Source organism: Paenibacillus oryziterrae, from assembly GCF_042610485.1.
GTDB lineage: Bacteria > Bacillota > Bacilli > Paenibacillales > Paenibacillaceae > Paenibacillus_AQ.
This window is the reverse complement of record NZ_JBGJZO010000028.1, coordinates 1-46,572: the sequence shown is the minus strand read 5'-3', so window position 1 is coordinate 46,572 and position 46,572 is coordinate 1. Positions and strand designations below refer to the sequence as shown.

Annotated in this window: 44 protein-coding genes, 1 tRNA gene, 2 rRNA genes, 1 other RNA gene and 2 riboswitches; of the genes, 14 read left to right on the top strand and 34 right to left on the bottom strand. The window is 47.5% G+C overall.

Features of this window, described 5'->3' with window-relative positions; genetic code table 11:
- Nucleotides 1–207: 207 nt before the first annotated feature.
- The 14 genes from ACAN55_RS21215 to rpoE all read right to left on the bottom strand — a co-directional run bounded on the left by ACAN55_RS21215 (nucleotide 208) and on the right by rpoE (nucleotide 12,987).
- On the bottom strand, nucleotides 208–471 hold the full coding sequence (locus ACAN55_RS21215; protein ID WP_379137591.1) for a pro-sigmaK processing inhibitor BofA family protein: 264 nt from the start codon (nucleotides 469–471) through the stop codon (nucleotides 208–210).
- A gap of 27 nt (nucleotides 472–498) precedes the next feature.
- Nucleotides 499–825: a hypothetical protein gene (locus ACAN55_RS21210; RefSeq protein ID WP_379137589.1), complete on the bottom strand. Its 327-nt coding sequence runs from the start codon at nucleotides 823–825 to the stop codon at nucleotides 499–501.
- A gap of 104 nt (nucleotides 826–929) precedes the next feature.
- Nucleotides 930–1,529, bottom strand: a complete 600-nt coding sequence (gene recR / locus ACAN55_RS21205) for a recombination mediator RecR (RefSeq protein ID WP_379137587.1) — start codon at nucleotides 1,527–1,529, stop codon at nucleotides 930–932.
- A gap of 42 nt (nucleotides 1,530–1,571) precedes the next feature.
- Complete coding sequence (locus ACAN55_RS21200; RefSeq protein ID WP_379137584.1) at nucleotides 1,572–1,883, bottom strand: YbaB/EbfC family nucleoid-associated protein; 312 nt, start codon at nucleotides 1,881–1,883, stop codon at nucleotides 1,572–1,574.
- A gap of 47 nt (nucleotides 1,884–1,930) precedes the next feature.
- Entirely contained in the window at nucleotides 1,931–3,682 is a 1,752-nt protein-coding gene (gene dnaX, locus ACAN55_RS21195) for a DNA polymerase III subunit gamma/tau (RefSeq protein ID WP_379137581.1), read from the bottom strand.
- A gap of 132 nt (nucleotides 3,683–3,814) precedes the next feature.
- An RNA gene (ffs, locus tag ACAN55_RS21190) (signal recognition particle sRNA large type) lies at nucleotides 3,815–4,082 on the bottom strand.
- Nucleotides 4,083–4,198: 116 nt separating this feature from the next.
- On the bottom strand, nucleotides 4,199–4,396 hold the full coding sequence (gene rpmE, locus ACAN55_RS21185) for a 50S ribosomal protein L31 (protein WP_379137578.1): 198 nt from the start codon (nucleotides 4,394–4,396) through the stop codon (nucleotides 4,199–4,201).
- 98 nt (nucleotides 4,397–4,494) lie between these two features.
- On the bottom strand, nucleotides 4,495–5,772 hold the full coding sequence (locus ACAN55_RS21180) for a radical SAM family protein (RefSeq protein WP_379137575.1): 1,278 nt from the start codon (nucleotides 5,770–5,772) through the stop codon (nucleotides 4,495–4,497).
- 21 nt (nucleotides 5,773–5,793) lie between these two features.
- Nucleotides 5,794–7,149: a transcription termination factor Rho gene (gene rho, locus ACAN55_RS21175; RefSeq protein ID WP_379137571.1), complete on the bottom strand. Its 1,356-nt coding sequence runs from the start codon at nucleotides 7,147–7,149 to the stop codon at nucleotides 5,794–5,796.
- Between the two features lie 161 nt (nucleotides 7,150–7,310).
- Nucleotides 7,311–8,564, bottom strand: coding sequence for a UDP-N-acetylglucosamine 1-carboxyvinyltransferase (gene murA, locus ACAN55_RS21170; protein WP_379137567.1), 1,254 nt, complete (start codon nucleotides 8,562–8,564; stop codon nucleotides 7,311–7,313).
- A gap of 285 nt (nucleotides 8,565–8,849) precedes the next feature.
- Nucleotides 8,850–9,704 (bottom strand): class II fructose-1,6-bisphosphate aldolase, encoded by an 855-nt coding sequence (fba, locus tag ACAN55_RS21165; protein ID WP_379137565.1) that lies wholly within the window; start codon nucleotides 9,702–9,704, stop codon nucleotides 8,850–8,852.
- A gap of 180 nt (nucleotides 9,705–9,884) precedes the next feature.
- Complete coding sequence (locus ACAN55_RS21160) at nucleotides 9,885–10,256, bottom strand: response regulator (protein WP_379137563.1); 372 nt, start codon at nucleotides 10,254–10,256, stop codon at nucleotides 9,885–9,887.
- 254 nt (nucleotides 10,257–10,510) lie between these two features.
- Nucleotides 10,511–12,118 (bottom strand): CTP synthase, encoded by a 1,608-nt coding sequence (gene pyrG / locus ACAN55_RS21155; protein ID WP_379137560.1) that lies wholly within the window; start codon nucleotides 12,116–12,118, stop codon nucleotides 10,511–10,513.
- A gap of 305 nt (nucleotides 12,119–12,423) precedes the next feature.
- Nucleotides 12,424–12,987: a DNA-directed RNA polymerase subunit delta gene (gene rpoE, locus ACAN55_RS21150; RefSeq protein WP_379137557.1), complete on the bottom strand. Its 564-nt coding sequence runs from the start codon at nucleotides 12,985–12,987 to the stop codon at nucleotides 12,424–12,426.
- Nucleotides 12,988–13,357: 370 nt separating this feature from the next.
- Between rpoE and ACAN55_RS21145 the strand changes: the two genes are divergently transcribed.
- Nucleotides 13,358–14,527 carry a S8 family peptidase gene (locus tag ACAN55_RS21145; protein WP_379137603.1) on the top strand — a complete coding sequence of 390 codons (1,170 nt, stop codon included), beginning with the start codon at nucleotides 13,358–13,360 and terminating at the stop codon, nucleotides 14,525–14,527.
- A 67-nt stretch (nucleotides 14,528–14,594) separates the two neighbouring features.
- Here ACAN55_RS21145 and argS read toward each other — a convergent pair whose 3' ends face one another.
- The 3 genes from argS to ACAN55_RS21130 form a co-directional block, all read right to left on the bottom strand.
- Nucleotides 14,595–16,280 (bottom strand): arginine--tRNA ligase, encoded by a 1,686-nt coding sequence (argS, locus tag ACAN55_RS21140; RefSeq protein WP_379137555.1) that lies wholly within the window; start codon nucleotides 16,278–16,280, stop codon nucleotides 14,595–14,597.
- Nucleotides 16,277–16,720, bottom strand: a complete 444-nt coding sequence (locus tag ACAN55_RS21135; protein ID WP_379137553.1) for a YwiB family protein — start codon at nucleotides 16,718–16,720, stop codon at nucleotides 16,277–16,279. The genes argS and ACAN55_RS21135 overlap by 4 nt, the downstream gene beginning before the upstream one ends.
- Nucleotides 16,721–16,897: 177 nt before the next feature.
- Nucleotides 16,898–18,076, bottom strand: coding sequence for a hypothetical protein (locus ACAN55_RS21130; protein ID WP_379137550.1), 1,179 nt, complete (start codon nucleotides 18,074–18,076; stop codon nucleotides 16,898–16,900).
- Nucleotides 18,077–18,354: 278 nt separating this feature from the next.
- On the opposite strand from ACAN55_RS21130, the gene ACAN55_RS21125 reads away from it, so the two are divergent.
- From ACAN55_RS21125 to ACAN55_RS21115, 3 genes are all read left to right on the top strand, one after another.
- The gene (locus ACAN55_RS21125; protein WP_379137548.1) at nucleotides 18,355–20,424 is read left to right on the top strand and encodes a transglycosylase domain-containing protein; all 2,070 of its coding nucleotides are present in this window, start codon (nucleotides 18,355–18,357) and stop codon (nucleotides 20,422–20,424) included.
- A 92-nt stretch (nucleotides 20,425–20,516) separates the two neighbouring features.
- Complete coding sequence (locus ACAN55_RS21120; RefSeq protein ID WP_379137545.1) at nucleotides 20,517–21,203, top strand: DNA-3-methyladenine glycosylase; 687 nt, start codon at nucleotides 20,517–20,519, stop codon at nucleotides 21,201–21,203.
- 236 nt (nucleotides 21,204–21,439) lie between these two features.
- A complete protein-coding gene (locus ACAN55_RS21115) occupies nucleotides 21,440–21,907 on the top strand; it encodes an AbrB/MazE/SpoVT family DNA-binding domain-containing protein (protein ID WP_379137543.1) in 468 nt (155 codons plus the stop codon).
- A gap of 113 nt (nucleotides 21,908–22,020) precedes the next feature.
- On the opposite strand, the gene ACAN55_RS21110 is transcribed toward ACAN55_RS21115, so the two are convergent.
- Nucleotides 22,021–22,527 (bottom strand): YwhD family protein, encoded by a 507-nt coding sequence (locus ACAN55_RS21110; RefSeq protein ID WP_379137540.1) that lies wholly within the window; start codon nucleotides 22,525–22,527, stop codon nucleotides 22,021–22,023.
- 103 nt (nucleotides 22,528–22,630) lie between these two features.
- On the opposite strand from ACAN55_RS21110, the gene ACAN55_RS21105 reads away from it, so the two are divergent.
- The 6 genes from ACAN55_RS21105 (at nucleotide 22,631) to ACAN55_RS21080 (ending at nucleotide 28,556) form a co-directional block, all read left to right on the top strand.
- A complete protein-coding gene (locus tag ACAN55_RS21105; protein WP_379137538.1) occupies nucleotides 22,631–24,649 on the top strand; it encodes a M1 family metallopeptidase in 2,019 nt (672 codons plus the stop codon).
- Nucleotides 24,650–24,660: 11 nt separating this feature from the next.
- Entirely contained in the window at nucleotides 24,661–25,491 is an 831-nt protein-coding gene (locus tag ACAN55_RS21100) for a hypothetical protein (protein ID WP_379137535.1), read from the top strand.
- Nucleotides 25,492–25,714: 223 nt separating this feature from the next.
- A riboswitch (cyclic di-AMP (ydaO/yuaA leader) is annotated at nucleotides 25,715–25,852 on the top strand.
- 56 nt (nucleotides 25,853–25,908) lie between these two features.
- Nucleotides 25,909–26,337 (top strand): C40 family peptidase, encoded by a 429-nt coding sequence (locus ACAN55_RS21095; RefSeq protein WP_379137600.1) that lies wholly within the window; start codon nucleotides 25,909–25,911, stop codon nucleotides 26,335–26,337.
- Between the two features lie 352 nt (nucleotides 26,338–26,689).
- Nucleotides 26,690–26,834, top strand: a riboswitch (cyclic di-AMP (ydaO/yuaA leader).
- 6 nt (nucleotides 26,835–26,840) lie between these two features.
- Nucleotides 26,841–27,335, top strand: a complete 495-nt coding sequence (locus tag ACAN55_RS21090) for a C40 family peptidase (RefSeq protein ID WP_379137532.1) — start codon at nucleotides 26,841–26,843, stop codon at nucleotides 27,333–27,335.
- 251 nt (nucleotides 27,336–27,586) lie between these two features.
- Nucleotides 27,587–28,072, top strand: a complete 486-nt coding sequence (locus ACAN55_RS21085) for a GNAT family N-acetyltransferase (protein ID WP_379137529.1) — start codon at nucleotides 27,587–27,589, stop codon at nucleotides 28,070–28,072.
- A 127-nt stretch (nucleotides 28,073–28,199) separates the two neighbouring features.
- Nucleotides 28,200–28,556, top strand: coding sequence for a c-type cytochrome (locus ACAN55_RS21080; RefSeq protein ID WP_379137597.1), 357 nt, complete (start codon nucleotides 28,200–28,202; stop codon nucleotides 28,554–28,556).
- Between the two features lie 157 nt (nucleotides 28,557–28,713).
- On the opposite strand, the gene ACAN55_RS21075 is transcribed toward ACAN55_RS21080, so the two are convergent.
- Both ACAN55_RS21075 and ACAN55_RS21070 read right to left on the bottom strand, forming a co-directional pair.
- Nucleotides 28,714–29,001 (bottom strand): 4a-hydroxytetrahydrobiopterin dehydratase, encoded by a 288-nt coding sequence (locus ACAN55_RS21075; RefSeq protein ID WP_379137527.1) that lies wholly within the window; start codon nucleotides 28,999–29,001, stop codon nucleotides 28,714–28,716.
- A 227-nt stretch (nucleotides 29,002–29,228) separates the two neighbouring features.
- Nucleotides 29,229–29,522 (bottom strand): hypothetical protein, encoded by a 294-nt coding sequence (locus ACAN55_RS21070; RefSeq protein ID WP_379137525.1) that lies wholly within the window; start codon nucleotides 29,520–29,522, stop codon nucleotides 29,229–29,231.
- A 207-nt stretch (nucleotides 29,523–29,729) separates the two neighbouring features.
- On the opposite strand from ACAN55_RS21070, the gene motA reads away from it, so the two are divergent.
- Together motA and motB are read left to right on the top strand one after the other, a co-directional pair.
- The gene (motA, locus tag ACAN55_RS21065) at nucleotides 29,730–30,530 is read left to right on the top strand and encodes a flagellar motor stator protein MotA (protein WP_379137523.1); all 801 of its coding nucleotides are present in this window, start codon (nucleotides 29,730–29,732) and stop codon (nucleotides 30,528–30,530) included.
- Nucleotides 30,514–31,329 carry a flagellar motor protein MotB gene (motB, locus tag ACAN55_RS21060; RefSeq protein ID WP_379137521.1) on the top strand — a complete coding sequence of 272 codons (816 nt, stop codon included), beginning with the start codon at nucleotides 30,514–30,516 and terminating at the stop codon, nucleotides 31,327–31,329. Before motA ends, motB begins: the two co-directional genes overlap by 17 nt.
- Nucleotides 31,330–31,449: 120 nt before the next feature.
- Here the strand turns inward: motB and rluF are convergent, their stop codons facing one another.
- The gene (gene rluF / locus ACAN55_RS21055) at nucleotides 31,450–32,151 is read right to left on the bottom strand and encodes a 23S rRNA pseudouridine(2604) synthase RluF (RefSeq protein ID WP_379137518.1); all 702 of its coding nucleotides are present in this window, start codon (nucleotides 32,149–32,151) and stop codon (nucleotides 31,450–31,452) included.
- 36 nt (nucleotides 32,152–32,187) lie between these two features.
- Nucleotides 32,188–34,470 carry an ATP-binding protein gene (locus tag ACAN55_RS21050; protein ID WP_379137515.1) on the bottom strand — a complete coding sequence of 761 codons (2,283 nt, stop codon included), beginning with the start codon at nucleotides 34,468–34,470 and terminating at the stop codon, nucleotides 32,188–32,190.
- A 317-nt stretch (nucleotides 34,471–34,787) separates the two neighbouring features.
- On the opposite strand from ACAN55_RS21050, the gene tadA reads away from it, so the two are divergent.
- Nucleotides 34,788–35,300: a tRNA adenosine(34) deaminase TadA gene (tadA, locus tag ACAN55_RS21045; protein WP_379137594.1), complete on the top strand. Its 513-nt coding sequence runs from the start codon at nucleotides 34,788–34,790 to the stop codon at nucleotides 35,298–35,300.
- Between the two features lie 4 nt (nucleotides 35,301–35,304).
- Nucleotides 35,305–35,871, top strand: a complete 567-nt coding sequence (locus ACAN55_RS21040) for a GNAT family N-acetyltransferase (protein WP_379137512.1) — start codon at nucleotides 35,305–35,307, stop codon at nucleotides 35,869–35,871.
- A 67-nt stretch (nucleotides 35,872–35,938) separates the two neighbouring features.
- Here the strand turns inward: ACAN55_RS21040 and ACAN55_RS21035 are convergent, their stop codons facing one another.
- From ACAN55_RS21035 to ACAN55_RS20980, 12 genes are all read right to left on the bottom strand, one after another.
- A complete protein-coding gene (locus ACAN55_RS21035; RefSeq protein WP_379137509.1) occupies nucleotides 35,939–37,030 on the bottom strand; it encodes a hypothetical protein in 1,092 nt (363 codons plus the stop codon).
- Between the two features lie 104 nt (nucleotides 37,031–37,134).
- Entirely contained in the window at nucleotides 37,135–37,284 is a 150-nt protein-coding gene (locus ACAN55_RS21030; RefSeq protein WP_379137506.1) for a small acid-soluble spore protein P, read from the bottom strand.
- A 22-nt stretch (nucleotides 37,285–37,306) separates the two neighbouring features.
- Entirely contained in the window at nucleotides 37,307–37,648 is a 342-nt protein-coding gene (locus tag ACAN55_RS21025; RefSeq protein ID WP_379137503.1) for a hypothetical protein, read from the bottom strand.
- A 152-nt stretch (nucleotides 37,649–37,800) separates the two neighbouring features.
- Nucleotides 37,801–37,889: transfer RNA gene (locus tag ACAN55_RS21020), tRNA-Ser, on the bottom strand.
- Nucleotides 37,890–37,951: 62 nt separating this feature from the next.
- Complete coding sequence (gene serS, locus ACAN55_RS21015) at nucleotides 37,952–39,241, bottom strand: serine--tRNA ligase (protein WP_379137501.1); 1,290 nt, start codon at nucleotides 39,239–39,241, stop codon at nucleotides 37,952–37,954.
- A 90-nt stretch (nucleotides 39,242–39,331) separates the two neighbouring features.
- A complete protein-coding gene (gene pdxT, locus ACAN55_RS21010; protein ID WP_379137498.1) occupies nucleotides 39,332–39,913 on the bottom strand; it encodes a pyridoxal 5'-phosphate synthase glutaminase subunit PdxT in 582 nt (193 codons plus the stop codon).
- An 18-nt stretch (nucleotides 39,914–39,931) separates the two neighbouring features.
- A complete protein-coding gene (gene pdxS / locus ACAN55_RS21005; RefSeq protein WP_379137495.1) occupies nucleotides 39,932–40,813 on the bottom strand; it encodes a pyridoxal 5'-phosphate synthase lyase subunit PdxS in 882 nt (293 codons plus the stop codon).
- Between the two features lie 115 nt (nucleotides 40,814–40,928).
- On the bottom strand, nucleotides 40,929–42,344 hold the full coding sequence (locus tag ACAN55_RS21000) for a D-alanyl-D-alanine carboxypeptidase family protein (protein WP_379137493.1): 1,416 nt from the start codon (nucleotides 42,342–42,344) through the stop codon (nucleotides 40,929–40,931).
- Between the two features lie 93 nt (nucleotides 42,345–42,437).
- Entirely contained in the window at nucleotides 42,438–43,895 is a 1,458-nt protein-coding gene (gene guaB / locus ACAN55_RS20995; protein WP_379137490.1) for an IMP dehydrogenase, read from the bottom strand.
- A gap of 342 nt (nucleotides 43,896–44,237) precedes the next feature.
- Entirely contained in the window at nucleotides 44,238–45,704 is a 1,467-nt protein-coding gene (locus ACAN55_RS20990) for a methyl-accepting chemotaxis protein (RefSeq protein WP_379137487.1), read from the bottom strand.
- 505 nt (nucleotides 45,705–46,209) lie between these two features.
- Nucleotides 46,210–46,326: ribosomal RNA gene (gene rrf, locus ACAN55_RS20985) — 5S ribosomal RNA — on the bottom strand.
- Nucleotides 46,327–46,493: 167 nt separating this feature from the next.
- Nucleotides 46,494–46,572: ribosomal RNA gene (locus ACAN55_RS20980) — 23S ribosomal RNA — on the bottom strand; the annotation flags it as partial.

Genomic DNA, 46,572 nt, shown 5'->3' with positions numbered 1-46,572 from the left:
CGTTGTTCAGTTTTCAAAGATCAATGTCTCTTTTTCGTGACCGCCGCTTGTCAGCAGCGACCTTTATAATATATCACGGCGTCCTTGTTTTAGTCAAGCGTTTTTTAAAATTTCTTTTTCGCTTATCCAATTCACAAGTTATTCGAGAATAGCTTGTCCAAAGGGCCGAAACTTAATGTATCACATTTTGCAAACCCACGTCAACCCTTAAAACAATGTTATTTTTATTCCAAGTAGCATGATAAGCCCTGGCAGCCCCAGAACAGTTACTGCTCCTATCGTCACCGGATTCAACGGAATATACACCCCGCTGATTAATCCGGAGAAATTGACTACATATAAGCCCAGTGCCGCTAGTACAAGGTGAGTTCCAAACACACTAATCCATCGCCAGCCTAATCTTTTTCGAAGAACTATGAACAGAAGCAACACCGCTGAAATAACTAGCACGCCCATTGCCAGCAATCTCATACCAATCTCCTCCTTATTATCAACGCTTTAATGACGTTCATCCATCTGCAATTGGATACGGTTCAGCCCCAAAAGCTTGGCATGCCTCAAGTGGATCTGATACTTTCGTTCTGCCGCCTCCAAGATGTATATAGCATAGTCAATCTGATCCTGACCTCTGGCTTCATCAAACATCAGGCATGCTCTCTCCCACTCAGACTGCGCTTTACGCACCTCCAAAAATACTTTCCAATTCTCATCATTCTCCAGATGAAGTCCTTTAGCTCTGCTCCAGCGCCCCTTACTCCACCAGCTCATAATCCAAGCCCCCTTCAGAATGAGTTCAACGGCTGCCGTATCACTATTCACATTCATATCAAGGAGAGGACAAACTTAGAACCAAAATGATCACTTCACTTAAGATGGCATAAAAAAAGAAGCCCCAAAGGGCCTCTCTGTCAAAACATAAGAATATGTGATCAAAACAGCTCCCGTCGGCCTTCCAGCGCTTTGGACAACGTAACTTCATCTGCATACTCAAGATCGCCCCCAACAGGCAATCCATGGGCAATCCGAGTGATTTTAATATCAAATGGACGGGTTAGCCGGGAAATATACATAGCCGTAGCCTCGCCCTCTATGTTCGGGTTAGTCGCCATAATCAGTTCTTTTACCCGCTCATCACTAAGACGGTTCAGCAATTCTTTAAGACGGATGTCATCAGGACCTATACCCTCCATAGGGGATATTGCCCCCTGAAGTACATGGTAATACCCGTCAAACTCCTTCGTACGTTCGATAGCCACAAGATCTTTGGAATCCTGCACCACACAAATTACAGACGGATCACGGCTCTTGTCCTGGCAGATGCGGCAAGGATCCGTGTCTGTGATATTGCAGCAGACCGAGCAGTAGTGAAGATTACGCTTCACACTGACAAGCGCTTTGGCAAAATCGATGACATCATCTTCCTTCATGTTCAGGACATGAAAAGCCAGCCGGGCGGCTGTCTTAGGACCGACTCCAGGCAAACGTGTAAATGCATCTATGAGTTTGGCGAGCGGTTCGGGATAATACACGTTGGCGAATCTCCTTTGGATATCTCTTTTGTCGAAGGCAGATTAGAACAAACCAGGGATTTTCATGCCTCCGGTAAATTTGCCCATATCGTTGTTCGCAAGATCTTCTGCCTTGGTCAGTGCATCGTTGACAGCAGTAATAACGAGATCTTGCAGCATTTCAACGTCTTCCGGATCTACGGCTTCAGGTTTGATTTGAATCGACAGCAATTTTTTGTGACCGTTAACTTGAACGGTAACTACACCGCCACCTGATGTTCCTTCAATCATCTTGCTTCCCAGTTCCTCTTGCGCTTTCAACATTTGTTCTTGCATTTTTTTAACCTGTTTCATCATTTGGTTCATATTATTCATACATCATCTCTCCTTCATATACGCACCTGGCGTTAATAGCGATACTCTTACTCTTTTATGACAACAAGGTCTTCCCCAAACAGCTGAATCGCCTCGTCAATCCAAGGTTCTGATGTTCCTTCCGCCTCATGTTCATGTTCCAGCTGCAGTTCCATTTTACCCGGCTCTGCTACAGGCTTCAATACAGCTTCATTCCAATCGCGCATCATAATCGTCACAAGCCGATAGGGCTTGCCCAAACGTGTCGACAACACACCCTCAATGACCTGACGGTTAAGCGGCTTCTCCGTCGTATCGCGATGAATAGTATTCTTGAAGGCCACGAGCACAGCATCCTCCATTACCGATACAGGCTCTCCATCCATGAACCAGGCATGGACCGTCACCTTCTCGTCTTTCACACCCTGCAGCACCAAACTCCATTGCTTATAAATCGAGTTGAAATCAGCGCTATTCTTACCGGCAACAAACTTATCCATATGCGGAGGCAACTTGCCAGGTGCTGAGACCCGGGGTGCAGGATTCTGTGTAGCGGATTTCACAGCAACCCCCTCACGTCCTCCGCCAGAGATACCTCCTGCTTGTATAGCCTGCTCCAACTTCTTCTCCAGAGCAGCAATCTGCCTCTTCAGAGCAGCAAGTTCATTCGGATCAGCAACAGCATGTGCCGCAGAGCTCTGCGCTTCAACGAAAGCTGCTACCGGAGCGCCTTCACTACGAGGTGTGCACAGTTTCATAAGAGCTACCTCAAACAGGGTCTGAGGATGAGTTGCATATTTCATCTCACCTAAGTAGCGATTTAATGTATCTACAATCTCAAAAAGGCGTTCTCTCGAGAATGCGGCAGCCATATCCCGGAACTCTGCAGGATTCAGGACACGATCTGTCAGTTGATCCGCACCAGGCACCATTTTAATCATAAGTAAGTCCCGGAAGTAAAAGAGCAGGTTCTCCAAGCATTTATCGGCACTTTTGCCCTCATGCATCATTTGTTCTACAAGCTCAAGCAGAAGCCCCATATCTGCTTCGAGAAGCGCAGATGCGAGACGTGCGAATTGTTCAGCCGGTATCCCCCCGGTCATGCCAAGGACCTGCTGATATGTCACCTGTCCATCCGTAAACGAAGAGATCTGATCCAATATGCTAAGCGCATCACGCATACCGCCGTCAGAAAGACGAGCGATATATTGCAAAGCATCCCCCTCTGCTGTAATGCCTTCCTTCTCACAAATCTCCGTCAGAAGAGTAGTCTGTTCCTCCAAGGAGACCCGGCGGAAGTCAAAACGCTGGCAGCGCGAAATAATGGTTGCCGGCAATTTATGAGGCTCCGTTGTAGCTAATATGAACATCACATGCGGAGGCGGCTCCTCCAGTGTCTTTAGGAGAGCGTTAAACGCTTCCGTAGTCAGCATATGCACTTCATCAATAATATACACTTTACGGCGGACTTCAGTAGGCGCGTATTTCACCTTATCCCGCAAATCACGGATTTCTTCCACTCCTCGATTTGAGGCGGCGTCAATCTCCTGCACATCCATCACATTGCCTGCAGCAATCCGCTGACAAGAAGGACATTCATTACAGGGTTCCGAACCCTGCTGACGCTCACAGTTCACCGCTTTAGCCAAGACTTTGGCTGCACTAGTCTTACCCGTTCCCCGCGGGCCACTGAACAGATAGGCATGCGAAACCCGCTGTTCCCGAATGGCGTTCTGCAGCGTTTGGATAATGTGCTGTTGCCCTACCATGTCTTTAAACGACTGCGGCCGCCAGGCACGGTACAGCGCAATATGTTCCACTATGCATTACCCTCTTTCAACTGCCGCTTTTCCGGCTTTTGTCGCTTATTTATTATACTATAATCCGGGGCTTATGACCAAAAACAAAAAAGCATCTTCGCTGTCGCAAAGATGCATCATTATCTATTTAAACCGTGCACCTGTTATTGATGGCTGCGATCCAAGCGGCAATCCCGCATAACTGCTCGGGCTAGGCAACCCTCCGGCACAAGAGTAACTTACTTATGGCTGCTTCCTTCCGGACCTGACCAGGTTCATAAGCACTCATTGCGGAGGACCCAACCGTCAACACAGCACGCAGGGACCAAGACCTCACATCGACAGCACCTCTAACAGGAATTCAACCTCGCTACAGCGGATTGCGAGTTACAGGGCACCGCTACCTCCCCGTCTAGCACGGCGAAGTTAAGTATAGCCTACCCCCGTATAAAAATCAACTGGGCATTAAATACAAAACCCCCGACGATAATCGTCGGGGGTTTATCTAATATTTAAGCCGCATCGCAGCTAATCGGATTAGATACCGTATTTCTTCTTGAATTTATCAACGCGACCACCAGCATCCAGGAACTTCTGCTTGCCAGTAAAGAACGGGTGGCAGTTGGAGCAAATTTCGACGCGCAGCTCTTGTTTAACAGAACCAGCTTCGAAAGTGTTTCCACACGCGCAGGTAACCTTAACGAGGTTATACTTTGGTTGGATTGCTTCTTGCATTTGAATTTCACCTCTTTTGCCCTGAATCTCATGCGGATACAGAGTTATAATATACAGATGTACTCATCTTAACACGAAATAAATAATTCAGCAACACATCAAATTTGGACGCCGCTTTGTTTAACACGGGCCAGCTCAGCCGGGGGAACATGAGTATAAGATCCAATCACTACGTCCGGCAGTTCCTCGGCGAAGATATCAAGCAATGTCTTCATTCCCAGGATTTCACCACGGGCCGGCGGAATTAATTCGAGGTAACTCTCCGGATCAATGTTCAGGTTACGCATCTGAATCATCCGTACTCCGGTTCGCTTGATGAAATCCACCATCGCTTCAATCTCCTCCTCCCGGTCCGTTACTCCCGGAAACACCAGATAATTAATTGAAGTGTATACTCCCTGGGATGCAGCATACTTCAAAGACTTCTCCACATTAGCAAGCGTATATCCACGGGGTTTATAGTACGCATTATAATGATCATCGAGTGCGCTAATTGTGCTGACCCGCATCAGATCAAGACCGGCGTCCACAATTCCGCGGATGTGATCACTCAGCCCGGCATTGGTATTAATATTAATGTACCCCATACCGGTAACCGAGCGCACTTCGCGCATCGCTTCAATAATTATCTTCGCCTGAGTAGAGGGCTCACCCTCACAGCCCTGGCCGAAGCTAACAATGGATTCCGGCGTCTTCAGATGCTCGAGCATTACCTCTACCAGCTCATCTACCCGTGGACGGAAATCCATACGGGTCTGCGGTGACACAAAGCCGCTTGTCTCCGGCTGATCGGAGATGCAGCCAAAACAGCCCGCATTACAAGAATGGGAGACCGGAACCGCACCTTCCCAGCGATTAAGGAATGTATTGGAGGCTGTAAGACATTCATATCCAATCGCACAGTTGGAGAGATGACCATAAAGACGGTTCTCCGGGTATTTGGCGGTCAGCTCATCTACCCCCGCCTTCAAATCATCGACATCACAGTTAAGCGGATTCCACTTCTCCGGATCATCGGTAAGAGCGGCGCCAACGTAAAAGCCGCCGTCCTTCCATACTACAGCAGAATATCCGAACAACGGAAGTTTGTACGACTTGTCTGTCTTAATATAACCGGGAAGACAGAGACGGGTGAAGCCCTGAGGCAAAAGCGCACCTACAGCCTGAGCGCCTTCCGGCAACGAAAGCATTTCCCCCGTCTCAGGATTCATGCCCACCGCTCGTGTATTCGGCAGTCCGACAAGCGTAGCTCCCTGTGGTAACGGAATCAACTCTTCCTCCAGCATTTCAACGATCAAATCCCCGCTGCGGGCGAGACCGAACAGCTCAGGATGGTCATAAACGTTACCTTGCTCGTCAGCATACACCAGATACATCTATAATCACCTCTTCTTATTCTAAGTTGTAGGGACGGTTGGAGTCTTCGTCCGTGCCGGTGTGCGTCTTGTAGCTGCACCGCTGTTGGATGTCCCTCCACTGCTCGCCGTACCACTAGGAGAATCTTTGGCTCCCGCTACATCAAAGGAGGCTAAGAACTCAGCATTAGTCTTGGCGTCACGCAATTTCTTGAGGAATCCTTCCACAAAATCATAGGATTCATTCATATTCTTACGGATCGACCAGATTGTATCCAGCTCTTCCTTCGTCAACAGCACCTCTTCACGGCGTGTACCGGAACGGCGGATATCAATGGCAGGGAAAATTCGGCGTTCTGCCAACTTACGATCTAAATGAAGCTCCATGTTCCCCGTACCTTTAAATTCTTCATAAATAATATCATCCATACGTGAACCTGTATCAACAAGCGCTGTGGCCAGGATTGTAAGACTTCCGCCTTCCTCCACATTCCGCGCAGATCCAAAAAACCGTTTCGGACGATGAAAGGCTGCGGGATCAATCCCTCCACTAAGTGTCCGTCCGGATGGCGGGACAACAAGGTTATAAGCACGGGCAAGACGCGTAATGCTGTCCAGAAGAATCACAACATCCTTTTTATGCTCCACTAAGCGAAGTGCGCGCTGAAGTACAAGCTCAGCGACCTTGATATGATTCTCAGGCAACTCGTCGAATGTAGAGGCAACCACCTCACCTTTCACAGAACGCTGCATATCTGTTACTTCCTCCGGGCGCTCATCAATCAGCAGTACAAACAGTTCAATTTCAGGATTATTCATGGATATACTGTTGGCAATTTCTTTTAGGAGGAGCGTCTTTCCCGCTTTGGGAGGTGCGACAATCAAACCGCGCTGTCCCAAACCTACAGGAGCCAGCAAATCCATAATTCGGGTAGATAAGTGGGTAGGAGATGTTTCTAGCGGCAGCTTAACTTGCGGATAAAGAGGTGTGAGTGCTGGGAAGTGAAGGCGTTCCGCTGCGGTCGCAGGGTTCTCGCCGTTAACAGCATTAACCTGAAGCAGTCCGAAATATCGCTCGTTTTCTTTTGGTGTCCGGCATTTACCAGATACAAGATCCCCGCTTCTGAGATCGAATTTGCGAATCTGGGAAGCTGAGATATAAATATCTTCAGCACTGGGCAAATAATTAATTGGCCTTAAGAAGCCATATCCCTCTGGCAAAATCTCCAAAACGCCCTCCATAAACATAAGGCCGCTTTGTTCCGCCTGGGCCCTGAGGATCGCGAAGATCAGTTCCCGCTTCTTCATCTGGCCGTAGTAGGGAATCTGGTATTTCTTAGCCAGCTTATACATGTCGGTCAGCTTCATTTCTTCCAAGTCGGAAATTTGAAGATCCATGTAATAACCACCTATTCAATTTTTAATATGAGTTCGTCTAGCAGTATGTTCATAAGATTAAGAGATTTGAAAAATCCTTATTAGCATAGGATTACCCGAATCGGAAGGAGATATGCAGGGTTCGGGCAAAATACTCACCTTCCGGTTACAGTTATCCTCATTTATTCATTCTCCCGCCAAACCTCGGCTCCGAGCGCGCGAAGGTTACTGACCAGATTGTCATAACCGCGGTCAATATACTCCACACCCGTTACTTCAGTAATACCTTCTTCAACGGTTAATCCAGCTATAACAAGTGCTGCTCCGGCACGCAAATCGGCAGCCTTCACCTTGGCAGCATTAAGCTTGCTGCCCTCAATAATCGCCGACCTACCTTCGACGCGTATTTTAGCGCCCATTCGTACCAGCTCCGGCACGTGCTTGAAGCGGTTGCTATAGACAAAATCACTTAGTACACTAACACCTTCCGCTTGAGTAAGCAAGCTTGTCATAGGGGACTGCAAGTCGGTAGCAAAACCAGGATATATCAAGGCTTTAACATCCGCATGCTCATATCTCGCCCGGCCGATGACACGGATACTCTCGTCCAGTTCTTCGATGCCAACCCCCATCTCCAAGAGCTTAGCCGTTAATGCCTCAAGATGTTTCGGAATGACGTTATCTATCACAACATTGCCACGCGTAGCAGCGGCAGCAATCATATATGTTCCCGCTTGTATCCGGTCAGGGATGATGGAATGACGACAGCCGTGCATCTCCGTAACACCCTCAATCCGGATCGTTTCGGTACCGGCACCTTTAATGACAGCTCCCATGGAATTAAGCAATGTAGCTACATCTATAATCTCAGGCTCTTTAGCCGCGTTTTCAATAATAGTCGAGCCTTTGGCCCGTGAAGCTGCCAACATAATATTAATGGTGGCTCCTACGCTGGATACGTCCAAATATATCTTCGCACCGCGCAGCTCTTTTGCATACAAATGGATGGAACCATGCTCATTTGTGACTGTGGCTCCCAATGCTTCAAACCCTTTGATGTGCTGGTCGATCGGACGGGGCTCAAAATTACAGCCTCCGGGCAGACCAATGGTTGCTTCCTTAAATCTCCCAAGAAGCGCTCCCATCATATAATAGGAAGCACGAAGTTTCTTAACAGGCCCGTTTGGCATAGGAATGGATAAAATACGGGAAGGGTCAATTCTCATCTGGCTGCCTGACCAAGTTACAGTTGCACCAAGCTCCTCCAGGATTTCGGAATAGACGGCGACATCGCTAAGAGCCGGCAAGTTATCCAGAACAACCTCAGATTCGGCCAGAATTGCCGCAGGTATAAGTGCTATCGCACTATTCTTCGCTCCGCTGATCGTTACAACACCCTCTAGTGGGCGCCCACCTTCAATCATTAACTTTTCCATATATTATCTGGTTCCCCCTACGTTTATTGCAGCTGATCGGCAGCGCGTTCTGTGGCATATGTTTAAACGACAAAAAGAAACGGCCCGTCGTTTTTTTGCAGGAAGCCTAAGCTTCCAGGGTCAGCGACATTGTAACAACACTTCGGTCATCCGTTTCCGGTTGAAATATAAGTATAGTATATATATTGAAATATATAAATTCTTATATTTAAAAATGGAAAGACACCGTCTATGCGGTGTGCTTTCCATTTAAGTATTCGATTCGGCCATCCGGCCAAAAGGATATTAAGCTTTGTTGCTGGAACCGAACTCGCGGATTTTGCCGATAACGGTTTCTTTGATAGCGTCGCGTCCTGGTACGATGAATGTACGTGGATCGTATGCATCAGGTTTAGCAGCAAGAACTTCGCGAACCACTTTAGCGAAAGCGATTTGGTTCTCGGTGTTAACGTTGATTTTGGAAGTACCCAGGGAGATCGCTTTGTCGATATCATGAGTAGGAATTCCTGTACCGCCGTGCAGAACAAGTGGAACCTTAACAGCATCGCGGATTTCTTCCATTTCTTTGAATCCAAGGTTAGGCTCGCCCAGGTATGGACCATGAACGGAACCAAGTGCAGGAGCCAAAGTGTCGATACCTGTTTCTTTAACGATGCGTACGCATTCGTTCAGGTCAGCATACATGATACCGCCGATAACGTCGTCTTCCTGACCGCCAACAGTACCTACTTCAGCTTCAACGGAAACGCCTTTAGCGTGAGCATATTCAACCACTTGTTTCGTCATTTCGATGTTCTCATCGATCGAGTGATGGGAACCATCGATCATTACGGATGTAAATCCTGCATCAATCGCAGCTTTACATTTCTCGAAGCTAGAACCATGGTCAAGGTGAATTGCTACAGGAACGGTAATTTTCATGTCTTGAACCAGACCTTCCACCATTTTAACAACGGTGTAGAAGCCGCCCATGTGACGAGCCGCTCCTTCGGAAACGCCAAGGATTACCGGAGATTGTTCTGCTTCAGCAGCAGCAAGAATGGCTTGTGTCCACTCCAGGTTGTTGATGTTGAATTGGCCAACTGCATATTTGCCGTCAAGCGCTTTGGTTAACATGTCTGTCATTGATACTAATGGCATGGTTTCAATCCTCCTAAAATGTTGGGTTAATCTATTTTTAAGCCGACATCACATACAGGCATATTATAGCACATCCTGTGTCAAATACTAAATAGGACAAACAAAAAAATGTCCCGGTGGGACATTAATTATCCAACCCCGACGATCAAACCTATTTTTCCGTAATATTAACGATTTAGTTTATTGTAATGCTGCGAGGTGCATATTCACAGCTACACGCATTTCATCGATATCAAAAGGCTTGGTAAAGTGCATTAGCGCTCCTAAATTCGTCGCTTCTTTGATCATATCCAGCTCACCATAAGCCGTCATCATAATAACCTTGATATAAGGGTCAATCCCTTTTAAGTGCTTCAATATTTCAAGCCCGTCCATTCCCGGTATTTTCATGTCCAGAAGTACGAGATCGGGGGACTCCGTCCGCACAATATCCAAAGCAATTTTACCGTTAGCTGCTTGAAATGTGGTATACCCCTCGCTGTTGAATACTTCCATTAAAAGAATCCTGATTCCGTTCTGATCGTCCACAATCAATACTTTCTTCTTCTCCATACATTAACCCCCCAGGTATTTACGACCAACAAATTGTACTTTCCTCTCCCCATCCGACGATTTCTTGGAAATTCAACCCATTATATAACCTATAATTCGTGCCTTGTCAGGTGAATTCCTGCTATTTGGGTGAATTGCATAAATCTAATAATTTATTGAATGTAGGGAACAATTGTCCGCCAACTACAATAGAAGAAAAGAGCCCCTCACGGAGACTCTTTATTAACGTATATCTGGAGTTGTTATTGTAATTGTTATTGTTGGCTGGAATGCACCAGGGATGCTTTAACAAACTCGCGGAAGAGCGGCTGAGGACGGTTCGGACGGGAGGTAAACTCCGGATGGAACTGAACCGACAGGAACCAAGGATGATCCGGAAGTTCCACAATCTCTACCAAGCGGCCATCTGGAGAAGTACCAGAGATCACTAGCCCTGCTTTTTCAATCTCATCGCGATATGCATTGTTGAACTCATACCGGTGACGATGGCGTTCATACACAAGTTCATCATCGTAGCAAGACATCGCCAGGGAATTCGGCAAAAGCTTACATGGATACAATCCCAAACGCATGGTGCCGCCCATATCTTCGATGTCCTTCTGCTCTGGAAGCAGATCGATAACCGGATAAGGTGTAGTAGGTTCAATCTCAGAGCTGTTCGCACCTTCAAGCCCTACAATAGAACGTGCATACTCAATAACGGAAACCTGCATGCCCAAGCAAATACCAAACATCGGAATCTTCTTCTCGCGGGCGTAACGGATTGCCGAAATCTTCCCTTCAATTCCCCGGTCACCAAATCCTCCAGGCACCAGAATTCCACCGATACCGTGCAGCAGCTCGTCTGCGTTCTCATCCGTAATTTCCTCTGCGTTCACCCAGCGGATCTTAACTTCGGAGTTCGCTGCAAAACCGGCGTGGGACAAGGATTCAACCACACTCAGGTACGCATCATGGAGTGCCACATATTTACCGACAATGGCAATCTCAACAGTATGCTCCAGCTTCTGGATACGGCCCAGCATGCTTTCCCACTCGCGCATATCCGGCGCAGGAGTGGTAAGCTTCAGGTGATTAACAACAATCTCGTCAAGCCCTTGATCGCGGAGGTTCAGCGGAACTTCATACAGCGTCGAAGCATCACGGCATTCCACTACGGCGTTGGCGTCGATATCACAGAAAAGAGCAATTTTAGCCTTCATATCGGAGGAAAGCTCATATTCGGTACGGCATACAATCACGTTAGGCTGAATCCCGATGCTGCGCAGTTCTTTTACACTATGCTGTGTCGGTTTAGTCTTCACTTCTCCTGCTGCCTTGATGTACGGAATCAAGGTTACATGGATGTACATCACATTCTCGCGTCCGATATCGCTCTTGATCTGACGGATAGCCTCCAGGAACGGTAAACTCTCAATATCACCTACGGTTCCGCCGATTTCGGTAATCACGACATCAGAGCTTGTCTCACGACCCGCACGGAATACGCGTTCCTTGATCTCATTGGTGATATGAGGAATAACCTGAACGGTACCGCCCAGATATTCGCCGCGGCGCTCTTTACTAATCACTGAGGAATAAATCTTACCTGTAGTCACGTTGTTGCTCTTGGACAAGTTAATATCAATAAACCGCTCGTAGTGCCCAAGGTCAAGGTCTGTCTCCGCTCCATCATCCGTTACGAACACTTCCCCATGCTGGTAAGGACTCATTGTTCCCGGGTCTACATTAAGGTACGGGTCAAATTTCTGAATCGTCACCTTTAGACCTCTGTTTTTCAGCAGCCTGCCCAGAGATGCGGCAGTGATGCCTTTGCCAAGTGAAGATACAACGCCACCCGTTACAAAAATATACTTTGTCACTGTTAAACCCTCCTAATAAAGTCCAGAATTCAGGCGACGTTTAATGTAATCGAACCCGCTTTCCTATCGTCAAAACGGTGGAAATCAAAGGGTTTCCTCCGCAGAGCTCCAGAGTGTTCGCCCACCTCTGAAGAACAGCAAACGGCAGAAATTGCTATTTAAAAAACAAAAAAGTGACACCCGTAGAACCGGGGGCACTTTTTATTTTAGAAAAATAAATATTAGCTTTCTCAGAAGCCCATCAAATAGTTTACTCTGACGCTTTCCCTCTGTCAAGGGCAGAATTAGACCTTGTGAACAACAGTTTAATAATCGTCGTCCTCGTCTGCGTCGTCGGCACCTTCGCTGGTGTCTCCGTCTGTATCTTCTTCATCCACTTCTTCTTCATCAATGTCATCATCATCGATCACGACATCTTCATCCACTTCTTCTTCGCTGTCGTCATCCGAGTAGAGGTCGTCACGATCGTCGTCGATCACATCGAAATCCTCTTCTTCAGCAGCGTAGTTTTCTTCTTCTTCGGCGAAATCATCATCTTCCAAATCATCATCTTCATCATTGATGATACGCGGACGTTTGGAGTTGCCCACAGGATCGTCGGAACGCTCCAGCGGATACCACCGTTTGAGTCCCCACAAATTGGTGCCCACACAAGCAAAACGCCCGTCAATGTTAATCTCGGTATATAGCTGGGCGATAGTATTGTTAGTTTCTTCTTCAGTCATACCGCGCAGCTTGGCCACCTCGACCATCAAATCACGGTAATAATACGGCGTATTCGCCGCTTTGAGCACCAGAAAGGCCAGATCCACCATTGGCATTTCTTTCAGTTTCTCAGGTTCAAGCTTCAAATTGAGTGGCGTACTCACTAAGGACACTTCCTCTCACGCAATGTTCACATTACTGCATTTTATTCAATATATCCATTAACAAACCTAAGTAAAACCTATTTGGGAGCAAATTGCAAGTCAAAAACAAGAGTAAAAGCAGCCCTGCGGCCGCTGAAATTAAAAAAGGCGGAGGAAGTTCCTCCGCACATGACTGTATCCACGCCAAGGATCGGCTCCTTACGGGATTTGCAAAGAGAGTTTCCATCTCTTCTGTTTATTTTATGTGTTCCGCTGGCATTTGACACGATGGGGTGCCTATTTCGGCAAAAAAGGGCAAGTTCCCATTCGCCCCAAGGCTTCCCTTCATACAATATGGCAGCACGGGACCAAGGAGGGGACGGCGAAAGAGATGGATTATTACGGATTTTGGCAAAGTCTTCTTAACGGGATGTCATCTGCGCCGGGACATAACGAGCGGCAAATTATTACCTTCCACGATGCCCGTGAATATGCGGCAGCACTCTCGAAGTGGAAAGTTTTAAAAGCCAAACAGCCTGAACTCCGGCAGGTACAGATATCCCCGCTCATCCGTGCCTTCGTCGTGCCTGCTTCCGGCATGGAGAAGCTGTTGGTACACCGCTTTTCGGATACGGTAAGCGTCGAAGAAGATTTAAAGATACAGCTGCACTCTCTCCCGGCAGAAAAAAGTGGTTCTATCATGCCCTGGGGTGTAAAGGCCATTCACGCTCCGCAAGCCTGGTCCAAGTCAACGGGGGTACAAGTCAAAATCGGTGTCATTGACACCGGTGCAGATTACCGCCACCCCGATCTCCGGCATACCCTTGCGACCGGAATCAATCTGCTGCACCGGGGGATGCTCCCACTGGATGACAATGGCCACGGTACTCATATTGCCGGTACGCTTGCAGCTGCAGGAGGCACCCGGGGGATGATGGGCGTAGCTCCCCGTTCACTCCTATATCCAGTCAAGGCGTTTGACCATAACGGATCAGCCTATGTGTCGGATATTGTACTGGGAATCGATTGGTGCGTACAAAATAAAATCGACATCATCAATATGAGCTTCGGAATGAAGAGCAGAAGTAAAGCGCTGCATAATGTGGTACTCAAAGCCTATCATGCAGGTATTGCTATTATTGCCTCCTCCGGAAATGACGGCAAACGCGGAGGCGATTATCCTGCTAGGTACGCCGAAACAATCGCCGTCGGTGCTCTAGATAAAAAAAGACAGGTTGCCAAGTTCAGCAACCGCGGTCCCTATATAGACGTATATGCACCAGGCGAGAGTGTGCCTTCTTGTTGGCTAAAGGAAGGTTATAAAGAAATGAGTGGTACCTCAATGGCGACCTCGCATGTCACGGGAGCTGCCGCTCTGCTGCTAGCAATCCGGCCTGGACTTACACCGCGGGAGCTTAAGTTGCTGCTTCGCCGAACAGCCTCGCCGCTGCGGCTGTGCAAAGGACAACGCCGCGCCTACCTTGGCGGCGGATCGGCTGATGCGCTGCGCCTCCTGCGGGCAGGGGTACGCAGCAGACGCCGAGCTGCCGGCAGCGTATAAGGGGTTCAATAAAAAACCGCCTCCCTTTGAACGGGAGGCGGTCCTATTGTTTATATGCAGCCGCGAATTACATGCGGTCCGGAGAATTGACACCGATAAGGCGCAATACGTTGGCAATGGCTGTGCGGGTAGCGCCAAGCAGAGCCAATCTGGCTACTGTCTGTTCGCCGTCCTCGGTAATTACGCGTTCCGCTTTGTAATAGCTGTGGAACTGCGAAGCTAATTCATATACATAGCGCACCAGACGGTGAGGGGCATAACTTTCCGCAGCGATCGCAATTTCTGCCGGCAGCTCGCCGATTTTGCGAAGCAGGGCATATTCATGTTCAGCTGTCAGCTTGGTATAGTTGATCTCCGAAAGATCCGGCAGTGCAATGCCTTGCTCTTCAGCTTGGCGGAAGATGCTGCAAATACGCGCGTGCGCATATTGTACATAGAATACCGGGTTCTCATTGGAAGTCGAAATTGCCAAGTCCATGTCGAAATCAAGATGGGAATCCATGCTGCGCATCGTAAAGAAATAGCGGATGGCGTCGATCCCAACCTCTTCCATCAGTTCTTCCATAGTTACGGCTTTGCCCGTACGCTTGGACATCTTCACTTTCTCGCCATCCTGGAACAGGCTGACCATCTGAGCGATAAGAACCACAAGCTTCTCCGGATCGTTGCCCAGTGCTGACATGGCTGCTTTCATCCGCGGGATATAACCGTGGTGATCAGCACCCCAAATGTTGATCATTCGATCGTAGCCGCGTCCGTACTTATCGCTGTGATAAGCAATGTCTGGCGTAAGGTACGTGTATGTGCCGTCATTCTTAATAAGGACACGGTCTTTGTCATCACCGTATTTCGTCGTCTGCAGCCAGGTTGCACCTTCCTGCTCGTACACTTCGCCACGCTGGCGCAGCTCATCCAGGGAATTCAGCACCTCACCATTCTCATATAGCGAGGTTTCGCTGAACCAGATATCAAAGGAGACACGGAAACGTTCCAGATCGCGTTTAATTTTATTAATTTCTTTCTCCAGCCCGTAGGTACGGAAGAAAGCAGCACGGTCGCCTGGGCTCATGGACAGCAGGTCGTCGCCTCTTTCCGCCACAAGTTCCTTGGCAAAGCCCTTGATGTCTTCACCATGGTAACCGTCCTCCGGCATTTCCGCCGGCTGGCCCAGCTCTTGCAGATAACGCGCTTCAATGGACTTACATAAATTAGCGACCTGATTACCTGCATCATTAATATAATATTCACGGGTAACTTTATATCCGGCAAAGTCGAGTACATTGCAGAGAGCGTCGCCTACAGCAGCTCCACGGGCATGTCCCAAGTGCAGACTGCCTGTAGGGTTGGCACTAACGAACTCTACTTCAACCTTCTGTCCTTTACCTGCGTCAATACGTCCGTAGTTCTCCCCTTGGGAGGCAACCAGCGGTATTACCGGATATAAGTAATTCTTCGACAAGGTAAAGTTGATGAAGCCCGGTCCGGCGATTTCGGCTTTTTCAATCACCGAGTGGCTGCCGTCCAGATGTTCAATAATAGCTTCCGCAATCTGGCGCGGGTTGCGCTTCGCAATCTTGGTCAGCTGCATGGCTGCATTCGTTGCCAAATCGCCGTGCGCTTTATCCTTCGGTACCTCCAGAACAATAGCCGGAAGCTCCTCACGCGTAACCAGGCCTGCGGCAACAACCGCTTCAGAAATAGCCTCTTTCACCCGTTCATTAATGTCCTCGAGCGGATTTTGAATCTGTGTCATGATTTTGGTTCCTCCTGTATATGCAAACTGATAGCGAACTGTCCCGATAACTCATCGTATACGTACAGTTCATAATCCCACGATATCTTCAGGGAGCGCCCGTTACGCGTAATATCCAGCTCCCGGGTATCCGTCGATAAGTTGAACTGGGTGTAAGGTGAGCGATAGAAGCCCGGCAAACGTCGTCCCTGTTCAAAGGTCTGCTCGGATTGTACCCCGCCGTGGCGGATTAGCTTCAGTTCGCTTCCTGAAATTTTGATCGTTGTCCGAATGGCTGCGTTCTCTTCCTCGGGGCCTTGACCCGGCTCTTCATACCGGATGTACAGCTGAGATCCTTTGGCAATGACCTCGCCGGTGACATTTAGAACGCTCCGCTCGCCTTCATGGAGACTTACGAGTGTTACAGACACGCTGTATTTGTCGGAGTGTGTTTCGGGCATCTGCATTCCTCCGTTCTGCACTTTCCCACTTGTACTACTATATCCAGTTCAAGTGATCAATTCAATTCCTATTATAGAGATGATTCGTCTTAAATAACATAAATTCACCATAAAACATGGATTTTTAGGTTGTATTGCAAAAATAGGACGGGGCTTAAGCCGCCCCGTCCGTTGTAATTATGGATTCTCCGGCGCCGCCAAGGATAATTTAAGCTTCCAGGTTGAGCCGCCGTCTGTTGTAGTGTAGATCTCTGAGCTTCCTAGCTTACGAAGTGCCAGCCAGCCTACCTTGTCGCTAGTGAAGGAAATCCGTCCTTCAAAGCCCCGTATGGAAGGAAGGTTGCTCCAGACGCGTCCTCCGTTCAAGGAACGACCTACAGCCACTTTTTCCGCGGCCGGTGAGAACCCTACGAGATAAGCTGATCCGCTGCCGACAAGCTGCATATTCCCGGGCTTACCATTAGCAGGTCCGAATGTAACCTGGGCAGCGGCGCTGCCCGGAGCCGGACCACCCCCCGCAGTATCCTGCGCAATAACACGCTCCCAGCTACTGCCCTTATTTGAGCTGGCATAGAGAGAATACGAAGTCTGCGACATTCCGCTTCCGCCATACAGTACGGCCCATACCTGATTTCCTTTGGCATAGATCTGGCCATACTCCGGATCATCAAAAGCAGCCTTCAGCGACAATGACCATGTAGTCCCGCCATTGATTGTCTTCATTAGACGGTATCCGGCTCCAGGGGCTATCACAACAGCCCAGCCTTCTTTGATGCTGCTGAAATATGCCCCCCGTGTATTGGCAGGCGTTGGCACCTTGCTCCAATGTGCTCCTCCGTCTACTGTCCGGTAAGTTGAACCTCGGTTGTAACCGAAACCACTCATGCCGTCCATAAAATCGATCGTCTCGAAGCTGACCGCTCCGCTCGATACTCTCTTCCAATGTGTTCCTCCATCTGTTGTCTTGATTAAGTACTCCGGTATGCCATCCTGAACGGAAGCAAGCGCCCAGCCGCGGACATTATCGGGAAAGTCAATTTGCTTAAAGCTCCATTGGCCCTGGTAAATCTTCTGAAAGTTACATCCACCGTCTGAGGTTCCAATCAGAAAACCGTTCCCTGCTGCCCGTCCGGTATGATCATTCAGAAACTGGATATCAGAGAATACAAGAGGCGAAGCCCCTGCTTCCGCCTGTCCATTCTGCAATTCCGTCAGCAATCCATGATCTCCTGTTCCGCATGCTGGAGACGATGTCTCAGCTGAGACCCGTCCCGCTCCCCAGCCCGGCAGTGTCAGCAGCACCGCCAACAGGACTACAAGCAGCGGTTTGTGGTGTAGTTTAACATTGTTACTCATGGGTGACACCTCCTAATTCATATTAACCCTTCATAGTCATCCCTACTCTGTTATAATCCTGCCCCGCTTCCGTATCCACCGCTAAAAGATCACAGAATGGATACACTTTGTTTACCAATTCCAACTTACTGTTCCCTAAGCCTCCAGAATGAAATCGATACTAGCCTAGCTTATTCTGAATATCCGCACCCATCCTTTCCCATAATGAAAGTAAAACAGCTTTGTCTAATTATTAATCACCGTCCGCTTGAACAGCGGGACAAAGGAGCCTGGTGTTAATGCCGCATCATTCTGATCACACGCCTGTACCTAAACGCCGCATCCGCCGGGCAGTCCGGCTGCTGGTGCTTCTCACTGTGCTGCTCCTGCTTGCAGGCGGAGGGTTTCTCGGATATTTGTATCAAAAAGAACTTCCGCCCGCCCCGGATAATACCCGCTCTAAGCTGCTGGATACCCGGGGAGAGATCATTGCGACCTTCTCTTCTGATGACCGAAGCCGTTCAGCTGTAAATTTGCAGGACATTTCTCCCCTTCTGATTCAGGCTACCCTGGCTGTGGAGGACCGCAAATTCTATGAGCATTCCGGGTTCGACCTTACAGGTATGGCCCGGGCGGTGCTGGTTAATCTAGAGGAAGGGAGCCGTGCCCAGGGGGGCAGCACACTGACCCAGCAGCTTGCACGAAATCTATATTTGACCCACGAGAAAACATGGACACGTAAGGCAAAGGAAGCCATGTACACTCTGCAACTGGAGATGAAATACAGCAAAGACGATATTCTGCGCATGTATTTAAATGAGATTTATTACGGTCATGGCGCTTATGGCATAGAGGCAGCTTCCCAAATGTATTTCGGTAAATCAGCTTCCCAGCTCGACCTGGCTGAAAGCGCACTGCTGGCTGGTATTCCAAAGGGGCCTACGTATTATTCACCCTATAGTCATATAGAGAATGCCAAAAAACGCCAACAGCTCATTCTTTCGGTGATGGCGGAGCTCGGGAAGATTACCAAAATAGAGGCGGAACAAGCTTCACACGAAGTCTTGGCGCTCAAAGCACAAGGAGAGAAGGATACTACAGTCTCCGCCCCATACTTCCGTGATTATGTGCGCAACCAGGTGATGAAGCTTCTTAATATAACAGCTGACGAACTGGATCAGGGAGGATTAAGCATCTACACTACCCTTGATCCCGATATTCAGCGCGCGGCCGAGAACGCCGTACATGACGGCATGGATGCTGAAGACGAGCTGGAAACAGCACTGGTATCCATTGATCCCCGTACCGGATACCTTAAAGCCATGGTCGGAGGGAAAAACTACCGTAACAATCAGTTCAACCATGCACTGGCCTCGACACGCCAGCCAGGTTCCTCATTTAAGCCGATTATGTATCTGGCCGCCTTATCTTCTAAGACGATGACGCCCCTATCCGCTTTTAACAGCCAGCCGACTCTATTTCATTATGACAATAACCGCAAAACCTACCAACCGAGGAACTTTGGGGACAAATATCTTGGCGAAATCAACATGCGACAGGCCATCGCTGCCTCAGACAACATTTATGCCGTCAACACTATTATGAAAGTGGGAGCGGACAAAGTGGCTGAAATGGCTGCTAAAATGGGCATTCTCAGTCCGCTCCAGAGCGTACCCTCACTCGCTCTCGGCACTTCTCCCGTCAGCCCGCTGGAGATGGCCTCGGCGTTCGCCGTGATTGCTAGCGAGGGCGTACACCATCCGACTACGGTTATATTGAAAATCACCGATTCTCAGGGGCACATCCTCTACGAGGCTCCGAATCTCCCTGCAGAAACTGTCGTGGAGCCAGCAGCGGCTTACGTGTTGACCCGGCTGATGGAGGGTGTATTTGAAACCGGAGGCACCGGTAACCGGGTAGCTTCCATTATCAAACGCCCGGTCGCCGGCAAGACCGGTACCACTGACACCGATGGCTGGATGGTAGGATTCACACCTGAACTGTCGACCGCCGTTTGGGTCGGATATGACAAGGGACGCAATATCGCTACTGCCGATGGACGGCGGGCTGCTCCGATATTCGCCCAGTTCACAGAGAAGGCGCTCGAAAACGTGCCGCCGAAGATTTTTCCGATCCCGGATAGTGTGGTCAGTGTGTACATCAACCCCGAATCCGGCAAGCTGGCAACGGCCAACTGCCCGGAGAAGGAGCTTGAGACTTTTATCAGTGGAACAGAACCGACAGAATACTGCGATCTGCATGGAAATAATGATGGAGCTCCATCCGAAGGAAGCTCTCCGGGAGCCGTGGACCCAACTACCGAAGACAGCTCCTTATGGAAAAATATCAAACGGTGGTGGCTGAACTAGGGATATTGCCTTTTGACGCTTAATTAGGATACCATGAGACCAATTACCGTCAGAGATTTCAGTTCTCTGGTGCCGGAAAGGTGCACTCGATCATGAATCCTAACAACGATGCCAAGCATATAGGCTCAGCCGGGTCCGGAGTACTCCTTCTACCGGAGCTCTATAAAGATACTGCGCTGAAAGCCGCTCCGCGCCTGCTGGGGCAGCATCTGATCCGGCGTACGGAACACGGCGATATCCGCTGCCGTATTATCGAAACAGAGAGCTACGGAGGGCCCGAGGATAAAGGAAGCCATGCCTACAAAGGCCGGCGTACCGCCCGGACTGAGGTTATGTTCAGTGCAGGGGGAACCGCCTATGTCTACCTTATTTACGGCATGTACCATTGTCTGAATGTTGTCACCGCCGAAGAAGGTAATCCGCACGCTGTCCTTATCCGGGCTGTGGAGCCCGTGTCACCCGTTGATGCAGAACTTATGACTCTGTACCGGAACATTACTGTAAGGAAGCCCGCAGATTTATCCGGAGGCCCCGGCAAGCTATGCCGGGCACTTCGAATAGATAAGAGCCTGAACGGATGCCGGCTCGATACTTCAAGCGGAACGCTCTGGTTAGAGCAGGGCGATGATCCCCGTTCTTTAGATATTGTCCAATCCGCGCGCATCAACATTCCATATGCAGAGGAATATGCACTGAAGCCTTGGCGTTTCTATCTTAGAGGCAACCCTTATCTTTCAGTACTTGAAAAAAATCCTCAAACCTATCTGTGGATTAATTAGTGATAAACGTTTCGTCTCCTGAGAATTGGGTATAAATGTATTGAACCCTAATAAACCTCTCCCCTTGATTTTCAATTGGAGAGGTTTTTCATTGCAGGCTTAAGTGGAACTCTTTTAACCCCAAGCTGAGAGGGTATCTCGCATACGCTTTTTAAGCGCTTTCTTCTTTCCCTTAAATTACATTTACTGTATAATCATGATGACCACCAAATCTTAGATTAAATGAGGGACATGGGATGAAGGATACAGGCATGATCCGGAGTTTAGACAGTCTTGGACGAATTGTGGTTCCCGTAGAAATTCGCATGACGCGCAATATTGACATTGGGGATCCAATCGAATTTTTTGTTCTGGACGACAATGTTATCGTATTACGGAAGTACACCTCAACAGAATGCACATTCTGCAGAAGCTTGGATAATGTCACTTATTACAAAGATCAGTTTATTTGCGGAAGCTGCCTTTCGGAACTGAGTCTTCCCGAGCAACATGTGTATACGACTGAAGCACCCGCACCCCAGAATTCCTCACCATCACAGGGAGAAAACGGCAAGAAAAGAGCCCGCACGGAAGAAATGAAGCTTCGTTTAGAGCGCGCCATCCACGAACATCCTCACGCGAATCAAAAGGAACTTGCCGAAAAGCTTGGTATTAGTCAGGCCAGAGTAAGTCAACTGAAACGAAAATTCATAAGCAAATCTTAACAGCACGGTTCCTTATGGCATAATTATACTTAATTGAAAAGAGCTTCGTTCTCCAGCACAGGAGGACGAAGCTCTTCTATCGTTCCGGATGACTCCCGGATTAAATACATTACTTACACAGCAAGAGCGGCTTTCAGTTCGTCTGAGGTCGCTGCCCACCAGTCCTCATTATGAGCCTTCAATAGCTCGACAAGTGCCGACTTCTCCACATTTCCTAGCCCCTCCACTATGATTCTCCGCTTCAATGCTGAATCAAGTTTATTCACATGGTCGGCAAGTATCTTCCATCCCCGCCGAGCTTCGCTGTCAATCCACATCTCACATGCGGTTAATCCGGCATAATATTGCCCTTCCGGGGCACGGTCGACTGCTACCCAGACAACCCACACCTGCCTTCCGTCCGGTACGTCTTCCCGGTTCGTAGAGAACCTGATTCCTTTCTCTACCTTGCTCTTAGCGTGCATTGCACCAATATCAATGACTGCCTCTCCGCCGTCAATAATGACAGGAGATACATTGTTAAGGTCTATAGAGCCTGCACCAAACCCTTTATGTTTGCTCTTGGCATTTACAATATTGAGGGCAATTTGTTTCTTACCCTCCGGCTGTACGTTATCCATGCTGCACGTCCTTTCTCCTGCGAATAATTTAATTTTAGCTAATAATACGGCGAATGCAAACATATACATCCCGTAGATGCTTGTCAACGGGAGGAATCACAGTATGAAGCCACGATCTATACACTCAAAAATCATCTTCGGGACACTGGCCGCCGCCCTGTGTCTGCTGGCGGGGGGAATATGGCTGTTCTCGGGTCACAGCCCTGCTGCGGTTGACACCCTTGTTCCAAAAGGGGCCAAGTCCCCTGCCGTCCTCCGCCCGGATAAACCCTTAACCGAAGCCCTTCCGGAGAGCACGCCGGTTCCGGCAGCCAAACCCCTGAGTCAACGTGTTGTCGAATATCACATCGACGTGAAGCTTGCACCGGAGACTCGAACACTTGAGGCTTCTGAGACCGTAACCTGGACCCATCCAGGTACTAAACCGGTAAATGATTTATATTTCCATCTGTATCCCAACGCCTTTGCTTCGATGGAGACCACCTTTATGCGAGAATCCGGCGGGAAGCTTCGCGGCGATACCATGCCCACAGACGGCTTTGGGGGCATGTCCCTAAGCGATCTGCGGACGACAGAAGGTGTCTCTTTGCTACAAAGGGTGCAGTACGTACAGCCGGATGACGGAAACTCCAAAGACAGCACCCTCATCAAGGTCCATCTTCCCGAGCCGGTGGCCGGGGGAGAGAGCATTACACTAAAACTTCAGTTCGAGGTCAAGCTGCCAAGGATATTTGCCCGTATGGGTACGGCAGGCGATTTTGTTATGGCCGGGCAGTGGTTTCCAAAACTTAGTGTCTACGAGCCCGCCGGCGTCGGCTCCGTCCGCGAAGAAGGCTGGAATCTTCATCAGTACCATGGTACTTCCGAATTTTACAGCGATTTTGGCATCTATAATGTAACGATCTCCGTTCCTTCCGAATACACCGTAGCCGCAACCGGCTTTCCGGTAAAAAGCCCGAAAATCAGCAAAAGTGTCAAAACATATCAGTTCTATGCTGACGATGTGCATGATTTCGCATGGGCCGCTTCCCCCGACTTCGTGGTAGCAGAGCAGGCTTTTTCCGTACCAGGGGTTCCAGGTGTACGAATCAAGCTCTATCTGGACCCGTTGCACAAGGATTTACAGGAGCGTTATTTCCAGGCCGCCAAAGCAGCACTCACCTATTTTAGTAAGTGGTATGGATCTTATCCCTACTCCACTTTATCCATCGTCGTACCTCCAACAAACGGAAATGGGGCGGGAGGTATGGAATATCCGACTTTGATTACGGCCTTTGGAGCCAGCAGCACTACACCGGATACTTCTCTGGAACGGACGGTGATTCATGAGATCGGACATCAATATTTCTATGGAATGGTTGCGAGCAATGAATTCGAGGAGGCTTGGCTGGACGAGAGCTTCACATCATACGCAGAAGACAGACTAATGGAAAAGGAATACGGAATTACGGCTAATCTGCCGCTACAGGCAAGTCTCGTACAGCAGCCGGAGCCGCTGAATCAGGAGACCTGGAGATATCACGGAACAAGCTCATACACTCAGAACGTATACATACGCGGCAAGCTCGTGCTTAAAGATATCGAACGGAGAATCGGTACTAAGGCCATGGACAGCATTCTGTCTTCCTATGCCCGTAAATACCGTTTCCGTCATCCGTCCACCGGCGATTTCCAGAAGGTCGTTGAGAAGGTCACCGGGAAGTCCTGGAAGGAATATTTTGATCTTTATGTATATGGCGGCGGCACTCCTGACTTCTCCGTAGAGGATATTTACTCCGTCCGCCAAAAAAGTGATGTACCTCAATCACCATCCCTTTATGAATCGAAAGTAAAACTGGTGAACAAGGGGGCTCACTATCCTGGCGTTACGGTTAAATTCACCTTTACCGACGGCCATACGACTCAGGAGGTTTGGGACGGGCAAGGCACTGAAACCACATTAAAACTGCTCTACAGTTCTCCTCTTCTCTCGGCGGAGATTGACCCTCAGCACGCTGTCCTCCTTGAAAATAAGCATCTTAACAATTTTAGATTGGCCGAGCTTAAACCTGATACGGTGTCCCGCTGGACGCTGAGTGTTACTAAGCTGGTCGAAACCGTGCTTGCAACTCTGTCCTGGTGAGGTGAATGACCATGAGAATATCAATAAGCCGCGGCTTTAAGAGCATGAAAGAGCAAATATACATCCTGATACTGCTCTTCATATACCGGTTGCTCTGGGGGTATTTCCTGTATGGTTTTATTAGGGATGCCATAGTACCAGTTCTACTGAGATACCCGAATGAACAAGCCGGCGGCAGCGGAATAGGCAGACTGCAATTCTTCATCGAAGGCCAATACAGTCTAGCTGGAGACCCTGGCGTCCAGAAATGGCTTTGGCTGCTGCTTGGTATCACCGTTCTAAGACTGCTTATATCTCCCTTTATCCGGGCAGGACTGATCCACGAACTGCACCAGGAGAGCAAGGGTGAGCGCGGACTCTTCTTTTTCCCTGGAATGAAGCTGTTCGGTCTGCCTATAATGATCTTTAGTCTAATCGAATGGATTCTTGCCCTAATACCTCTATATTGGCTGGCTCCCATTCTGTACAAACTGCTACTCTCTTCCTACCTTGACCACAAGCTTCTATTACAGGCAGTCCCTTATACCGCCGCATGGCTCGTTTATATTTATTTTATCCGCTTATGCCTGCTTTATATGCAGTTTGGCTACACCGGACGAACAGGAATGTTCTCCTCTCTGCTGCTGTGTCTGCGCCATATCATTCCAGCCTCTGGAATCTCCCTGCTTCTAGGAGCAGGCGGATTTCTGGTACTTCTACTATGTAGCATAACCAGCGTATTCTGTCCCGGGCTCCCTGCAATTCTGATCCGGCAACTCTCCCCACTGCCATCCACCTTCTTCAAAATGTGGGGGCTGTCGGCACAATATCATCTATGGGATAGCAAAAATTCCCTTAAATAAACAGCATCCCCATTGCACATATTTAAAGAGTCCTTGCTCACAATAAGAGCAGAGACTCTTTTTCTTAACAATCTGTTAAACCATTTGCAAAACTGTAAATCCTTTGTTACAATGATGCCTGTAACGATGGTAACAATTTTGTAATCTTTTCAGTAAATTCGTAACCTTTTCGTTCAAATCGAATTGAATCTCTACTGTTGTTGTCACGATCATGTTGTACGCGGTGCACAAAACGCCAAATTCCTTGCACCAGGAAGTGGGGGAACCATATTTTGGGTGAATTGATCTCGTTTCGGAGTGATCATAGGGAGTCTTCCACCGAACCCTTAAGCTAACCTCGCAGGCATTAGGAGGAATACTTCTTTGAAAAGTCATAAGTTTACAAAGAAATGCACCACTCTTGCTTTAGGGATTGTGATGGCATTCACTTTGGGGTCCGGCAGCGCATTTGCTGATTCCAAGATGGATACCGTTATTTCCAAAACCCTCGGAACGACCTATAAAACCGGAGGCATGAGCACCACCGGATTTGACTGTTCGGGATTTACTAAATATGTCTTCCAAAGATTAGGTCTTACCCTGCCTAGAACCTCAAAAGCCCAATTCAAAGTAGGGACCACCGTGTCCCGCAGCAATCTGCGTTCCGGAGATCTCTTATTCTTTAACACATTGGGTAATGGTGTATCCCATGTCGGCATTTATGTCGGAAACGGAAAGTTCGCCCAATCCTCTTCTTCACGTGGTGTAACCATTAGCTCACTGAGTCAGGCATACTGGGCCAATCGCTACATTGGCGCTAAACGAGTCATGAGCACAACCGCTTATAAGTCCGTAGCTTATGATTGAACCTAGACAGCAACCTAATATTTGAGCTTTTTTGACCTCCGGGAACTGATTATTGCCGTAATCATTTTCCGGATTTTTTGTTTCCTTATTCTACCTTTTACACGCTTCCAACAAATTTGAAACATCCTGCCGATGTAAAAATTAATAAATTGCAACAATTTTGCGACAATCCAGGGTTTTTAGGTATCTTTTTCTCTTAAATCACTCATAAATTTCGCAATACTATGTTATAAGTGATTGCCAATTGCTGCTCTGTTTGTTACAATAATCGCAGTGAGTTTATAGTAACATTTTTGTAATTATTGTCTTGTCCTTTACGAACGTTTTGTCATGTTTCTTGGAAATCTTGATTTAACAGTAAGTGCCGAGTTTCCTTAATCAAACAAGGAAAACGGGGGAACCACTTTGGGTGAATTGACCTCCTATTCGCAGAGGGGTCATAGGGGACCTTCAACCGAACCCTTAAGCTAACCTCGTAGGCATCTGGAAGGGGTTTACGTATTTTGAAGAAGAAGTTGGCTGCAGCTGTACTCAGTTTCTCAGTACTTCTTACCGCAATTGGAGCAGGAAGCGCTTTCGCCGATTCCAAGATGGATTCCGTAATTGATAAAGCTATCGGAACTAAATACGTTTCCGGCGGCGTAACCACAAACGGATTTGATTGCTCCGGCTTTACCATGTACGTATTTGACAAGATTGGTATTGATCTGCCGCATCAATCAGGCTCCCAATACCAAATGGGCACCGCAGTATCCCGGAGTGAGCTTAAAGAAGGAGATTTGCTCTTCTTCAATACATCCGGTAGAGGCGTATCCCATGTCGGCATTTATGTCGGCGACGGTAAATTCGCACATGCTTCATCCTCGCGTGGTGTAACCATCAGTTCACTGAGCGACAGCTACTACGTCAACCGCTACGTTGGCGCCAAACGAATCATGAGCAAGACCGCATATGCTAAAGTCGCTACTGATTCCGAAGACAACGATGATGTGCAATAATTAATTTCAAATAAGCCTTCTTCCACGGTTTTTGCCGAAACCTGGGAGGGGGCTTATTTATTTTGTCCTTACCTATTTTTTACCCCTCTCACCATTTACCAAACTCCATATCTACCGTTAAAACGTATTTCCTTAAAATATTTTAGGTATTTATCTGGTTTTGTTCTCCTATAAAGTTTTTGAGTCGATTCCAGACCTTTTTGTATATAATTAAGTATAGATAGTTACCATTAAAGGAGGTCTCTGACCTTATGATCAGTTCCCCGGTAACCTTTCGTGTCGTACCCATGGAAATCAATCACGCCGAAGCTATAAGCAAGTGGGTTTATAAGCCCCCCTATAACATTTATGACTGGCTGCCTTGGGATCAGATGCAAGCACTCGGTGTTGAATTTGGCGATCCTACAATCCGCGAAGAACAATATGTCTCTGTAGTGAATGAGCAGAACGAGCTCTGCGGCTTCGCCCAGTACTTCCCTATGGAAGGGGTCATTCGTTTGGGAATAGGCATGGAGCCTGAGTTATGCGGTCACGGCCTGGGCAAATCATTTATGGATGCAATCGTCATCGGAGCACGCATCCGTTATCCGAAGTACGAGATTGATCTTGAGGTACTGACCTGGAACCAGAGAGCTATCCGGACTTACCGCAAAAGCGGATTTACGATTACTGATACCTATGAGCGCAGAACTCCGACCGGAATGAAGCCCTTCTACTGCATGGTCTATGATAAATAACACTTTGACGAAATGGAATTTGAACTTTTTCACAATATCTGTTCGTTTTTTTGCCACAAATGCTATGATACCACTTCACCTTCCGTTATAATGGAGGAAGCAGCTTACATAGAAGGGACGAATGGGGATGCAAAAATGGATCATGAGCGGTTTGTTTTTCGCCGCCTGCGCCTTTGCGGTAGTACTAATGTTCACTCTTCCAGGCAAAGAACAGGTTGCGGAGCAGAATAACCCCACCATGCCGGTAGTTCAACTGGACGCAACACAAGCAGAAGCCACTGTAAAGTTAAATTGCATCACCTGCCATGGTGATCAGCTCCAGGGAGGCGTCGGTCCGAGTCTTCAGAATGAAGGCAGTTCGCATGATGCCGAGCAGATCTACAGCATAGTTACCAAAGGCCGGGGCCAAATGCCTTCCTTTAAAGAAAAGCTTGCGCCGGAAGAAATCGCCAACGTCGCCATGTGGCTATCGGAGAAAAAGTAAACCCTTTTTCGTCAAGTCCCGCTAGATCGGCCTTTATTTATTGTATATCCAAACCTAAATACGCCTGTACGGACGAAAGCTTAGGCTCCTTCCGCACAGGCGTATTTTTTATGATCAGATATCCCATGGTGTTATGCGCATACAACATTTACAGCTATCATCTCACCTTGTCAAAGGCTTCGTTAAATTCATGGGCTTCCCGGATATCCAGTGCGGTGATGCCCTTCTCACTGGCCGTTGTAAGGCGCAGAGTTACATTCTTATAGTCAATAGCTATGGCAGGATGATGATTGAATGCCTCGGAGATGGCTGCTACTTCGTCCACAAAAGCGATTCCCTTCATAAATTCATTAAACATGTATTTACGAACAATGGTATCCTCCTCCAGCTTCCAGCCTTCCAGCTTGCCTACCTGCTCACGCAGTTCTTGTTCGGTTAATACCACTTGTTGTCTCCTCCCTTGTAAAAGGCCGCAGCGAGCTTCCTGCTTCCTATGACTTGCCTGTATTTTAAACAAAACATCCCTTAGCTTCTTAGTCCAAGGGATGCGCCGGAATCATGGCATTTTCAGTTAAATGTATTCATAATTCCCGGCAATCATGACCTTAGGTTAAGTCGATTTTACCATGTCCCGCAGACTGCGGGCAAATTACCAGAAAAGCACAATCTGCCTTACACTAAAGCTACAGAGGCTAAATCTTCTTCCCCTGCCAGAACGTTGATCCGGTGTGACTCCTTGTCATAAATGACCGCACCGCTTCCCACCTGGATCACAGGCTCCTCACCCAGTGCAAAGAATAAGTCTTCTGCAAGCGCCTCCCATACCTCAAGCTTAGAGTCCAGGGGCAGCTCAAGCCACTCCTCCGGCTCCATTTCAAAAAATAAATACCCGTCGGAAATGCGGCCCACCGCTTCCGTCAATTCACGCAAAATATCTGCATAATCTCTACCATGCTTTACACCCACGACTATCACTCCGTTTTCTTCACTAATGGATAAATAACTTACTTATTCATTATAGCCGAAAAAATGACTTCACAAAAAAGGGAATCCTGTCGATAAATAAATAAGAATATACATTAGTTGTTACCGGGCAGGTGTCCCGCCGCCGTTCAAGGATGATAAAGCGGCATCGCCGGATCACTTCTTAAAACTCATGGACGAGGTGCATAAATGGAAATTTCAACAATTATTGGTTTAATTCTCAGCGTAATTGCGGTTGGTGTGGGGATGGTGCTCAAAGGAGCTCCTATTCATTCCCTACTGACACCGGCAGCTTACGTCATTATTATCGTGGGTACGGCTGCATCACTCTTCATGGCTTTTCCGTTTCAAGAAATGATGAAATTCCCTAAGTTAATCAAAATTATGTTTATTGCTCCGAAAATGATTAAAAAGACCGAACTGATCAGCATGTTTATGGAATGGGCATCCGTTACCCGGCGTGAAGGTCTGCTGGCTTTGGAATCCAAGGTGGATGAGATTGAAGATGCATTCCTCCGTAATGGTATGCGGATGATTATCGACGGAAATGATCAGGAATTTGTGAGCGATGTACTAATGGAAGATATTCATGCGACTGAAGAGCGCCATAAAGCGGGAGCGCTTATCTTTACACAAGCTGGTATGTATGCACCAACTCTCGGGGTATTGGGTGCTGTTATCGGGTTGATCGCGGCTCTGGCAGATATGAGTGAGATGGAGAAGCTGGCACATGCGATCGGCGCAGCGTTCATCGCCACCCTGCTTGGTATTTTTACCGGTTATGTATTATGGCATCCGATGGCGAACAAGCTGAAGCGGTTATCCAAACGTGAAATTGAAGTCCGCCTGATGATGGTTGAAGGACTGCTGTCCATTCAATCCGGGGTATCCACGATAGCCATTAACCAGAAACTTTCCGTATTCCTGACCCCTTCCGAACGGGCCAAGATGAACGAGAAGGAGGGCGGTTCCGGTGAGCAAAAAGACTAGACATGAAGAGCATGAGGAACACGCCGACGAGTCCTGGCTGCTTCCTTATTCTGACTTGATGACATTGCTGGTCGCCCTCTTCCTGGTACTCTACGCCATGAGCGCAACGGATGCCAAGAAGTTTGAAGAAATGAGTCAGGCATTCAGCTCAGCGCTGAATGGTGGAACCGGCATATTGGATGAGAGCTCCGCAACGCCAAGAGACAGCAATTTGGATCAAGGAAAACATGATAAGATGGATAGTGTGGTCGCCGAGAACAATGGCCAGGCGGAAATTGCGAAGCTCCGTAAGCAGGAGCAAGAAGATCTGGAGAAACTAAAGAAGCAGTTCGATCAATACATCAAGAACAACGGACTCACCGATCTGCTGAGTACGAAGCTAAATCAATCTCAATTGATGATTACGATCAGCGATAATGCCCTCTTTTCTTCAGGTATGGCAACGGTCAAGGATGATTCCCGTCAATTAGCTAAGTCCATATCGACTATGCTGCAGCAATTCCCTGACTACGAGGTACTCGTACAAGGGCATACCGATAATATTCCAATCTCAAACAGCAGCTATTCCTCCAACTGGGATCTCAGTGTTGACCGGGCACTGCAGTTCATGAAGATACTGCTGCTTAATCCCAAACTTAATCCGGAGAAGTTCAGTCCTATCGGCTACGGGGAATATCACCCAATTGCGGATAACGGCACTCCTGTTGGACGAGCTAAGAATAGACGGGTTGAAGTATCGATTCTTCGCAAATATCAAGAAGCCACAGATGGCACTGCCGTTGCTGCTTCCTCCAAATAAACAACAAGCATAAATAAAGAGCTGTCCAGGGGTGTCTATAGACCCCCTGGACAGCTCTTTTAGTATTTCCCCATCCGAGCAAGCTGGAGTTAACCTCCTGGCATAGCAGGCTGGTAGTACTTACTGAAGCTCGTAATTAAGCATACTGCCAAGCTCCTTTTTTTCTTCCTGTGTCAGATCGCGCCATTCGCCCGTCCGTAGTGCTCCAAGCCGGATATTCATGATCCGAATCCGCTGCAGCTTCCGTACTTCATAGCCAAAAGCGCTACACATCCGGCGAATCTGCCGGTTTTTGCCCTCGGTCAGGATAATCCGGAATACCCGTTCCGAAATACGTGTCACTTCACATGGCAGTGTTTTCTCTCCCATGATTTTAACACCCGTAGACATCCCCGTAATAAAAGAGGGGGTAACTGGACGATCCACTGTGACTACATATTCCTTCTCATGCCGGCCCTCAGCCCGCAATATTTTATTAACAATATCCCCGTCATTGGTCAGTAGAATAAGTCCTTCCGAATCTTTATCTAAGCGTCCAATAGGAAAAATACGCTCGTTATGACCGACAAAGTCGACAATATTCCCCTGGATGTGTTCCTCTGTTGTTGAAGTGATGCCTGTTGGCTTGTTGAGCGCGATATAAACTGTTCTGCTTCCTGTCTCTAAAGGGTTACCGTCAATTCTTACATCGTCACCAGCTTCAGCCTGGCTTCCAAGTACTGCACGTTCCCCATTAATGGTTACTCTGCCGGACTCCACCAGCTTATCCGCTTCACGGCGTGAACAGTACCCTGTCTCGCTGATGAATTTATTAATTCTCACGTTATATGTTTCACTCCGTTCTTGTTAAATGCTTTCTCAGGTTGTTGTGCCTTCCGCTGAGGGTAGTTTGATGGTAACCTGAGTACCTATGCCAACCGTGCTTTCAATCTCTAAGCTCCCTTTATGAGCTTGTATGATCCGTTGGCTAACCATAAGTCCAAGCCCCGTACCCGTCTCTTTATTAGTGAAGAACGGCTCTCCCAGTTTAGGCAGCATTTCTTCAGAAATACCTTCTCCTTCATCCGAGATCATGATAACCACCTTGTTGTCTTTCAGGTGCTGCTCCAAGGCAATTGTTCCTCCGGCGGGCATCGCTTCAATTGCATTCTTAACGATATTGATAAATACCTGCTTAAGTTGATTCTCCTCACAATGCACCGTTGCCTCTTCATCAGAGAAATGGCTCTCAAACTGGATTCCGCACAGATGCGCCTGACTGTCCAGCAGGGAGATGACATCATTTAGAATAAAACGGACGTCCCTCTGTTGAAAATGTACCGCCTGAGGTTTGGCCAATATCAGAAATTCACTGACGATCAGGTTAATGCGTTCTAGCTCTGACAGCATTAATTTAATATGAAGCGGGACAAGTATCTGCTTCTCCTGCTGAAGCTGCAGAAAGCCCCTCAGGGTGGTTAGCGGGTTGCGGATCTCATGGGCTACACCCGCAGCAAGCTGTCCCACTGTAGTTAACTTCTCAGAACGTCTAAGCAACTCTTCCATACGGTTACGCTCCGTCATATCGCGGGTTACCTGAACAAACGACAGCGGATTACCGTCCTCATCGCGGATAACCGAGGTACTTACACTAACCTCTACGATCGTTCCATCTCGCTTAAGTCGTACAGACTCTATCGGCGGTACCCCTAATCCTTCTTTCAGTTCATCAAGCCGTTCTTCTTCCATTGCCTGTGTGGCTGCTGGGATCAAGGTTGGGGTTTGGCCCACCACTTCTTCCGCACACCATCCATACAGCTTCTCAAAGGCCTGATTGACGCTAATAATCCGGCCATCCATATCCATGGTATGAATAGCGTCTGAGGTTCCGTTGATTACAGATTCCAGATGCTCTTTCACCGCCCGGTTCTCTTCCAAGGTTCGTCCAACCCGGTCCGTATGCTGCTTCAGATTATACGTCATTGCATTGATTCGGAGAGCGAGTAACCCCAGCTCGTCCCTGCTGCGTACCTGAAGCGGCGGATCAAGGTTCCCCTCCGCTACATTATTAACCTTACCCAGAATCTCCTGAATGGGACGGATGATAAATCCAGCCAGAAGATGACTTCCGATCATAAAGGCCGCGAGCAGCAGTAAGGAAATCGAAACATTATTCCACAACTGATTCTTAATGACCGAAGAAATAACTGAATAGTCCATAACTACGCTAATTACATAATCGCCCACATCTGGCTGGGTAATTGGAATAAAACTCTTCAGTACTTTTTTACCGCGGATCACTTCATCCCGCATAACGGGTTCCTGTCGGCTCAAGGCTTCCGCAATTGCTAACTTATCTTTCCGAACTTGGCCATACGTATAGGCTCCAAATTTAATCGGACGGCTTCGCAGCTTCACATTCTCACTGTCACTTCCGTCAGGCATCATCGTATCAGAGCCGAAGGTGTTTGGGTTAATCCCTGTGATTTCAAGGATGTCTGGGTTCACGACTTTGGTCTGCTCAACAATCTCACTCGGACTCATGATCTTCACATAATCGCTTACCGAGGTACTGCGGATGTAGGGATCAATGATGTAGTTGCGCTTCCCATCATGGTAGTATCCCCATTTTTCGATAAATTCAGGATTCGATGATGAATATTCAAAGGGTCCTGACCAGAAATTCACCATCTTCTGACCTTGGACTACAGATACCTCATGTCCATCAAACAGCTCTAAAAAAGCGGTATACCAGTATCCCCACCCTTTAGTAGATAACCCTAATTCTTTAGGGTCCGATGATTTGGCAACAACGACGTCATCTTCAGTCTTCACCAGCAGCGAGATGTTAGAAATCTCAAGCTTCGCCGCAAGCTGCTCAAGCTGCGCATTGTCTACATTCTGAATATCAGGATCCAACTCACTTGCAGCCAATACAGCAGCCAGGCGCAAGTTATCAGCAATTTGATATTCGACATAATTAGAGCTATATCTGCTCTGTTCTAGAGACACGGCGATCTGCATCGCAACCATCTTCATGTTGCTTTCGCTTTCCTTACGCAAATTGTCTCGTGCAGCATATAGATTAAGAGTCTGATTCAGCACTAAAATAAGCAGGACTGAACCAAAAATAATACCTGAAAGTTTCGTTTTAATAGACAAACTATTTATTCACCTCGTATCCGCTGGTAAATCCTAGCGGAGTGTTCAATAAATATCATACCTTTTGCCCAAGCATTTGGAAAGACATTTAAAGTAGGCTTTTCTATGAAGGAGATGTTGAAATTCAAAACCTCTTTCTCTACAATATATTAAGAATCATCCACATGTTATGCACATATAAACAAATCGATTTGCGGATATGTGTACAAAATTGTGCATAAGTACGGTGTTATACACAGACTTATGCACAATTTGTTAAGAGCGAATATTTGTTCGCCGAATAATCCGGTGAAATTGAGGAGAAGATCATTTTGAATATGTTACACCATAAGGGGCCTAACGACGGGGCGGATCATGAATTTTGGATGAGAGAGGCTATTGCGGAAGCCCGGAAAGCCGAAGCCCTTGGAGAAGTGCCTATCGGAGCCATTGTTGTCCGGCAAGGGGAAATTATCGGCAGGGGGTATAATCTGCGGGAAACCACTTTGGATTCCACAGCACATGCAGAGATGGTAGCCATCCGTGAAGCAAGCAGAAATCTCAATTCCTGGCGGCTGCTCGACTGCTGCCTCTATGTAACTCTGGAGCCTTGTCCTATGTGTGCGGGTGCTATTGTACAATCCAGAATCCCAGTTACCGTCTATGGAACACCAGACCCTAAAGCAGGCTGTGCGGGTACGTTGATGAATCTGCTGGAGGAGCCACGGTTCAATCACCGGACTGAAGTTATTCAAGGTGTTTTGCAGGAGGAATGCGCAGAAATGCTGACTTCTTTTTTTCGTCGCTTGCGCCAAAGATATGCCAAAGGCAATCCGAAAGAAGAGGGGTGAATTAGTGACAATAACCCTATATGATAGACCAGCCAATATTTATATTACCCCGCTCCTGCTGGAAGACGCTGAGAGGCTTCTCGAGCTTAGACTAAGCAATCGAAGCTTTCATCAGCAATATGAACCCAAACATGATGAGGATTTCTATACTCTCGAGGGACAGCAGCAGCTAATCACCCGGCGAGCCGCTGAAACAAGGGAGGACAGAGCTTATATGTTTGGCATCTATCTCCTGGATGGCAGTCTCATTGGCCAGATTACCATATCCAATATCGTCCGGGGAGTAGGTCAGTTTGCTGACATCGGATATTTCATCGATCACCGGCTGCAGAGCAACGGTTATATGACCGCTGCAGTCAGTTTGATTGTGCAATATGCCTTCCGAGCTCTGGGACTCCATCGAGTACAGGCAGCCATTCTAGTTCATAACATTGCTTCCCGCAGAGTATTGGAGAAGAACGGATTTCAAGCCGAAGGCATCGCTAGAGGATTCATTAAGATAAATAATAAGTGGCAGGATCATCAGACCTATGCAATTTTGGCTGAAGAAGTAACGAATAAAATGGAGTAATGACACACAAAAATCCCGTATCCGGCAATGATGCCGATACGGGATTTTCTTATTTAACCCACTAGCCTTAATATGAACCTAGGACCCCACCGAATTCCTGCTGCAGCTGCTCCATTGTAACCACAGCATCTCCTTCGGGAATACCGATCTTGAATTCAGGTTCCTCATTGATCTTGCTGTACTGATTGCTTCCAGTCAAAGATAATCCTATATTAGTAGCGTCATCCGGGTTAGTCACCTTGATATCCGTCACTACATCCTGATAAACCGGGAAGTTATCCTTGTTAATCGCTGTATTTACGAGGAACTGATTAATCGTCAGATACTTGCCAAGGTCGGCAAGCCCTTTATCCAATTCTGCTTTGGCTTCTCCTGCCTGTAGTTCCTCTTTGGCCTTGGCAATATCCTCAGGCTTGATCTGCAGCATATCCTTGTACTCATCCTTACTTACGATATCAAGAATTTTAGGCAGCGCGTTATTCACAAAAGTAGTAATCGCTTCCTTCACGTTATCGTTAGTGACTTGGAATTGAACCACTTGCTTCGCTTCTACACCTTCTGGAAGGTTGGCATCCTTAGGATCTATGTTCTTGAAATATTTAGCTTCATCATATTCAGCTAATACCGTATCAACCAATTCATTGGACAACTTTTGAGCTTTTGCCGTATCCATGGCTCCCGGAGTAAATTCAGTTCCTCCTTGCTCTGCCAACTCCTTGAGATCAAGCTCCAGGAACTTACCTACAACCGTCTCAGGAAGCGGGAAGAATGGAATGGACGGGATTTTGATAAATACCTTCTCTGTAGTGATAACCATTGGCACTGTAAAGCTCATGGCCATATCACCCTTCAGGTTGAGCACCATCGTCACTTCGGATTGCATCGGGTCTGCCTGGTATACTCCATCTACCGTAATTTCTGCATTTTTGAGCATGCTCAGCACTTGAGTCGTCATTGCCGCAGATTCATCTGCTGGAGCATCAATCGTTAAATTATTGATAACGAGCTTGCTCTTCATTTCATACGAGTTCATAGTTGCAGCTTTAGTAGCTGCAGCTTTCAAGGCCTCTTTTGGCTCCTGCTTGCTCGCACAGCCCGGTAATATCATTGCTGCCGTTAACAGCAGTGCTGCAGCTGAGATTCCCCACTTTTTATTCATTATTTCTCTCCTCTCCCATGTAAAGAAAATATTCCCCTTTCTAATGATAAACCATTTGAGTAGATCGGGAAACTATTTACAAGGAAAAGATTAAACCTAAAACCTTAACCTTCCGGGTTATGGTGGTCAACATGATTTGCCTGTTTTACCTTTTTGGAACCGGAAAGCGGCTCCGGTCCAGGATGTTTATGTTCTCTTCTCTGATTACCTGCCGGTGATTTAGACCCCGGTGCCGGCATACTTTTTGGTTTCATTTACTTTCGCCTCCTATGATTATTATGGGTTGGTCAACCCCTGCAGGGCCTGCGCACATTCGTGAATCTGCCGGGTATACTGCTGAGCCAAAAGCTGAACGGATTCTGAACGCTCATCCACATGCTGCTCTGCCTGCTGCACATCCATCAGATCAACGGCAACCTCCCGGCTGTCTACATACGTACAACGGAAATCCAAAGAATAATCCTGGCGTCCTGCTGCATTGAAGTGAATCAACAGGCTCTGTTTATCTGCCTCATCGGCTTGTACGTTAAAACTATCCCCGTCATTCATCAGTGTGGGCAGCTTTTCATTCCATGCGGCAACCAGACTGTTTTGATCCAGGTTCAATTGTCGTTCCATTTTATCACCAGCCTCCTTCTCTATTACATTGCCGAGAAAGCGGGCTTTTTATTCCCAATCAACAGGTATTATAGCCGGAAGGTAAAATAAAAAGATCATCCTCCGAAGAGAATGACCTTGGGTTGTAGTTGTATTATGCTGCAGTATGGGAATGGCGGAGAGGGTGGGATTCGAACCCACGTGAGCTTGCACTCTAACGGTTTTCAAGACCGCCCCGTTATGACCGCTTCGGTACCTCTCCAATGCATCTAAATTTCACAAGCACTATGATCATACCATACATTGCACACGATATGCAACAATTTATTGCGAAGATTTAGGTTGGATACTTTTAACATTCCGCATATACGGTTGCAAAACTTCAGGAATCAGGATACTGCCATCTTCCTGCTGGTAATTCTCCAAGATTGCCGCAAGTGTCCGGCCTACTGCCAGTGCTGATCCGTTCAACGTGTGCACGAATTCAGGTTTAGCTTTAGGTTCTGAACGGAAGCGAATATTGGCCCGGCGTGCCTGGAAATCTTCCGTGTTGGAACACGAAGAAATCTCACGGTACATGCCGCTTTCAGGCAGCCATACCTCCAGGTCGTAGGTCTTAGCGGAAGTAAAGCCCATATCCCCGGTACAAAGCCCGAGCACACGGTAAGGCAGCCCAAGCAGTTGTAGCACCCGCTCTGCATCAGCCGTCATCTTCTCCAGCTCCTCATAAGAGGTCTCCGGAGTCGTAATCTTCACCAGCTCGACTTTGTTGAATTGATGCTGACGGATCAAACCACGTGTATCCCGACCGGCAGAGCCTGCTTCAGAGCGGAAACAAGAACTGTAAGCCACATGGTACTTAGGCAGATCGGCAGCTGTCAGAATTTCTTCACGATAATAATTCGTAACAGGGACTTCTGCGGTCGGGATTAAATAATATTCCGAATCGCGCAGTTTGAACAAATCTTCTTCAAACTTAGGAAGCTGACCCGTTCCGTACAAGCTATCCTTATTTACAAGGTACGGTGGCAGCATCTCTTCATAATTGTGATCCCCACTGTGAAGATCCATCATAAAGTTGATCAGCGCCCGCTCAAGACGTGCACCAAGTCCTTTGTAGAAGGCAAACCGGGACCCCGTAACTTTGGCAGCGGCTTCAAAATCAATAATATCTAAGCTTTGACCCAGCTCCCAGTGGGATTTTGGTGTGAAGCTAAATTCACGTGGCTCCGACCAACGGCGGACTTCCACATTCTCTTCCTCCGACTTGCCAACAGGAACAGATTCATGCGGAATATTGGGAATGCTTAGTGTAAGCTCAGAGATTTGTGCTTCCAATTCACGCACTTCATCATCCAGTTCTTTGATCCGGTCAGAAACGCTGCGCATTTCAAGAATCAATTCTTCCGCAGGTTCACCGCTCTTTTTAAGCTTCGCCACTTCCGCGGATACCGTGTTGCGGCGGTTCTTCAAGCTTTCTGTCTCCTGCAGCAGTTCACGGCGGCGCAGATCGAGCTGCGGGAACTCCGCGATTAACTCAAGCGATTTGCCCCGGTTCGTAAGCGCCTGCTCTACACGGGCATAATCACTGCGTAACACTTTAACATCTAACACAACTTTTCCCTCCTGAAAACAGCCTAAACTCTTTCAAGTTGCCAAGCAGCGGCTTTTGAAAGAGTAAGGTTGTTCATATATGCAATCTACTTAAACGGATGGTCTGGCGGCTTCCACCATATCGGCAAAATACTGATGCAGCCGGTAATCATCGGTAAGTTCCGGGTGGTAGGACGATACCAGCAAATGTCCCTGGCGCGCCGTTACGATCTCATCCTTGTATATGGAGAGAACTTCAACCTCCGGTCCTACTTCATTAATAAGTGGTGCCCGGATGAATACTGCACGAACCGGCTCTTCAATCCCTTTTACATCAAGGTCACACTCAAAGCTTTCCCGCTGGCGGCCAAATGCATTCCGGGCAACGGTAATATCCATCAGCTCCAAATGTGCAGACTCACCACCGGAAATATGTTTGGCGAGAACGATCATTCCGGCACAGGTTCCGAAGATCGGCTTGCCCTTGTCTGAGAATTCACGAATCGCTTCGATAAAACCGTACTTGCGCATCAGTTTACCGATCGTTGTACTCTCTCCGCCTGGAATGATTAATCCCTCGACCTCATCCAGCTGCTCGACACGTTTAATCGGCAAGCCTTCTGCTCCAGCCTTCTCTATACTGACAATATGCTCTGTTACGGCGCCTTGCAGCGCCAGCACTCCTATTCTCATCCGTCAACCTTCTCTCTATTAACGGCCACGCTCCGACATGCGTTCTGCCGGTGTCAGAGTTGCAATATCAATACCCTTCATCGGGGTGCCCAGATTCTTGGATACTTCTGCAATCAATTTGTAGTCCGTGTAGTGGGTTGTTGCTTCTACAATTGCACGGGCGAATTTCTCAGGGCTGTCCGATTTGAAAATACCGGATCCTACAAACACGCCATCCGCACCGAGATGCATCATCAAAGCTGCATCAGCAGGTGTTGCAACACCGCCAGCTGCGAAGTTAACTACAGGCAGTTTGCCAAGCTCATGTACTTCAAGCAGAAGGTCGTACGTTACGCCAAGAATTTTCGCTTCATTATAAAGCTCGTCCAGCGACATATTGGTCACTTTACGGATTTGGCTGTTGATATGACGCATGTGGCGGACTGCTTCCACGATATTGCCTGTTCCCGGTTCACCTTTGGTACGAATCATTGATGCACCTTCATTAATACGGCGCAGTGCTTCACCCAGGTCCTTGGCTCCGCACACGAAAGGAACGGTAAATTCACGTTTATTGATGTGGAACACTTCATCCGCCGGAGTCAGAACTTCACTCTCATCCAGGTAATCAACACCCAGCGACTCAAGCACCTTGGCTTCCACATAATGACCGATACGGGCTTTAGCCATAACCGGAATACTAACCACTTTGAGAACCTCTTCTACAATCGTAGGATCGGCCATACGTGCTACGCCGCCTGCTGCCCGAATATCGGAAGGTACGCGTTCCAGCGCCATAACGGCTACTGCACCCGCAGCCTCAGCAATTTTTGCTTGCTCTGCATTCATGACGTCCATAATGACGCCGCCTTTTTGCATTTCTGCCATGCCTCGTTTTACACGCGCTGTTCCTGTTTCCATGTCCAAGCCTCCCGATTGATCTATCTTAATCTAACTTGTAATTTTACCGCAAGGCGGCTAAATATACAACCCATTTACTCGGAATTTGCATAATCCTTACTCGGCAAACCGCCGACTAGAACAAATTTTTAATTCCGTTGAACAGGTCGCTTAAAAAGTCTCCTATTGCTCTAAACAACAGCTTGAACCAGCCAGCCTTCTCTGCCTCTTCCGAGGTAATCAGATTAACCGTCTTCTGTTGAACCTGGGCAATGCCTTCCCCTTGATAGGAATAAGACACTTTACCTACAACAGAGCCTTGGGCAATAGGAGCAACCAGAGTTGCCGGATCATTCACTTGGACCGTAGTCGTAATCTGCGGATTGGTTGTCCCTTTCGGAACTATAAAAGTTACACCTTCGTCGGTAACGACAGATACATCCTTCTTCTTGCCCTTTAATACAGGGACTGTTTCATTGCCTGCTAAGACAACTTTAGGAGCGATAACCTGTTTGATCTCAAAGTTATTGAACCCGAAATCCAGGACTTTCTTCGTCTCCGTAAAGCGGTGTGCCTCGGAGTTAGCACCCATAACTACACTGATTAGACGCATCCCATCACGCACGGCCGTACCTGTGAAGCAGTTCCCTGCATTCTGGGTATGACCGGTCTTTAAACCATCAAGTCCGGGATAGGCGTATGCTTTAAAGTTAACGTTATCCTTGTTGGCTTCAAGCATCCAGTTATAGTTAATCATTGGCTTCTTATCACGAGGACGGAATTTATAGGATTGAATCGTTGTAAACCTCGTGAAATCCGGATGATCGGTAACAATATATTTGGCTAGAATTGCCGCATCCATTGCAGACATTACTGTTTCTTTATCTGTATCCGGACGGAATTCAGCCGGCATATCCTCACGATTAAGTCCGGTAGAGTTGATAAAATAGGCTGTCTTCATCCCCATCTTCTGCGCGGTCTCATTCATCATGCCAACGAACGCTTCCTCTGAACCGCCAACAAGCTCAGCCAGTGCAACTGTAGCGTCATTGGCTGAACCCACGGCCATGGCTATGTACAGCTCTTCAACCGTATGTTCGTCACCTTCCGCCAGAAAAATACGTGAACCGATCTGTTTTGCAGCATTGAGAGGTACAATCACTTTCTGATCCCAGGAAATCTTACCGTTCTTAACGGCATCGGCTACCAGATATTCAGTCATCATCTTCGTCATACTTGCAGGCGGAAGCGGCTGGTCCGCATTCAGTGACAAAAGAACCTGCCCTGTTGTTGGCTCAATCAGCACTGCTGAGCTCAGATCCAGGCCGAGTGACTCCACAGATGGAATCTTGACCGCTGAACCTGTCGCAGCTGAAGCTGGTGCTACGGTTGCTGTAGGTGTCACTTCACCTTCTGCCATCGCCGGAACGGCGGAGAACATAAGCATATTTAAAAGCAGACCTACTGTCGCTGTCTTCATCATGAATTTCTTTCCATTAAACTGCTGCTTTGACTTCAATGATTGTACTCTCCTTTTAGGCTTCATATCCATTGCTTGTTCTATTCTAACACAGGGGTACCTGCAAAAAAAGACGGACAGGGCGAAATTCGTCCTGTCCGTCCATAAAAACACAGTATTCGTCAATTACAAGGAATAATTGGGTGCTTCCTTTGTAATCTGCACATCATGTGGATGACTCTCACGCAAACCTGCTCCCGTAATACGGATAAAGGCAGTGTCATTGCGTAGCTCATCCAGGTTCTTCGTTCCGCAGTAGCCCATACCGGAGCGAAGACCGCCGATTAGTTGATGAACCGTATCGGAGAGCGGGCCTTTAAAAGCAACACGTCCTTCAATACCCTCAGGAACCAGTTTCTTGTCATCATCCTGGAAATAACGGTCTTTACTGCCTTGTTTCATGGCACTCATACTGCCCATGCCGCGATATACCTTAAACTTCCGTCCTTGGTAGATCTCTGACTCCCCAGGACTTTCTTCTGTTCCAGCGAACAGACTTCCCATCATTACAGCGTGTGCCCCCGCAGAAATTGCTTTGGTGATTTCACCAGAGTATTTAATTCCGCCGTCCGCAATAACTGGAATACCATACTCACGGGCTACTGTTGCACAATCATAAATGGCTGTAATTTGCGGTACGCCGATCCCTGCGATTACGCGAGTGGTACAGATCGATCCTGGTCCGATACCGACCTTCACAACAGAAGCTCCGGCTTCAATTAATTCACGGGTAGCATCTCCGGTTGCCACGTTGCCTGCAACGATCGTCAGATCCGGATATTTCGTCCGCAGCTGGCGAACAGCTTCAATAATATTAATGTGATGGCCGTGCGCCGAATCAACGGTAATTAGGTCAACACCGGCCTGTACCAATGCTTCCGCACGTTCAAAGGTATCCTTAGAAATACCGATAGCAGCGCCAACAAGCAGTCGACCTTGAGCATCCTTCGCGCCATTAGGGAATTGAATAGCTTTCTCGATATCCTTAATGGTAATCAAGCCCTTAAGGACATTGTTCTCGTCCACAAGCGGCAGCTTCTCAATCTTATGACGTTGCAAAATACCGGCAGCCTCTTGAAGCGTTGTGCCTACCGCAGCAGTTACCAGGTTGTTACGTGTCATCACTTCGCTGATGCGAATGTTATAATCATGAATGAAACGCAAGTCTCTATTCGTCAAAATTCCAACCAGTTTATTGTTCTCGTCAACGATAGGTACACCGGAAATACGGTATTTACCCATCAAATGCTCGGCGTCGGATACCCAGTGATCAGCAGTAAGTGAGAAAGGATTAGTAATAACTCCACTTTCAGAGCGCTTTACCCGGTCAACCTCTTCCGCTTGCTGCTCCACGGACATATTCTTGTGGATAATGCCGATGCCACCCTCACGGGCAATAGCAATCGCCATAGCTGCTTCTGTTACCGTATCCATACCTGCACTCATCAAAGGGATGTTCAGCTTCACATTTTTACTTAAAACGGTAGTCAGGTCCACTTCCTTAGGCAAAACCTCGGATTTCCGCGGTACCAGTAGCACATCATCAAAAGTAAGTCCTTCTTTACCAAACTTATCTTCCCACACCTGGGTCATTCCTCCTCGAATATCTATTTCCTTAGGGCCCGCAAACTTTATAAAAGAAGAACTCCGAGTCCAGTCCATTCCGGACAGACAGTTACGACAGTCGTGGAAGTGTACATAATCGCAGCTTCATCAAAGGTTTGAGATGCTTGTCCAAAAATATATTATTGCCATCTTAGCAAAGGCCATTTACCCTGTCAAGAATATTACACCGAGTATGCAGGTATTCAAAAAACCTTCAAAACGAAAGCGAATTCTTGGACTGCAGTCCGCGTATAGTGGACACATTGCATAGAAAAGACCTGATAAAAGGCCGCCGTATACGCCTTTCTTCAGGTCTTTATTTTATGCTGGTGTCTGATTACTTTCGGTCACCAGATCATTCAAAGCTACAATTAGCTGCTCAAGCTCTTTAAAGCTCTCTACCATAATATTGGTAATCGATCGTTGCTCGGTCATGCTGGCCAAAATCTCCTCTGAAGCCGCACTGGATTGCTGCGTCACACCGGATATCTCAGTCACTTCGTTTACCACGCGGCGCGATGATTCCTGCATACTAACTGAGCTATGCTCGATATCTGCTGCTTGAACGAGTACTTTATTCGTATTTTGATGAATAGATTGAAATATTTCGTCCGCTACAACCACTGAGGATTTGCCTTCTTCGAGAGAAATTTGTGCTTTATGAAACTGTTCGGTCAATGTTTGAGACTGGGTCTGCAGCTTGGACAAGATTTCGGAAATCTCATGAGTTGATTTCTCCGAGTGTACAGCCAACTTACGAACCTCACTTGATACGACTGCAAAACCTCTCCCTTGCTCCCCGGCTCTCGCTGCTTCAATGGCAGCATTCAAAGCCAAAAGGTTCGTCTGTCTGGAAATATTCATGATACTGGACAAAATAATAGACATCGCTTCATTCTGCCGATTGAATTCCTGCATTTCCGCTGAAGTGGTTGTCATCATCTCATAAAGCTCATTGATCTGTGTATTAAGAATCTCGATTTGCGTACTTCCCTTTTCAGTAATTAACGCCGTATCTGAAGACAATTGTTTCATTTCCTTCGATGATTGGGCAACATCCTGAATATGACGATCTGACACCGTAAGGGACTCAGAAATCTCCGAGACACTGCTCGCCTGAAAATCAACACCCTTGGCGACTTCTTCAAAGCTGAGAATAACCTCATTAGTAATGGAACCTGTATCGAGTACTTTCTTTTTCAGCACTTCCGTAAAATGATAAAGTCCGGCAGAGGCCTCTTTAACGCGTTCAAGCATATTTTCAACTTTTTGTCGCGACTGTTCAACCTGTTCCCTACGTCCTTCTCCCTCATGGAGCAACCGTTGATTCAGTAAGGAAACGGTAAAAAGAACAAATCCGGTAATTCCAAAGAGCATAAGATTCAAGCTATCAGAAACTAACGTTTCTTTGGCTGGAGGATTCATGATCAGTTGTGCAATGAAATCGATTAGGATTGCTGCAAAATAAGCGGAAAAATAACGATATAACGGATAAATAAGAAGTACCGCACAAAACAGGATTGCTACAGTGGTATTTGCTTTACCCAGTGTGAGATAGATGGATACAAAAGCGAGTACAACCGTTGCTGCCCATGGAATAACCTTAATAAATTTCTTTTTCATATTACCGTAAGTCAGCCATGCGCAAAATAGCAGAGTAACTGCATTTGTAGTCCATAATTTTGGTGAAATCGTTGCCGCTAATACCGCCCCCAGGATCAGCACTACATAAAACACACCTGCAATCAGCTTATTCCTCTTCCAAATAATCTCTTCCATACGACTCATGATCTCTACCCCTATTCCTAGCGTTGATGAATATAGTGCAGGCTTGTTCTGTTCATTATGTTGATTCATTAATCGCACGGGAAAGTAATCACTGTTGCAGGTTAAGGTTCACCACTTACAGCATGGTCTTCTTCCCTTATATGTATAGCTCCGTAGCGACTTACATTTGAATAATGGCACAGAAACGCAGACTGTACAGTCTTCTATATGATCTATATCGGAATAAATTCGCATGTAATGTATAATATTTCTACAAAATTCTACAAAGTTCTACAAAAAGCAACTTCACCTTCTGAAATACTGCCACCCTTCCTCCTAGACGTATCTCTATCTAAAAACACAAAAAGNAAATTCGCATGTAATGTATAATATTTCTACAAAATTCTACAAAGTTCTACAAAAAGCAACTTCACCTTCTGAAATACTGCCACCCTTCCTCCTAGACGTATCTCTATCTAAAAACACAAAAAGACCACTGCTGAGTGATCAACAGTGGTTCTTCGTTGCTTGGCGGCGTCCTACTCTCCCAGGACCCTTCGGTCCAAGTACCATCGGCGCTGGAGGTCTTAACGGTCGTGTTCGGGATGGGTACGCGTGGAACCCCTCCGCCATCGCCACCAGACATGATTTTTCGAAGCTTCCGCTTCTCGAAATCGCTACGAGAAAATATCAGTCCTCGTAGTTCCGTTTGAAATTCGGTTCATCACGGCTGTGTGAATGAATTTCAGAATACGGTTCAGGAATTTGACTCCCTGAAAACTGGATCCGAAACGATCTTTGCGTTTAATATAGGATAAGCCCTCGACCGATTAGTATTGGTCAGCTCCATGCATTACTGCACTTCCACCTCCAACCTATCTACCTCGTC

Bases quoted from the DNA above. Each gene is read 5' to 3' on its own strand.
- ACAN55_RS21135 (WP_379137553.1), bottom strand. From the start codon at position 16,720: ATGCCCGAAACACACTCCGACAAATACAGCGTGTCTGTAACACTCGTA.
- ACAN55_RS21125 (WP_379137548.1), top strand. From the start codon at position 18,355: ATGCCGCATCATTCTGATCACACGCCTGTACCTAAACGCCGCATCCGC.
- ACAN55_RS21000 (WP_379137493.1), bottom strand. From the start codon at position 42,344: ATGGATATGAAGCCTAAAAGGAGAGTACAATCATTGAAGTCAAAGCAG.
- ACAN55_RS21145 (WP_379137603.1), top strand. From the start codon at position 13,358: ATGGATTATTACGGATTTTGGCAAAGTCTTCTTAACGGGATGTCATCT.
- ACAN55_RS21200 (WP_379137584.1), bottom strand. From the start codon at position 1,883: ATGAATAATATGAACCAAATGATGAAACAGGTTAAAAAAATGCAAGAA.
- ACAN55_RS21180 (WP_379137575.1), bottom strand. From the start codon at position 5,772: ATGTATCTGGTGTATGCTGACGAGCAAGGTAACGTTTATGACCATCCT.
- ACAN55_RS21100 (WP_379137535.1), top strand. From the start codon at position 24,661: ATGAGAATATCAATAAGCCGCGGCTTTAAGAGCATGAAAGAGCAAATA.
- pdxT (WP_379137498.1), bottom strand. From the start codon at position 39,913: ATGAGAATAGGAGTGCTGGCGCTGCAAGGCGCCGTAACAGAGCATATT.
- murA (WP_379137567.1), bottom strand. From the start codon at position 8,564: ATGGAAAAGTTAATGATTGAAGGTGGGCGCCCACTAGAGGGTGTTGTA.
- ACAN55_RS21105 (WP_379137538.1), top strand. From the start codon at position 22,631: ATGAAGCCACGATCTATACACTCAAAAATCATCTTCGGGACACTGGCC.
- pdxS (WP_379137495.1), bottom strand. From the start codon at position 40,813: ATGGAAACAGGAACAGCGCGTGTAAAACGAGGCATGGCAGAAATGCAA.
- ACAN55_RS21210 (WP_379137589.1), bottom strand. From the start codon at position 825: ATGAATGTGAATAGTGATACGGCAGCCGTTGAACTCATTCTGAAGGGG.
- rpmE (WP_379137578.1), bottom strand. From the start codon at position 4,396: ATGCAAGAAGCAATCCAACCAAAGTATAACCTCGTTAAGGTTACCTGC.
- ACAN55_RS21130 (WP_379137550.1), bottom strand. From the start codon at position 18,076: ATGAGTAACAATGTTAAACTACACCACAAACCGCTGCTTGTAGTCCTG.
- ACAN55_RS21095 (WP_379137600.1), top strand. From the start codon at position 25,909: ATGGCATTCACTTTGGGGTCCGGCAGCGCATTTGCTGATTCCAAGATG.
- ACAN55_RS21035 (WP_379137509.1), bottom strand. From the start codon at position 37,030: ATGAATAAAAAGTGGGGAATCTCAGCTGCAGCACTGCTGTTAACGGCA.
- fba (WP_379137565.1), bottom strand. From the start codon at position 9,704: ATGCCATTAGTATCAATGACAGACATGTTAACCAAAGCGCTTGACGGC.
- ACAN55_RS20990 (WP_379137487.1), bottom strand. From the start codon at position 45,704: ATGAGTCGTATGGAAGAGATTATTTGGAAGAGGAATAAGCTGATTGCA.
- ACAN55_RS21080 (WP_379137597.1), top strand. From the start codon at position 28,200: ATGCAAAAATGGATCATGAGCGGTTTGTTTTTCGCCGCCTGCGCCTTT.
- ACAN55_RS21025 (WP_379137503.1), bottom strand. From the start codon at position 37,648: ATGGAACGACAATTGAACCTGGATCAAAACAGTCTGGTTGCCGCATGG.
- ACAN55_RS21085 (WP_379137529.1), top strand. From the start codon at position 27,587: ATGATCAGTTCCCCGGTAACCTTTCGTGTCGTACCCATGGAAATCAAT.
- rho (WP_379137571.1), bottom strand. From the start codon at position 7,149: ATGGATCTTCAAATTTCCGACTTGGAAGAAATGAAGCTGACCGACATG.
- tadA (WP_379137594.1), top strand. From the start codon at position 34,788: ATGTTACACCATAAGGGGCCTAACGACGGGGCGGATCATGAATTTTGG.
- ACAN55_RS21115 (WP_379137543.1), top strand. From the start codon at position 21,440: ATGAAGGATACAGGCATGATCCGGAGTTTAGACAGTCTTGGACGAATT.
- ACAN55_RS21160 (WP_379137563.1), bottom strand. From the start codon at position 10,256: ATGGAGAAGAAGAAAGTATTGATTGTGGACGATCAGAACGGAATCAGG.
- ACAN55_RS21030 (WP_379137506.1), bottom strand. From the start codon at position 37,284: ATGAAACCAAAAAGTATGCCGGCACCGGGGTCTAAATCACCGGCAGGT.
- motA (WP_379137523.1), top strand. From the start codon at position 29,730: ATGGAAATTTCAACAATTATTGGTTTAATTCTCAGCGTAATTGCGGTT.
- argS (WP_379137555.1), bottom strand. From the start codon at position 16,280: ATGACACAGATTCAAAATCCGCTCGAGGACATTAATGAACGGGTGAAA.
- ACAN55_RS21110 (WP_379137540.1), bottom strand. From the start codon at position 22,527: ATGGATAACGTACAGCCGGAGGGTAAGAAACAAATTGCCCTCAATATT.
- ACAN55_RS21215 (WP_379137591.1), bottom strand. From the start codon at position 471: ATGAGATTGCTGGCAATGGGCGTGCTAGTTATTTCAGCGGTGTTGCTT.
- ACAN55_RS21120 (WP_379137545.1), top strand. From the start codon at position 20,517: ATGAATCCTAACAACGATGCCAAGCATATAGGCTCAGCCGGGTCCGGA.